Genomic DNA, 56,780 nt, shown 5'->3' on the forward strand with positions numbered 1-56,780 from the left:
AAGCTGGTCAGGCCACCGGCCACGGCCGCGGCCGACTCGCTGGCGATGTCGCCCTTGTGGGTCAGGCCTGGTTCGCGGAAGTGCACCTGGTCGTCGATCATGCCGGGCAGCAGCCAGCGCCCGGCCGCATCCACCACCTGTTCGCCATCACGCGGGGTCAACCCTTTGCCGATCTGCGCGATGCGGTCGTTCTCGATGCGCAGGTCGCCTTCGAAGGTGCGGCCTTCGTTGACCAGGCGGGCGTTGGTGATGAGCGTGGAGGACATGTCAGTGTTTTCCTGTGCAACGGCAAGAAGGGGCGTTGGGAGATTCGGGCACTGGATCGAAGCCGCCGGGATGGAACGGATGGCAGCGGCCCAGCCGTCGCGCGGCCAGCCAGCTGCCGCGCAGCGGGCCGTGCCGGGAGATGGCGTCCATGGCGTATTCAGAGCAGCTCGGCACGAAACGGCAGCGAGGCCCCAGCAGCGGGCTGATGAAGCGCTTGTAGAAGCGCAGCAGGGCGATGAGCAGGCGCGAGATCACTCAGTCATCTTAAGCCAGTTGGCATGAAGGCCGCATTTGTGCAGGATGGGCCGTTGGTCGCATGTCGTAGATGGCCTGCGACCGCTATCGGCACCCCTCCAGGTGCCGGACAGGTTCCGTACCGCGCAAGGCGGTCCGTGTTCGTCGGACCGCGCCTTGGACCCGTTGACTCCTGGACTGAATGGAGCGGGCCCCCGAGGTTGCTGCTGCGGGTCGGGTAGGCTATAAAGGCCCGCTTTCCCGGGCCCCGGGGAATCCAAGGAAGAGCGTTTCGTGGCTGCTAAAAAAACTGCAAAGAAGGCCGTCAAGGCCGCCAAGAAAACCGCCAAGCCTGTTGTGAAGAAGTTGGCGGCCAAGCCCGTTGCCAAGAAGCCGGCCAGCAAGCCGGTGACCAAGGCGGCATCCTCACAACCGGCGGCCAGGAAGGCCACCGCAAAGAAAGCGCCGGCCAAGTCCGGCAAGCCGGCAGTGGCGAAGAAACCCGCTGCGCCGGTCAAGGCCAAACCTGTCGCTGCCAGCAAGAAGGCACCGGCGGTGAAGAAGGTTGCCAGCAAGGCTGCACCGGTGAAGAAGGCCGCTGCCAAGCCGGCACCGAAGAAGGCAGCAGCCAAGCCGGCGCCGAAGGCGGTGGTGAAGAAGGTTGCCGCCGCGCCTGCTGCGAAGCCGGCAGCAAAGAAGGTGGCGCCTGCCAAGCCGGCACCTGCCGCCAAGACTGCCAAGAATGTCGCCCCGCCGGCTGCCAAGCCGACGCCGGCCCCTGTAGTGAAGTCCGCACCGAAGCCAGCTGCGAAGCCGGCCCCGGCCAAGTCTGTCCCGGCCAAGACCGCGGCAGTGGCAGCAGCCAAACCGGCCCCCAAGCCGGCCACCGCCGCCGCTTCTGCAGCATCGACCGCCCCGCAATCCAAGAATCCCGTGCCCGTTTCGAAATCGCCTGCTAAAACCGCCGTGAAATCCGATTCCGCTCCGAAGACCGTGACCCGCCCCGTGGGCAAGGTTGCCGTGGCCGTCGCTGCCCGTTCGGCAGCGCCTGCGCCGCGCAGCAAGTACAAGGTGGTCGAATACAAGACCGATGAGGCCACTGGCCGCCCGATCCTGCCCGCAGGCTACAAGCCGGCCTCGGACGAGGAGTACATGAGCTCGCTGCAGCAGGAGTACTTCCGCCAGCGCCTGCAGAACTGGCGCGCCGACCTGGTGGAAGAGTCCAAGCAGACCATCGAGAACCTGCGTGAGGAAGTGCGTGACATCGGCGATGAAGCCGAGCGCGCGACCCGCGAGACCGAGAACTCGCTGGAACTGCGCACCCGTGACCGTTACCGCAAGCTGATCGGCAAGATCGACAGCACCCTCAAGCGCCTGGAAGCGGGCGATTACGGGTACTGCGTGGACACCGGTGAAGAAATCGGCCTGGAGCGCCTCGAAGCGCGCCTGACCGCCGAGCGCACCATCGACGCCCAGGAACGTTGGGAGCACCTGCAGAAGCAGCAGGGCGACTGATTCCGGTTCGTTGTGATGTCATGCGAAAAGCCCGGCTTCGGCCGGGTTTTTTGTTGAGTGGCGGTTGGCTGCGTAGAGCTGCGCCTTGGTTGTTCCGTGAGCGAGCGGGCGGGTCACCCGGGCCAGGACACGCCGTAAACCCATCCCTGGGGGCTCGGTCGCGCCATCCATGGCGCGAACGGTCCTGGCCCGGGTGACCCGCCCGCTCCAGACAGTTCCCGAGTGCGGCCGCTGTAGAGCCGAGCCCATGCTCGGCTCAGGCCGAAGCCGGGGGGCAGGGAAGAGCAAGAGCAAGAACAGCCAAGCATGGCTTGGCTCTACCAGGAGCGGCCATGCGTATGCTCGCGGCTGTTGGGTCCGCCTTGTAGCGAGCCGAGCACCGCAGGGCACCGGTGCGCAGCGCCGGCTCGCGGATGGCGGCGCGTTTCTTTGGTTACTTTCTTTGCGCGCGCAAAGAACGTGACACCCCGCCGCGGTCGCGGAAAGGGGCCGCCGGGCATGGCCCGGCGCTACCAGTGCGTCGGCGCACGTAAACCCGCTGTCGCGGAAACGACGAGCCGACGCTACTGCAGATCACGCAGATTCAATTTCCGCAGCGTCGGGTTCTTCCACGCGGTGATCCCGGCCACGCTCAGTACCGCGAACCCGCCCAGTACCACCGCCGGTACCAGCCCCAGCACCTTGGCCATGGTGCCGGCATAGAACGCGCCCAGTTCGTTGGACGAGCTGATGAAGATGCCGTTGATCGACGATACCCGGCCGCGCATCTCTTCCGGCGTGGCCAGCTGCAGAATGGTGGAGCGGATCACCACCGACACGCCGTCGAAGGCGCCGTAGAACAGCAGGATCAACGCCGACAGCCAGAAGTGCTGGGACAGGCCGAAGCCGATCACGCACAGGCCGAAGCCGGCCACGGCGAGCAGCAGCACGCGACCGGCGTTGCGGTGCAGGGGGTGGCGCGCCAGCCACAGGCCCACGCACACCGACCCAAGTGCCGGGGCCGCGCGCAGGATGCCCAGGCCCTCCGGACCGTGATGCAGGATCTCGTGCAGGAACGCTGGCAGCATCGCCACTACGCCGCCCAGCAGTACCGAGAACATGTCCAGCGCCATGGCACCGACCATGATCCGGTTGCCGACCACGAAGCGCGCGCCTTCGGCGATGCTCTTGAAGATCGGCGCGGCTGGGCCGGCATGCACCGGTTCTTCCACTTTCAGCGTGGCCAGGCAGCCCATCGCCACCAGCGCGAAGGCCGTGGCCACCGCATAGGACAGGCCCTTGCCACCGAAGCCGACCAGCACGCCACCCAGTGCCGGGCCGGCGATCATGCCGGTCTGGAACACCACGGCGCCCAGGCTGGCGCCACGGGCGAAATGTTCACGTGGCAACACGCGGGCGAACAGGGCGTTGTAGATCGGCGACAGGAAGGCGCGGACCATGCCGGTCAGGGCGATGGCTGCATAGATCGGCCACACGCCTTCAACCGGAAGCCAGCCCTTGGCTACGCTGGTCAGCACCAGCGCGGTGGCGATCAGTCCGGAACAGGCGACCATGCCCAGCTTGCGGCGCGGCAGATGATCCACCAGATAACCGGCAAACGGCGCCACGCAGAAGAACGGCAGCACCTCGGCCAGGCCGATCAGGCCCAGCGAGAACGGATTGCGGGTGACTTCGTAGATGTGCCAACCGACTGTGACCGCGACTACCTGGTAGGACAGCATCGCGAAGATGCGGTACGCCAGCAGCCGGGCGAAACCGGGCCGGGACAGCAGGCCCAGCGCGGTGTCTTCGGCTGTGGCAGGTTCGCTCACGACGGATCGCGCTGCAGCTGGGCCTGCGCGGTCTCACGGATGAAGGCCAGCATCGCCGCCACGCCGTTGCTGCGCGTCGGCGACAGGTGGCGGGACAGGCCGATATCCTGGATATAGCTGGGTTCGGTGGCCAGGATCTCCTGCGCGGTGCGCCCGGAGTACACACGCAGCGCCAGGAAGATCAGGCCGGAGACGATGGCCGAATCACTGATGGCGTGGAAACGCAGCGACTGCGTATTGCCTTCCGGCACGATCCAGACCATCGACTGGCAACCGAGCAGGCGGTGCTCTTCGGTCTTCCATTCTTCCGGGAAGGCGGGCAGCTTGCGGCCGAGGTCGATCAGGTACTGATAGCGCTCGGACCAGTCGCCGAAGAAACCGAATTCCTCGGCGATGGCCGTCTGTGCCTCGGCGGCGGTGGGTTCAAGCGGGAACGGGGAGTCGATCACAACAGTCTCTACAGTGGGGGCGTGGCCGGTGGGGCCGGCCACGGGGCAGGGCAGGTCAGCCGCGCTTGCGCGACCAGCGCACGCCCTGCGGGGTGTCTTCCAGCACGATGCCTTCGGCGGCCAGCTGGTCGCGGATGGCGTCGGAACGGGCGAAGTCGCGCGCCTGCTTGGCTGCCGCGCGTTCGTCGATCAAGCCCTGGATGCGCGCGTCGTCGTCGCTGTCGCCGGCGGCGTTGCCGAACCACTGCGCCGGATCGGCCTGCAGCAGGCCCAGGGCGAGGCCTGCGCCGAGCAGTTCGCTCTTCAGGCGTGCGCGTTCGCTGGGATCGGTGGCGCGGCGCGCTTCGCCGGCGATACGGGCCACTTCGGCCAGCGCCTGCGGCGTATTGAGATCGTCATCCAATGCCGCTTCGATGTCTGCCGGGATCACTGCCGTGGCGGCCACATCGGCCAGCTCGCGCAGGGTGCCGTACAGGCGGTCGAGGGTGCGGCCGGACTGTTCGATCAGCGCGTCGGACCAGTCCAGCGGCTGCCGGTAGTGGGCCGACAGCAAGGCCAGGCGCAGTGCCTCGGGGGCGTGTTTACGCACCAGGTCGTGGACGCGCTCGATGTTGCCGATCGACTTGCTCATCTTGGCGCCGCCGAAGTTGAGCATGCCGTTGTGCAGCCAGAAGCGTGCGAACACCTTGCCGCCGTGCGCGCACTCGCTCTGCGCGATCTCGTTTTCGTGGTGCGGGAACTGCAGGTCGACGCCACCGGCATGGATGTCGATGGTCTCGCCCAGGTGTGCGGCGGCCATCGCCGAGCATTCGATATGCCAGCCCGGACGGCCGCGACCCCAGGGCGATTCCCAGCCCGGCAGGTCGTCGCCGGACGGCTTCCACAGCACGAAGTCGCCGGGCGCGCGCTTGTAGGGAGCAACCTCGACACGGGCGCCGGCCAGCATTTCGTCCGGATCGCGGCGCGACAGCTTGCCGTAGCCCTCGAAACTGCCGACGGCGAACAGCACATGGCCCTCGGCGGCGTAGGCATGCCCGCTGCTGACCAGCTGCTCGATCATGGTGATGATCTGCGCCATGTGCGCGGTCACTTCCGGTTCGATGTCCGGCGGCACCACGCCCAGCGCGGCCATGTCTTCACGGTAGGCCGCGGCGAAACGGTCGGTGATGGTGCTGATCGGCACCCCCTGCTCGCGCGCGGCGGTGTTGATCTTGTCGTCCACGTCGGTGATGTTGCGGGCGTAGCGCAGGGCACCGAAGCGCCGCCGCAGCAGGTCGGCCAGCACCCCGAACACCACCGGTCCACGGGCGTTGCCGATGTGCACGTAGTTGTAGACCGTCGGGCCGCACACATACAGGGTCGGACAGGCCGGGTCGAGCGGGGTGAACGGTTCGAGCTGGCGAGTCAGGTTGTTGTGCAGGCGCAGGGTCATGGGTCTGTGACTGGGGGACAAGCCTGTGATTTTAGAACGTGTCGGGGCCCTTTGGGGGGACCGTTGCCACCGGTGGACGTCACCGGCGGCCGGGGTGGGGTGGGCAGGAACGGCGCGGACGGGTAATGTTCAGCCCCTTGCGGTCACCACTGCCTACACTATTGCCGTGTCCCTGCTCCCTTCGCCAATGAAAACCACCGCGTTGCTGACCCTGGCCTGCCTGTCGGCGCTGCCCGCCGTGGTCCTGGCCCAGGAGGCCGAGCCCCGCAACCGGGTGGTGATCGTGGAGAACGTGAAGTTCGACTACGCCCAGGTGCTCAACGTGGAGCCGGTGTTCCAGACCCTGCGCGCAACCCGTACCGAGGAGCACTGCGAGCCGGTCTCGACCCGCACCCTGGCCCCGGTCAATGTCACCGGCGAGGAGCCGGTCGAGGACAAGGGCCGCATCGGCCGCCTGTGGGATTCGGTGCGCTCGATGTTCAAGCGCAGCGATGAGGAGACGCTGGAGGAGCTTCCGGCCGAAACCCCCGCCCCGGCGCCGGCCAACACGGGCCCGATGCTGACCCGGGACTGTCGCATCGTGCCTGTCGGGCGCGAGTTCCGCCGCCCCATCGCCTATGACGTGGATTACGTCTACAAGGGCACCAAGTACCGTTCGCGGCTGCCGGAAGACCCTGGCAACCGGCTGAAGATCCGGGTTTCGATCACCCCCTGGGTGGGCCCGGAGCAGGCTGCAGCCGGCACCCCCTGATTCTGCGACGCCGGCCTCTTGCGCCGGCCCCGGCCGCATGTAAAGATTGCCGACCAATGAAGCTCACCGACTTCCAGCACGACAGCAGCGCCGCCCGCCAGGCCACTGGCATGACGTCGCGTGCCCGTCGACCGGAACCCCACATTCTCGCTGGGTAATCCGGAGCTTTCTGCTGTTCGTCCGAAAAAAACCCAGCCCGCCGGCTGGGTTTTTTCGTTTCCGCGTTCTGAAAGCTTCATCTGCAACCTTTTCGTATCACCTTGGTTCCCGGTTTTCCCTTCCACCTTCCACCGCGTCGGCCACCGGCGCCGCTCATGCAAGGAATGATGATGTCCCCCAAGCACTTCCTGAACACCCAGGACTGGAGCCGCAGCGAACTTGACGCGCTGCTGACCCAGGCTGCGCTGTTCAAGCGCAACAAGCTCGGCGACCAGCTCAAGGGCAAGTCGATCGCGCTGGTGTTCTTCAATCCGTCCATGCGCACCCGCACCAGTTTCGAGCTGGGCGCGTTCCAGCTTGGTGCCCACGCAGTGGTGCTGCAGCCGGGCAAGGATGCATGGCCGATCGAGTTCAACCTCGGCACGGTGATGGACGGCGATACCGAAGAGCACATCGCTGAAGTGGCCAAGGTGCTCGGCCGTTACTGCGACATCATCGCCGTGCGTGCTTTCCCGAAGTTCGTCGACTGGGCCTACGACCGCCAGGACGTCGTGCTCGAGAGTTTCGCCAGGTACTCGCCGGTGCCGGTGATCAACATGGAGACCATCACCCACCCGTGCCAGGAACTGGCGCACGTGATGGCCCTGCAGGAGCATTTCGGTACCCAGGACCTGCGCGGCAAGAAGTACGTGCTGACCTGGACCTACCACCCCAAGCCGCTGAACACCGCGGTGGCCAACTCGGCGCTGACCATCGCCACCCGCATGGGCATGGACGTGACGCTGCTGTGCCCGACCGCCGACTACATCCTCGACGAGCGCTACATGGGCTGGGCCGAGCAGAACGTGGCCGAGAGCGGCGGTTCGCTGAAGATCAGCCATGACATCGACAGCGCCTATGCCGGTGCCGACGTGGTCTATGCCAAGAGCTGGGGCGCGCTGCCGTTCTTCGGCAACTGGGAGCCGGAGAAGCCGATCCGCGACCAGTTCAAGCACTTCATCGTCGACGAACGGAAGATGGCGCTGACCAACAACGGTGTGTTCAGCCACTGCCTGCCGCTGCGCCGCAACGTGAAGGCGACTGACGGCGTGATGGATTCGCCGCAGTGCATCGCCATCAACGAGGCCGAGAATCGCCTGCATGTGCAGAAGGCGATCATGGCCGCTGTTGCCGGGCGCTGATTTCTCCATTCGAACATTTCCGCCGGGCATGGCCCGGCGCTACCAGGACATACCCCCATGAGCAACAAAGACGTCGTTCTCGCCTTCTCCGGCGGCCTTGATACCAGCTTCTGCGTGCCTTACCTGCAGGAGCGCGGCTACAACGTGCATACCGTGTTCGCCGATACCGGCGGTGTGGATGACGAAGAGCGCGATTTCATCGAGAAGCGTGCCGCCGAACTGGGTGTCACCAGCCACCAGACCGTCGATGGCGGTCCGGCCATCTGGTCCGGCTTCGTCAAGCCGTTCGTGTGGGCCGGTGAAGGCTACCAGGGCCAGTACCCGCTGCTGGTGTCGGACCGTTACCTGATCGTCGATGCCGCGCTCAAGCGCGCCGCCGAACTGGGCACCAACATCATCGCCCACGGCTGCACCGGCATGGGCAACGACCAGGTGCGTTTCGACCTGGCAGTGAAGGCCCTGGGTGACTACCAGATCATCGCGCCGATCCGCGAGATCCAGAAGGAACACACCCAGACCCGCGCCTACGAACAGAAGTACCTGGAAGAGCGTGGCTTCGGCGTGCGCGCCAAGCAGCAGGCCTACACCATCAACGAGAACCTGTTGGGCCTGACCATGTCCGGCGGCGAGATCGATCGTTGGGAAGCACCGGGCGAGGGCGCCCGTGGCTGGTGCGCACCGCGCAGCGAATGGCCGGAAGCACCGCTGACCGTCACCCTGAAGTTTGTCGAAGGCGAAGCCGTGGAGCTCAACGGCAAGGCCCTGCCGGGTGAGCAGATCCTGGCCCAGCTCAACAAGCTGTTCGCCCCCTACGGCGTCGGTCGTGGCGTGTACACCGGCGACACCGTGATCGGCCTGAAGGGCCGCATCGTGTTCGAGGCGCCGGGCCTGGTCTCGCTGCTGGCCGCGCACCGCGCGCTGGAAGATGCGGTGCTGACCAAGCAGCAGAACCGCTTCAAGCCGGACGTGGCGCGCAAGTGGGTGGAGCTGGTGTACGAAGGCTTCTACCACGACCCGCTGAAGACCGACATCGAAGCCTTCCTGAAGTCCTCGCAGGCCAAGGTCAATGGCGAAGTGGTGCTGGAAACCCGTGGCGGTCGCGTCGACGCCGTTGCGGTGAAGTCGCCGCACCTGCTCAACACCAAGGGCGCCACCTATGCGCAGTCGGCCGACTGGGGCGTGGAAGAAGCCGAAGGCTTCATCAAGCTGTTCGGCATGAGCTCGACGCTGTACGCGCAGGTCAACCGCGGCTGAGCCGCGATCGACCTGCCCGCGCATTCCTCCTTAACCCCGCGCCGTTGGCGCGCCCCCTTCAACAAGAAGGGGGCTCTCCTCCAGACGCGTTCCGGTAGCGCCGGGCCATGCCCGGCGGAAATCCACAGGATTGTTGATTCATGCTTGAACAGACGCTCGATCACCTGCAGGCGCTGGTGTCCTTCGACACCCGCAACCCGCCGCGTGCGATCACCACCGGCGGCATCTTCGATTACCTGCGCGACAACCTGCCCGGGTTCAATGTCGAGGTGATCGACCATGGCGCTGGCGCGGTCAGCCTGTACGCCGTGCGCGGTACGCCGAAGTACCTGTTCAACGTGCATCTGGACACCGTGCCGGACTCGCCGCACTGGAGTGCCGACCCGCACGTGATGCGTCGCCTGGACGACCGCGTGGTCGGCCTCGGTGTGTGTGACATCAAGGGTGCGGCTGCTGCGCTGGTGGCTGCAGCCAATGCCAGTGATGGCGACGCGGCGTTCCTGTTCTCCAGCGATGAAGAAGCCAACGATCCGCGCTGTATTGCCGCGTTCCTGGCCCGGGGCATCAAGTACGAAGCGGTGCTGGTGGCCGAACCGACCATGAGCGAAGCGGTGCTCGCGCATCGTGGCATCAGCTCGGTGCTGATGCAGTTCGCCGGCCGTGCCGGCCATGCCTCGGGCAAGCAGGATGCCGCCGCCAGTGCGCTGCACCAGGCGATGCGCTGGGGTAACCGTGCGCTGGACCACGTCGAATCGCTGGCTTCGGCACGCTTCGGTGGATTGACCGGCCTGCGCTTCAACATCGGGCGCGTGGAAGGTGGCATCAAGGCCAACATGATCGCGCCGGCGGCGGAAGTGCGCTTTGGTTTCCGGCCGCTGCCGTCGATGGATATCGATGCGCTGCTGGCGACCTTTGCCGGTTTCGCCGAACCGGAAGCGGCGGTGTTCACCGAAACCTTCCGTGGCCCCAGCCTGCCGGCGGGCGACATCGCCGAAGCCGAGAACCGCCGCCTGCTGGCGCGCGACGTGGCCGATGCGTTGGATATTCCGATCGGCAACGCGGTGGACTTCTGGACCGAGGCGTCGCTGTTCTCGGCCGCTGGCTATACCACGCTGGTGTTCGGCCCGGGCGACATCGCCCAGGCCCATACCGCCGACGAGTTCGTGACGCTGGAGCAGCTGCAGCGCTACACCGACGCCGTACATCGGATCATCGCCGCTGGCGCCTGATCGACCTACAACGCCGCTGCGCTTCTGCGCGGCGGAACTGCAACGCGGCGACCGCCGCCTGTGACGAAACCGAAATGTCTCCTGCCCTCCAGCCCCACCGCCAGACCCGCCAGACCATCGTGCGCCTGCTCTCGAGCATGGCCAGCGCGAAGGAGATCAGCCAGTACCTCAAGCGCTTCTCGCAGCTGGACGCCAAGCGCTTCGCCGTGGTCAAGGTCGGCGGCGCAGTGCTGCGCGACGATCTCGACGCGCTGACCTCCTCGCTGTCGTTCCTGCAGGAAGTCGGCCTGACCCCGATCGTGCTGCACGGCGCCGGACCGCAGCTGGATGCGGAACTGTCGGCCGCCGGCATTGAAAAGCAGACGGTCAACGGCCTGCGGGTGACCTCGCCGGAAGCGCTGGCGATCGTGCGCCGGGTGTTCCAGCAATCCAACCTGCGCCTGGTCGAAGCCCTGCAGCAGAACGGCGCGCGCGCCACGTCCATCACTGGTGGCGTGTTCGAGGCGGAGTACCTAGGCCTGGATACCTACGGCCTGGTCGGCGAGGTGAAGAAGGTCAACCTGGCACCGATCGAAGCCAGCCTGCGTGCGGGCTCGATCCCGGTCATCACCAGCCTGGGCGAGACCGCCGGCGGGCAGATCCTCAACGTCAATGCCGACTTCGCCGCCAACGAACTGGTGCAGGAACTGCAGCCGTACAAGATCATCTTCCTGACCGGTACCGGCGGCCTGCTGGACGAAGAGGGCAGCGTGATCGATTCGATCAACCTGTCCACCGAGTACGACCACCTGATCGCGCAACCGTGGATCCACGGTGGCATGAAGGTGAAGATCGAACAGATCAAGTCGCTGCTCGACCGGCTGCCGCTGGAATCGTCGGTGTCGATCACCCGGCCCGCCGACCTGGCCAAGGAACTGTTCACCCACAAGGGCTCGGGTACGCTGGTGCGCAAGGGCGAGAAGGTGCTGCGTGCAACCGCCTGGAGCGAGCTTGACCTGCCGCGCCTGAAGGGCCTGATCGAATCCAGTTTCGGCCGCACCCTGGTGCCGGACTATTTCGAGAAGACCACGCTGCTGCGCGCCTATGTCAGCGAGAACTACCGTACGGCGGTGATCCTCACCGATGAGGCCGAGGGCGTGTACCTGGACAAGTTCGCCGTGCTCGACGATGCGCAGGGTGAAGGCCTGGGCCGCGCCGTATGGAACGTGATGCTGGAAGAAACTCCGCAGCTGTTCTGGCGCTCACGCAACGGCAACCCGATCAACCATTTCTACTACGCCGAATCCGATGGCTGCTACAAGCAGGGCAATTGGAAGGTGTTCTGGTACGGTGCCGATGGCATCGACCGGATCAGGACCTATGTCGACCATTGCGCCGTGCGTGCACCGAGCCTGGAGGGCTGAGCGCGATGAATCACGCAGACTGGACCAAGGTACCCACGCTGACCGGCACGCATGCGCGGCTGGAACCGCTGCAGATGAGCCATATCGATGGCCTGCGCGGTGCGTTGGGCGACGGCGCGCTGTCCCGGCTCTGGTACACCCAGGTGCCTGATGCGAAGACCATGACCGGCTATGTGCAGGCCGCGCTGCAGGTGCAGGCCGAGGGCAAGGTACTGCCGTTCGTGGTGTTCGATGCCAACGACCAGATTGTCGGCACCACCCGCTACTACGATCTGCAGCCTGACGTACCGCGGCTGAGCATCGGCTACACCTGGTATGGCGAGTCGGTACAGCGCACCGGGGTCAACTCCGAAACCAAGCTGATGCTGCTCGGCCATGCCTTCGAGCGCTTGGAATGCCTGAGCGTGGTGTTTGAAACCAGCTGGTTCAACTTCACCTCGCGCACCGCGATCGCACGCTTGGGCGCCAAGCAGGATGGCGTGCTGCGCAATCACCGTCGCCATCCCGACGGCACGCCACGCGACACCGTCATCTTCTCCATCATCGATGCGGAATGGCAGGGCGTGAAACGCCACCTGCAGCACCGCCTCGACTCGCACGCATGAGCACGCACGCATGAGTATTTCCTCCTCGTTCACCGTCGGCATCGTCGGCGCCCGCGGCCATACCGGCGCCGAGCTGATCCGGCTGGTGGCCGCGCATCCGAACCTGCGGCTGGGCTTCGTCTCTTCGCGCGAACTGGCCGGGCAGCGCGTGTCCGACCACTACCCGCAGTGGCAGGGTGAACTGCAGTTCGAAAATCTCGACGCCGATGCCGTTGCCGCCAAGGGCGTGGATGCGGTGATCCTGGCACTGCCCAACGGCCTGGCTGCTCCGTTCGTGGCGGCGCTGGAAACGGCGAAGCCGGACACGGTGATCGTCGACCTGTCGGCCGACTACCGTTTCGACACTGCCTGGTACTACAGCCTGCCCGAGCTTACCCGCAGCCGTTACAGCGGGCAGAAGCACATCAGCAACCCCGGCTGCTACGCCACCGCGATGCAGCTGGCGATCCATCCGCTGCGGGATCTGCTGGCGGGCCCGCCGCAGTGCTTCGGCGTGTCCGGCTACTCCGGTGCCGGCACCTCGCCGTCGGACAAGAACAATGTCGAGCTGCTGGCCGACAACCTGATGCCGTACGCGCTGACCAACCACGTGCACGAGCGCGAAGTGTCCGTGCAGCTGGGCGTGGCGGTCGAATTCATGCCCCACGTCGCGCCGCATTTCCGTGGCATCACCCTCACCGCCAACCTGTGGTTGAACCGCGTGCAGACCCGCGAGCAGATCGTCGAGCGCTTCCAGCAGGCCTATGCCGGTGAAGCACTCATCGAGGTCGTGGACGAGGCGCCGTGGGTGAGCCGCATCGCCGGCCGCCATGGTGCCCAGGTCGGCGGCTTCACGCTGGCCCCGGGCGGCAAGCGGGTGGTGGTGGTGGCGACCCTGGACAACCTGCTCAAGGGCGCGGCCACGCAGGCCATGCAGAACCTCAATCTCGCGCTGGGCATCGACGAACTGACGTCGATCCCGCACTGAAACCGTACAGGAGCCCCCCATGGCAGACCTTCTTTGGCAGAAGCCAGGCGTCGCTGTCGATGCCCAGATCCAGACCTTCCTCGCCGGCGACGACGTGATCCTCGATCGCGAATTCTTCCTGCATGACATCGCCGCCAGCGCCGCGCACGCGCAAGGTCTGCAGCACATCGGCATCCTCAGCGCCGACGAGCTGGCAGGGTTGCTGCGCGAGCTGGAGGTGCTGGCGCAGGACTTCCGCGAAGGCCGCTTCGTGCTGGATACGCAGTATGAAGATGGCCATTCGGCCATCGAGGCCCGGTTGACCGAACGCCTTGGTGATGCCGGCCGCAAGATCCACACCGGCCGCAGCCGCAACGACCAGATCCTGGTCGCCACCCGGTTGTGGTTGAAGGAGAAGTTGCAGCGCGTAGCGCAGGTCAGTGCCGAAGTGGCCAAGGTCGCCCTTGACCGTGCACAGGCCGAACAGCACCTGCCGATTCCCGGTTACACCCACATCCAGCGTGCGGTGGTGTCCTCGGCCGGCATGTGGTGGGCCGGTTGGGCCGAAGCCTTCATCGACAACGCTGTGCGTGCCCGCGATACCCATGCGCTGGTCGATGCCAACCCGCTCGGCACTGCTGCCGGTTACGGCGTGAACCTGCCGCTGGACCGCGAGCACACCACCGCCGCGCTCGGCTTTGCGCGCATGCAGATCTCGCCGATCTACGCGCAGCTGTCGCGTGGCAAGTTCGAATTGGCTGCACTGGAAGCGCTTGGCGGTGCGACCCTGGACCTGCGCCGCATCGCCTGGGACCTGTCGCTGTTCACCAGCGCCGAATTCGGTTTCGTCGCGCTGCCGGCGCAGTACACCACCGGCAGTTCGATCATGCCCAACAAGCGCAATCCGGACGTGATCGAGCTGATGCGGGCGACCCATGCCAGTGTCGCCGCCGCACGCACCGAGATCGAGCAGCTGCTGTCGCTGCCATCGGGCTACCACCGCGATCTGCAGTCGTCCAAGGGCGCGATCTTCCACGGCTTCGGTCGCGGCCTGGCCGCGCTGGAGCTGCTGCCGGCGCTGCTGGCCAACCTGGAATGGCGCGATGACAAGCTGCGTGCGGCGATCGATTCGGGCATGTACGCCACCGACGTAGCGGTGGAAGCTGCGGTCGCGGGCGTGCCCTTCCGCGAGGCCTACAAGGCCGCTGCCGCCGGTGCCGACAGCGCGGGGCGGGGGCGTACGCCGGAAGGCAGCCTGGCGGCGCGTGTATCGCCGGGTTCGGCGTCGGACCTGCGCCTGGATGAACTGCGCGCGCGCTGGCAGGGGCTGTCCTGATGGCCGGCACTGTTTACCTGGTGCTGGCGATGCGCCAGCCCGGTTTCACCGACGCCGTGGTGCAACCGCACCGCGACTTTCTTGATGCGCTGCAGGCCGAGGGCAAGCTGCAGCTGACCGGCGGCTTTGCCGATGGCAGTGGCGGCGCCTATGTGCTGTGCAACGTCGACAGCCTGGCGCAGGCACAGGCCATCGTCGCCACCGATCCGCTGGTGACGATGCAGGCATCGGCGCTGAGCGTCCACGAATGGAATACCCGCTGAGGCGCCCTTGATGACCGTCCACGCCGCCAACGTTGCATCGCCGTTCCCCGAACAAGCGCTGCCGTCGTGGCGGCGTGCCGTACTCAAGGTCGGCAGCAGCCTGCTCGCAGCCGATGGCGGTGGCCTGTCACCGCGTCACGCGCTGGGCCTGGCCCAGTTCGTCTCGGCCAACGTGCTGGCCGGGCGCGAAGTGGTCATCGTCTCCTCCGGCGCGGTGGCTGCCGGCCGCGCGATCCTGCCCAGGGCCGATGAGCCCGGTGCGGCGATGGCTGCACGACAGGCATTGGCGGCACTTGGCCAGGCGCAGCTGATCGGTCTGTGGCAGCGCTTCTTTGAGCGCCCGGTGGCGCAGGTGCTGCTGACCCATGACGATCTGCGCAACCGCCGTCGCTATCTCAACGCGCGGGCAACCCTCAACGAGTTGTTGCGGCTGGGGGCGCTGCCGGTGGTCAACGAGAACGACACCGTGTCGGTGGACGAGCTCAAGCTCGGCGACAACGACAACCTGGCCGCGACCGTGGCGGCGCTGGTCGATGCCGATGCGCTGTTCATCGCCACCGACATCGATGGCCTCTACAGTGCCGACCCGCGCACGCATGCCGATGCGCGGCCGCTGCACGACGTGCCCGAGTTGAATGATGCCGTGCTGGCGATGGCCGGTGGTGCCGGTTCAGTTGCCGGTACCGGTGGCATGCGCACCAAGCTGGAGGCCGCGGCCAAGGCCGGCCGTGTTGGCATCGAAACCTACCTGTTCAACGGCCGCAGTGGCGAGGTGGTGCGCGCGCTTGCGCAGGATCGCCTGTTCGGCACCCGCATCCACGCTGCGCGCAGCCGCGAGGCCGCCCGCAAGCACTGGCTGCGGCACGCACCGCTGGCCGAAGGCGCGATCCTGATCGACGCCGGTGCAGCGCAGGCGATGCGCGAGAAGGGCGCATCGCTGTTGCCTGGTGGCATCACCGGTGCCGATGGCGCGTTCCGCCGTGGTGACATGGTGCAGGTGTGCTGGAACACCGAAGCTGGCCGGGTCTGCGTGGCCCGTGGTGTCAGCCAGTACGCCGCCGATGACGTGCGCCGCATTGCCGGCCGCCACACCCGCGATATCCAGACCGTGCTCGGCTACAACTACGGCGGTACTGTCGTCCATCGCGACGATCTGGTGCTGCCATGAACCCATTGCAGGATGTCCCGATGAGTGAGATCGAATCGCAGGCCCGCGCCTGCCGTGACGCAGCCCAGGTGGTCGCTGGCCTCGACAGCGATGCCCGCAGGGCGCTGCTGCTGGCGATGGCGCAGGCGCTGGAGGTCAATGCCGGGCAGATTCTTGCGGGCAATGCGCGCGACCTGGCCGCCGCCCGCGACAAGGGCGTGGGCAGCGCGATGCTCGATCGCCTGGCGCTGGACCCGGCGCGCCTGCTGGCAATGGCCGATGCGGTTCGTGAGGTGGCGGGCCTGCCGGACCCGGTCGGGCAGGTGACCCGCGACGACGTGCGTCCGAACGGCATCCGCGTGCAGAAGGTGCGCGTGCCGCTGGGTGTGATCGCGATGATCTACGAAGCACGCCCGAACGTGACCGCCGAAGCCGCCGCGCTATGCCTGAAAGCGGGCAACGGCGTGATCCTGCGTGGCGGTTCGGAGGCGATCCATTCCAACACCGCCATCGCCCAGGCGTTGGCCGGAGCATTGAAGGCCAACGGCGTTCCCCCTGCCGCGGTGACGGTGCTGACCGACCTGCGCCGCGAAGCCATGCTGGAACTGCTGCAGCTGCATGAACTGATCGACCTGGCCATCCCGCGCGGTGGCGAAGGCCTGATCCGATTCGTTGCAGAACACGCGCGGGTACCGGTGATCAAGCACTACAAGGGTGTCTGCCACCTGCTCGTGGATGCCAGTGCCGACCCTGCCAAAGCGCTCGATCTGCTGGTGGACGGCAAGTGCAGTCGCCCGTCCGCGTGCAATTCACTGGAAACCCTGCTGGTGCACCAGGACATTGCCGCAGACTTCCTGCCGCGTGCTGCGCAGGCGCTGGCCGAACGTGGCGTGCAGCTGCGTGCCGACGCGCGCGCGCAGCCGTTGCTGCCGGGAAGCATCGCGGCCAGTGAGGACGACTATGCCGCCGAGTTCCTTGATCTGGTACTGGCAGTGCGTGTGGTCGACGATCTTGATGCAGCGATCGCGCACATCCGCACCTACACTTCCGACCATACCGAGGTGATCGCCACCGAAGACGCGGCCAGTGCCGAACGTTTCGTCAACGCGTTGCGCTCGGCGGTGGTGATGGTCAACGCGTCTTCTCGCTTTTCCGATGGCGGCCAGCTCGGCCTCGGCAGCGAGATCGGCATCTCCACCACGCGCCTGCATGCCTATGGCCCGATGGGACTGGAAGCGCTCACGGTCGAACGTTTCGTAGTGCGCGGCGAAGGCCAGGTCAGAAAGTAGGTTCACGGCCGGGCTGCGCCCGGCACCCGCAGATGCCACGGCAACGGCCGAAGCAACGGCAACAGCTGGGTTCCTGTGGGATGGCGGGGTGGGTCCGGTTGCGGGGGACGCCGTAAACCCATCCATGGGGGCTTGGCCGCGGCATCCATGCCGCGGACACCCCCGCAACCGGACCCGCCCCGCCTTCGACAATTTCCCGCGGTCTGCCGGAATGGCATGGCCTGCTCTTGGTGGGTGTCGACCTTGGTCGACACGTAGATCCACGCCATGCGTGGATGCTTTTCGTTCAATTGTCGAAATATTCGATTCCGATGGAGATTCATCCACGCATGGCGTGGATCTACCAGATTGCGGAAATCTGTCAGAGGTGGGGCGGTGTCGGATTGCGGGGTGTCAGCCGCATGGATGCGGCTGTCAAGCCTACAGGGACGTACTTGCGGCGTCCCCGCAATCCGACACCGCCCCGCCATCCCACGGAACCCAGCTGTTGCCGTTGCTTCGGCTGTTGCAGTTGCCTCTGCAGGGTGCCGGGCGCAGCCCGGCCGAACCCCCCTTACCGCAACAGCTGCGCAGTCATGCCCAGCGGCCGCGCATGCTCATCCATGTGCAGGGTGATGGCCTTCGCATTGAACATCTGTTCGGCGAGCTGATCACTGGCGCCAAGCGAATGGGCGATCTCCGAGCGGCTGGCGTCCTCGCGTGGGTTGCGCCGTTCCCTGCCGGCGAAGCGGTAGCGGTTGTACTCGGCCCAGGCGATCAGCAGCAGCGCGCAGCCGGCCAGGATCACCGGCAGGGCGATGATCACGAACGGATCCAGGTGCTGCTTGCGCTCGTACAGCTGCAGCCACGCCTGCTGCCCACCCAAAAGCCAGGACACCAGGGTGACCAGTGGCGCCCATAGATAGAAGTAGAACCCCCAGAACGCCAGGGTCACAAACCCCCAGGCGGTGCGCTGCAAGCGGGGCTGCTGGCGCGGTTTCTGGATCAGGCGCGAGTCGAAGCGGTTGGACGGCTTCCTCGTGGCGATCTGGCGATGTGCGTTCATCGGATACCCCTGTCTGGGCTGACCCAGGTTGCACGCTTGCCACGCCGCCTGAGCAGGGTCTTGGGCAGCGCCACCAGCGTGGTGAACAGGCTGATCAACCAGTACGCCATCGGGTACCAGATGACCCAGAAATAGTTGCGGCCGATATGCGTTTCGTAACGCCTGTCGATGATCAGGCTGCTGGCGAACTGCAGCAGGCAGACCAGCGCCAGGATCACGCCATGCCATTGCGGCAGCAACGTGTCGATGTACAACTGCGGCGGCATCGGGTTGAACTTGCCCAGTGCCCACAGCAGGATGATCGCGAGCATGGTGTAGGCCCACAGCACGCTGAGGATGTATTCCAGCAGCACGCCCCACATGCGCCGCTTGCGCCAGCTGAACAACGAAGAGCCGTGGCGCAGCAGCACTTCCACGCCGCCCTGTGCCCAGCGCAGGCGCTGCCGCCACAGTCCCTTCAGTGTTTCCGGCATCAGGATGAAGCACAACGCGTTGGGCTCGTAACGGATGTCCCAATGATCCAGCTGCAGCCGCCAGCTGATGTCGATGTCCTCGGTGACCATGTCATCTGCCCAGTAGCCGATGCGGTGCAGGGCCGTGCGACGGAATGCGGCGATGACCCCGGACACGGTGAAGATGCGGCCGTAGACGCGTTGGGCGCGCTTGATCATGCCGATGATCGAGGAGAACTCCGCGACCTGCAGGCGGCCGAGCAGGGTGGAGCGGTTGCGGATGCGCGGGTTGCCGGTCACCGCGCCCACGCGCGGGCCGCTGGTCAGGTGCCAGACCATCCAGTGCATGGCGAATTCTTCCAGCATGGCATCACCGTCGATGCACACCAGGTATTCCGATCGCGCAGCCAGGGCGCCCATGCGCAGCGCGTTGGCCTTGCCCAGGTTGCGGTCCAGGTGGACCACACGCAGGCGCGGGTGCAGGGCCGCAAGCGCGTCCAGGCGGGCGCCGGTGTCGTCGCTGCTGCCATCGTTGATGGCGATCACTTCGAAGTCCGGATAGCGCTGGGCCAATGCCGCGCCGAGGGTGTCGTCCAGGTTCGCTGACTCGTTGTGGCACGGAATCAGCAGGCTGGCGAACGGATACTCCGCCATGGGTGGTGGATCGTTGCGCGGCCGCGACTTCCGCTCACGACGGAAGAAGTAGTACAGGCCACCGGACATCCAGAGGAACGCCATCACCATGGGGTAGAAGAAGGCGAACTGGAACATGGCGTTGAGCCACGGGTTCATGTCCACGTCACTTCTCCGGATACGGGAAGTTGCGCGCGGACATCGCCGCGCGTGCATCCTGGGTCGACGGCTTGTCGGCGATGAAATCGTCCGGGTACCACGCGAAATGACGCACGCCCTGCGCCTGCAGGCGACGGATCTGCGCGCGCAGCTGTTCGCCGCTGATCGACGTCTGCGTGCGCCAGTCCACGGTCTGCAGCTCGAACATCGTGTGCTTCAGGTCCGGGTCGTGCTCGCGCACTGCCACCACCAGGCGGTCCATCCAGCGCTGGGGACGGCGGCTGCCTTCCATCCACGGCATCGCCATCAGCGCGGTGCGGTCGTAGGCCTGATTGAACAGGTCCAGGCGCTGGGCGAACCACGCTGCGCTCTGCGGTTCCAGCACCGGCTGTGCGTACAGGTTGCGCACGGTGCCCAGCTTGGGGCGCCAGCGTTGTGCGCTGTCGCGCAGTTCCAGGGTGAAATCGATCAGCGCCTGGGTGCGGCCACCGTCGCTGCCTTCCTGTGGCAGCTGCGCCAGTTCGGTATCGCGTACGTAGCCGTCATCATGGAACAGCAGGCCTTCGAAGTACGAATTGATCGCCAGGTCTTCGTAGATGTCCTTGATGATCTGCCGTGCCGGCGGCTTGGTGAAATCCAGGCGGTACATGCCATCGCGTTCCGGACTCTGGATGCCCAGCGCCGCACGCTGCGCAGCGTCGGGCAGTTCATAACCCAGCACCGGCAGCCATGCGTAGACCTTCACCCCGGCACGGGTTTTCAGCTGCCAGGCGACACGGTTGAACAGGTCCGCGCGCATCGGCAGATGCCGGTTCGGGAAGTACAGGGCATCGGCGGTGTTGTTGCCGTCCGGGTCGGCGAAGGCCTGCAGGTAGACATGCGTCGGGCCGATCCGTTTCACGCGTTCTATCAGGGCATCCAGGTTGCGCGCCTGCTGTGCAGGGTCGCTGTCGTAGACCGAATCCAGGTCGATCTGCAGGGCACGGGTACCGTCCAGGTTGACGTTGCGACGCAGCTCGAAGGCCAGCGAGGTGACGTTTGGATTGCTGGTCACCAGCAGGCGTGCAAGGCCGTGCAGGTCGGCGGTTACCGGCGTGCTGCGTCCTTCCAGGTCGAAGGACACCGGCATGCCCAGCTGCTCGGCGATGTCATTGCTCAACTGGTTGTAGGCGGCATACGGCCAGACGATCGCTTTCGGGCGTACGCCCAGTTCCTTTTCGATGCGCTGCACGCTGCGGCCGAGATCGTCGCGCAGGCGCTTCTCGTACTCCTGCGCGCTTTCATAGCGCTGCGCCTTCGGGTCGTAGATGCGGGTGATCACCGCCGGGGTCTGGTTGCCCTGCGGGTTGGACTGCACGCCGTGATGCAGGTTGTCGGTATGGCTGGCCAGTTCGATCAGGCCGCTGGCCTGCATCTCGCGCAGCTGGTCCCAGGTCAGGAAATCGTCATGGCCGAACGGACGGTAGCCGTAGTCGATGGTGCGCCCCGGTGCCATGTCCACGTAGTCGGTGATCACTGCCACCAGCGCCGGATAGTTGTACGCGCGCAGCAGTGGATAGACACGGCTGTACACGCTGCGCAGGCCGTCGTCGAAGGTCAGCAGCACCGGCCGCGGCGGCAGCTTCGCCTCCCCCCGCGAGGCCTTGATCAGCTGCGACAGCGACACCGGGTGATAGCCATGGGCGGACAGCCAGTCCAGGTGTGCGGCGAAGTTCTGCGTGCTGACCGCGTAGGCGTCGGCATCGGATTTCTCCAGCACATCATCGCGCACGTCGTGGTAGCTGAGGACCAGCAGGCCGTTGTCGGCCGCGTCCAGTTCCGCGGCCGAGCGGGCGTGCTGGGCTGCGGCGGGCAGAGCCAGGAACAGCAGCGCCAGCAGCAGTACGATCGTCAGGTTGCGAAGCATCCGTTCCATCTCATTCTCCCCAGCGCAGCGCGGCATCGAAGCCGATATGTCGTTCACGTTGGCCGTCGTAGACCGGCCGCGACCAACTCACGCCGTACTCGAGGATCCGCCCCTGATCGAACTGCCATTCGTGGCGATAGGCCACGGTCGGAATGATTGAACTGCCAAAGCCTTCCTGCCAGTAGTTGCCAGCGGACACCGTCAGGCGATGGCGGAAGTGGCGCTCGTAATGGCGCCACAACTGCTGGTCGATGCGCAGGCCCACTTCCACCGAGCGATCCCGGGAGGGGTTGAAGTACGGCGCGTCGTCGCGGCTGCCACGGCTGGTGTAGACACTGCCCAGGCCATCGATCAACAGGCGGGGGCGGGTCAACAGCCGTTGTTCGATCGCGCTGTTCAGTGTGTCGCGGCGGTTGCCATCGTCGTAACGGAACTGGCTGCCACCGATGCTCCAGTGCGTGCGTTCGTTGCGGGTGTAATCCACGGCAACGGCAACGCTGTCGGCGGTGATGCCGGCCACGCGTGCCTGCATCGAGGCTTCCGGGTCATTGCGGGCGGCCGTTACGCCGGCGTGCCAGCGATCATTGAACTGCCAGCCGAAGCCGCCCCGCAGACCGGTGTCGCCGATGCTGTCGTTGGGGCGCAGCACCGCCGCCTCGGCATCGACGCGGTCGAAGCGGTAGCGCACGCCGGCACCGATCCACAGCGGATCGATATCCTGATCCTGGAAGGTGACCGAACGGCGGTCGGCGAAGGCGAACAGGCGCCAGCGGTCGTTGAGAACCGGCGAGGCGATTTCCATGCCGTAGTGCAGGTCGTCGTTGCCCAGCGGCGAGGTGCCGCCACCGCCGGAACTGCGGCCGCCCTCGACCTTGGCCAACAGCTGCCAGCCGCGATGGGCGCGCCAGTCGCGGTCCATGCGCTGCACCGACGGCTGGCTTGGATAGCGGGCCAGAAGATCGTCATGCAGCGGTCGCGCCAGGTCGTCGCGTTGCAGCTGCACGTAGGATTCGTACATGCCCAGCCGTGGCGCGATGTCGCGCGGGTCCAGGGTGTAGGCCATCTGGTGGCGCTCCAGTGCGCGCCGTGGCCAGCCGCGCATCTGGTAGACGCTGCCCAGCGAGGTCTGCAGGCTGCCATTGCCCGGGCCGACGTCGACCAGCGCTTCCAGCTCGCGCTGGGCCGTGGGCAGATCGCCGCTGTAGGCCCGCACCATCGCCAGGTTCAGGTCGGCTTCGTAGCGCGCCCAGTTCTGGAAGGGTGTCTTGCCACCGCCCCAGCGCCATGCAGGTTCATCCTTCTGCCACGCCTGCAGGTAGCCCACCGCCTTCTCCGCCTGCTCGGTTTCCAGGTAGGCATAGGCCAGCTCCGAGCGCGACTGGAAGCGAGAGGGATCGTTCTTCGCGGCGGCCTCCAGCAACGGGATGGCTTCTTCCGGATTCTGGGTGGACATCAGCGAGTCGCCGACCGCTGGCAGCACGTAATCGGGCAGGGCATGGCCTTCGCGCTGCAGCGCCCGGGCCTCGTCGCGCACCTGCGCGTGGCGGGCCAGGCGGTTGAGCAGGATCAGCCGGTCCATGCGGATCCGCAGCGGCGCCTGCGCCTGCGCTGTGTCATCGCGCTCGACGTACTGCTCCATTTCCGCCAGCGAAGCTTCGGCCTCGTGCAGCCGGGTGTCTTCGGTTTCCCCGTAGGCCAGGCTCCAGTTGACCAGCTTGGCCACGTAGTTGGCTTCCAGCCGCGCCTTCTGGTCCTGGTCGAACAGGTTGGGCCGGGCCTGGTAAAGCCGCCAAGCGCGATGGGCATTGCCGATGTCGCCCAGGGTCAATACCTGCAGCTTGTACAGCAGGTCGTCGTTGGGCTCGCGCAGCTGCGCCCGCTCGATTGCCGCCAGGGCATCGACCCAGCGAGCCTGGTCACGGTAGTGGCCGATTTCGGCGAGCCGTTCGGCGCGCGTGGTCGCGGTGGGCGGCGGCGCCGCATCAGCCCAGGACGCCAGAGTGGCGCAGGCCAGGCCGACGCAGAACGCCAGCGGACGGTAGACAACCATGAGACCCCCTAAGCATCCATACCTGAACGATGTGCTTAAAGTGTGACGCACATCACATGCCAACTGTAGCTGACGCTTTGCCGATGCAGGCAGCTGCGGTCCGTACCAGATTGACGGAAAGTCCGTGAAGGATCGGCCAACCCTTCTGCAACTCGTTGTTGAAACAGGTATTTTTTGATTGCTACGGCGCCAAGGGGCGGCAATACGGCACGCCCCCGGGCTGTCCGGCACCCCAAGCCGCCCCCGGTTCTGGACGCGAACCGGGTCAGCTTTGGACACGCTACGTCACCCGCTGCGGTGGCGGTGTGTAGACGGCGGCAGTGTGGGGTGTGGGGTGGTCGGCTGCGCGGCGAGGGGCGTCAGGCAGCCGGGCCGGTCACCACAGGTCTTCCAGCTTGCGCGGCTTGCAGGCCACCCAGGAGGCGCACAGCATCAGCACCGCACAGCCGAACAGGAATGCGAAGGGCAGGGTCCAGCCCTCGCTGACGGTATGCAGCCAGCCGACCAGGAACGGGCCCAGGCAGCTGAAGCTGTAGCCCACGCCCTGCATGAAGCCGGACAAGGCGGCCGAGCCGGTGGGGGTGCGCGTACGCAGATTGATCAGGGTCAGCGCCAGCGGGAACGTGGACGGCCCGACGCCCAGCAGGCAGGCCCACAGCAACGGCGCCTTCATCGGCGCGAACAGCAGGCCAGCGAAGGCGATGACGAAGGCGGAAAAGCCGATCAGCACCAGCGGGAAGGGGTTCTGCAGGCGCACCGCCAGCGAAGGGATCACCAGCGATGGCAGCAGGCCCAGGGCCGAAAACACCGCCACCATCACCCCGCCGAAAGCGGGTGTGGCACCGGCTTCGACCACGATGCGCGGCAGCCAGGTAAACATCGAATAGGTCATCAGCGAGGTCATGCCGAACATCAGCGTCATGCTCCAGCCCAATGACGTGCGCCAGACCTTGCCGTGCGGCTGCACGGTGGGATCGTTGCTGTCCAGCACCGGTTTCGGTGCGCGGCGCGCCAGCAACAGCCACGGCAGGGTGGCGGCCAGCGCCAGCAGCGCCCACATGCCCAGCGACACCCGCCAGCCTGCGGCGTTGGCCACCGGCACCGCCAGCAGTGCCGGCATCATCGTGCCCAGCTGCAGCACGCTGATGTACAGCGTGCTCATGGTGCCGACCTTGTTGGCGAAGTAGCGCTTCACCAGCGGCGGCACCACCACGTTGCCGATGCCCATGCCGGCCAGTGCGATCACCGAGCCCAGCAGCAGGGTGCCGACATTGCCGGCGCTGGAGCGCAGCAGCAGGCCGGTGGCGGCCATCAGCATGGCCAGCAGGGTGGTGCGCTCAAGGCCCAGGCGTCGTGCCAGCGCCGGCGTGGCGACGCCGAACAGTGCGAACGAGGCGGTCGGCAGCATGCCCAGCACACCGGTCATGGTGGTGCCGAAGCCGAACTGCTGGCCCAGCACGTCCAGCAGCGGAGTGATCGAGGTGACCGCGGTACGCAGGTTGACCGCTGCCAGCAGGATCGCGGCGAACGCCAGCAGGCGACCGTGCAGCAACGATGGCGAAGGAGAGGTGGGGGACGTCATGCGGTGTTCCTTGCAGGTGGCGCACGCCGCGCAGATGGCGTGCAGCGCCCGCACCGGACGGGGCCGGTGTGGCAGGTGGGGGAGTGGCGGCCATTGTACGTGGCCGGCTGCGTCAGGTCCTCGACCCCGGTGCGGGGCGGCACGTTGCTGACGACGGCGTAGCCGGGTGTCCCGGAGTGCAGGCACAAAAAAACCCGGAGGACAGTGATGTCTTCCAGGCTTCTTGGTGACCACCGAAGTGGTCGGGGAGACAGGATTCGAACCTGCGACCTCTACGTCCCGAACGTAGCGCTCTACCAGACTGAGCTACACCCCGAAGGGAGCCGCCTATTCTAGCCATTTCCCCCGACGGCGGCAAGGGGGAAGGCCGTTCTGCTTCGCTGCCGTGACAGCGACTCCTGCGGGAACAAAAAAGCCTGGAAGACTTCACCAGGCTTCAATGCGACCACCGAAGTGGTCGGGGAGACAGGATTCGAACCTGCGACCTCTACGTCCCGAACGTAGCGCTCTACCAGACTGAGCTACACCCCGAAGGAGCCGCCAAGAATACGGTGTGAAGGCCGTATCGGCAACCCTTTTTTACAGTTTCAACGCACTTCCTTGTCGGCGCGGGCGCTTTCGCGCGCTTCGAACCACATCCCGTTGAGGATGGCCACGACCGAAGCCAGGCCAGCGCCGAGAATCCAAGCGAAATACCACATGGTCAATCTCCTGTGTGCGAGGGGTGTGCCGACCCTGGGCCGGCACACGGGCAATCAGTACGCGTTGGGGTTGTCGTCCATGTCCTCGACCGTCGTCTTGCCCTTCAGCACGCGGTACACCCAGGTGGTGTAGGCGAGGATGATCGGCAGGAAGATGGCCGTGGCCAGCAGCATGACCCACAGCGTGAGGTGGCTGGACGAACTGTCCCAGACGGTCAGGCTGGAGGTGGGCTGGCTGGAGGACGGCAGCAGGAACGGGAAGATCGCAAAGCCGACGGTGAGGATGATGCCGGCAATGGACGCGCCCGAGGCGATGAAGGCCAGGCCGCCACGACGCGCGCGCAGCAGCACCGCACTGGCAAGCGCACCCAGCAGGCCCAGTACCGGGAACACCAGCGTTGCCGGCATGCTGCTGTAGTTGCGCAGCCAGCCACCTGCGGCGGTGCCCAGTTCGGCGGTCTTCAACAGCGGATTGGTCGGCCCATCGGTCACCACCTGCGAGGTGATCTGGTAGCCCGGCAGGCCGAAGGCCACCCAGGCGCCGGCAGCGGCGAACAACACGAAGCTGATGATGGCGGCGATGCTGCCGTAGCGCGCTGCACGTTCGGCCACCGGGCCGTCGGTCTTGAGCACCAGCATGGCCGCACCGTGCGACACCAGCATGGCCACGCTGATCAGGCCGGCGATGAGTGCGAACGGCGTGAGCAGGCCGAAGAACGAACCGGTGTAGGTCACGCGCAGCGTGTCATCGAAGTGGAACGGCACACCCACCAGTACGTTGCCCACCGCGACGCCGGCAATCAGGCCCGGCAGCAGGCCACCGACGAACAGCACGCGGTCCCAGTTGTCGCGCCAGCGCTTGGACGGCAGCTTGCTGCGGTACTTGAAGCCGACCGGGCGCAGGATCAGCCCGAACAGCATCGCAAACACCGCCAGGTAGAAGCCGGAGAAGCTGACCGCATACAGCGGCGGCCATGCGGCGAAGATCGCGCCACCACCCAGCACCAACCAGACCTGGTTGCCTTCCCAGACCGGGCCGACGGTGTTGATCACCAGCCGGCGTTCTTCATCGGTCTTGGCCACGAACGGCAGCAGGGTGCCGACGCCAAGATCGAAACCATCCATCACGGCCCAGCCGACCAGCAGGATGCCGAGCAGCAGCCACCAGATCACGCGGAGCGTGGTGTAATCAAGTGCAATGAATTCCATCTGGATTCTCCTGCCTCAGGCCTGGCCGGGGGCAACGGCATTGGGGGAAACAGGGCGGATGTCGGCCTGCAGCGTCGGCAGGATGTCATCAGGACCCTTGCGGACCGCCTTCAGCATCAGCTTGATTTCGATGATCAGCAGCACCGTGTACAGGCTGGTGAACACCGCCAGCGTGGTCAGGATTTCATGCAGTGCCAGGCCCGATGCTGCATAGAAGGTGGGCAGCACGCCATCCACCGCCCACGGCTGGCGACCGTACTCGGCCACGAACCAGCCGCATTCGATCGCGATCCACGGCGCCGGCAGGCTCCACACGGCCAGCTTCAGGAACCAGCGCTTGTCCTGGAAGTTGTTGCGGCACGAGTAGTAGAAGGCCAGCGCGAAGAAGGCGATCAGGTAGAAGCCCAGTCCGGCCATGATGCGGAAGGTCCAGAACAGCGGCGCCACGCGCGGCACGGTATCCATCGCGGCCTTGGAGATTTCCTCCGGCGTCGCGTTGAGGATGTCTTCGCGGTAGCGCTTCAGCAGCAGGCCATGGCCGAGATCCTGCCAATGGCGGTCGAACATTTCACGCGCTGCAAGATCGGTCTTGTCCTTCTTCACCCGTTCCAGTGCGCCATAGGCGATCTGGCCACCACGGATGCGGTGCTCTGCACGGTCCACCAGTTCCAGGATGCCGGGAATCGGCTGGTCCAGCGAACGGGTGGCGATCAGGCCCATCAGGTACGGGATCTTGATCGCGTAGTCGTTGGTATGGGTGTCCTGGTTGGGAATGCCGAAGGCGGTGAAGTCCGCCGGCGCACGCTCGGTCTCCCACATCGCTTCGATCGCCGCCAGCTTCATCTTCTGGTGTTCGCTGGCGGCATAACCGCTCTCGTCACCCAGCACGACCACCGACAACGAGGACAGCAGGCCGAAGGCTGCCGCCACCGCGAACGAACGGCGGGCCATGTCCCTGTGCTTGTTGCGCAGCAGGTACAGGGCGCTGATCGACATCACGAAGATCGCACCGGTCACGTAGCCGGCACTGACGGTGTGCACGAACTTGGCCTGTGCCACCGGGTTCAGCAGCACCGCGGCGAAGTCGACCACTTCCATGCGCATCGTTTCCGGGTTGAACACCGCGCCGGTCGGGTTCTGCATCCAGCCGTTGGCGATCAGGATCCACACCGCCGACAGGTTGGTGCCCAGCGCCATCAGCCAGGTCACGGTGAGGTGCTTGACCGGGCTCAGGCGCTTCCAGCCGAAGAAGAACAGACCGATGAAGGTCGCTTCCAGGAAGAACGCCATCAGGCCTTCGATGGCCAGCGGCGCACCGAAGATGTCACCCACGTAATGGCTGTAGTACGACCAGTTCATGCCGAACTGGAACTCCATCACCAGGCCGGTGGCCACGCCGATGGCGAAGTTGATGCCGAACAGGGTGCCCCAGAACAGGGTCATCTGCCGCCAGACCTGCTTGCGGGTCATGACGTACACGCTTTCCATGATGGCCACCATGAAGGACAGGCCAAGCGTGAGCGGTACGAATAGGAAGTGGTACATCGCGGTCAGAGCGAATTGCAGCCGCGACAGTTCTACGACTGTCTGATCAATCATGGCCTGGCTACCTCGTTGGATAGTGCCGTTGCAGGTGGCGGGAAGGGTGGTCTACGGGGTGAATGATGTGACCGACTACTTCAAACAGCCTTGATCCAGATCAATGTATGAACAGGTATTCAGGAGGATCGTATGCCAACCCGATGAAGACTGCGACCGCCGGCCGCAGGGGAAGGCTGTTGCCTGCGCCTACAATGCCGTCCATCCCCCTGCTGCCTGTGAAGAGCCTTGAGCGCTGCCGAACCGACCGCTGACGCCCCTGATCGGGATGACGAATCGACCCGCTTGCGGCGTGTCCGCACCGCGTGGCTGGCCGATCTGGCCCGCGCCGCGAAGGGACGGCAGCGGCTGGCGTCGCTGTGCATCAGCGTATCCGGTGCGCTGTTGATCGGTCAGGCCGCCGCCATCGCCTGGTTGGTGCAGCAGGTGCTGGTCGAGCGCGCGCCGTTGGCCCAGGGCCTGCCGGTGCTGGCCGCGCTGGCGGTGATCCTGGTGGTGCGGACCCTGCTGGGCAGTGTCACCCAGGCTGCGGCCGGTGACGTTGCCGATGCCGCACGCCTGTCCCTGCGCGAGCGTGTCTTCGCGCGCCTGCTCGGGCATGGCCCGCTGTGGCTGCGGCAGCGCCGCACCGGCGAGCTGGGTGAGCTGATGCTGCATCACGGCGATGCCATCGAGAATTACTACAGTGGTTTCCTGCCGGTACGCACCGAAGTGGTGGTGGTGCCGTTGTTGATCCTGGCTGCTGTGGCCTGGGTCGATTGGGTGGTCGTACTGATCCTGCTGTTCACCGCGCCGCTGGTGCCGTTTTTCATGATGCTTGTGGGCTGGGGCGCGGAAGCGGCCGGACGCGCGCAGTTGGGCGAACTGGCGCGGATGAGCGGGCACTTCGCCGATCGCATCAAGGGCCTGGGCCTGCTGCGCCTGTATGGCCGCGGGGAGGCCGAACTGGCCGGCATCGAGGCTGCGGCCGACGGCGTTCGCGTGCGCACCATGAAGGTGCTGCGCATCGCCTTCCTGTCGTCCACCGTGCTGGAATTCTTTGCGTCGGTCAGTGTGGCGATGGTCGCGCTGTATCTGGGCCTGAGCTATCTGGGCCTGATGTCGTTGCATGCGACCGTGCCGACGCTGGGGGCTGGCCTGTTCTGCTTGCTGCTGGCACCGGAGTTCTACGCGCCGTTGCGGCGCCTGGCCGCGCACTATCACGACCGTGCCAATGCACTGGCCGCTGCCGCCGAGGTGGAGCGCCTGCTGCAGGTGCTGCCGGACGACGAGGCCACGATTGCAGAGGATGGCGTGCCGCTGGCACCGGAGCCGGCCGAGGCCGCCTTGCCGCCGCTGCAGGCGCACGGTCTGGTACTGCGTCCGTTGGGCGCTACCCACGATGTGCTGCAGAACCTCGACCTGCAGCTGGAACCGGGCCAGCGCCTGGCCCTGGTCGGTCCCAGTGGCAGCGGCAAGAGCACGTTGCTGGAAGCGCTGGCCGGGTGGCTGCCGCCGCGCGCGGGCCGGGTGCAGCTGCGGCCGGGACTGCAGGTGGCCTATGCCAGCCAGCGTCCCTATCTGTTCCACGGCACCATTGCCGAAAACCTGCGCCTGGCCGATCCCGGTGCCAGTGACGCGCGCCTGCGCGCCGTTGCCGAAGCCGCACAGGTGCTGCAGTTCGCGCAGCGCCTGCCAGAAGGGCTGGATACGCTGATCGGCGAGCGCGGCTTCGGCCTGTCCGGTGGCGAAGCACGTCGCATCGGCCTGGCGCGCCTGCTGCTGCGCGATCCGCAGGTGCTGCTGCTGGATGAACCGACTGCTTTTCTCGACGCAGAAACCGAAGCGGCGCTGCTGCGCAGCCTGGCCGCGTATGCGCGCGGACGCAGCGTGGTGGTGGCCACCCACAGCCCGGCGGTGATCGCCTGGGCCGACCGCTGCCTGCTGCTGCCAGATGGGCGTCTGGTTGAGCCGGCGCAGGCGGTACGCGCATGAGCCGGTCTTCCGATTCGCTGCGCACGGTGTTCCTGCGCCATCGCCCGCGCCTGCTGCTGGCGGTGCTGCTGCTGTGGACCACGATGCTGGCCGGCACCGCACTGCTGGGCCTGTCGGGTGGCTTCCTCACTGCTGCAGCGCTGGCCGGTGCGGCGGGACTTGGCCAGGGCTTCAATTTCTTCACCCCGTCGGCCGGCATCCGCGGGCTGACCATGGCGCGCATCGCATCGCGCTACTTCGAAAAACTGGTGGGGCATGACGCCACCCTGCGTATCGCCCGCGACCTGCGCGTGTGGTTCTTCCGCCGCGCGCTGCCGCTGGCGCCGGCACGGCTGGGTGCGACCCGCACCGGCGATCTGTTGGCGCGGCTGCTGGGCGACATCGGCGAAATAGACGGCCTGCTGGTGCGTGCCATCGGCCCGTTGCTGGCGCTGGCTGCGTTGACGCTGGTGGGCGTGGGCTCGGCGGCGTTGATCCTGCCATCGGCGGCGCTGCTGCTGGCGGTACTGGGGCTGCTGATCGGTGTTGGCGTGCCGTGGCTGGGCGTGAGGGGACATGACAGCGAAGAGGCCGACCGCGCTGCACATCGTGCGGCGTTGCGCACGGCGGCATTCGAAGGGCTGGAAGGGGCGGCCGACCTTGCCGCGCTGCATGCCGGCAACGCCTGGCAGTTGAAGGTGCGGGTGGCGGCCAAGCAGGTGGCCTCGCGCGATCGACGCCGACGCCTGCGGCTGATTGCTGCATCAACGCTGCATGGCGTGCTGGCCGGGTTCGGCCTGGTGGCGATGCTGGCTCTGACGCTGCACGCGGCCGAACAACAGCGGATCGCGCCGGAAATGGCCGCCGGGCTGGTGTTCCTGACCGTGGCGATGATCGAGCTGTGGGCGGGCATGGGCCTGGCCTGGCAGTCGCTGCAATCGGGGCGCATTGCGGGCGCGCGCCTGCAGGCCATCGTCGAGCAACCGCCTTCGGTGCAGGAGCCTGCATCGCCGCAGCCACTGGCGCCGGCCGCGACCGTGCACTGGGACGACGTGCACTTCCAGTGGCCGGGCGCCGCACGGCCGGTTCTGTGCGGCCTGCAGCTGACGTTGGCGCCGGGCGAGCGCATCGCCATCCGTGGCGACAGCGGCAGCGGCAAGACCACGTTGTCGAGCCTGCTGCTGCGTCTGTGGGATCCGCAGCACGGACGGCTGACCTACGGTGGCCAGGACCTGCGCGATGTCGCCCAGGCAGACTGGCACCGGCACCTGGCTTGGCTGCCGCAGAACGCACCGGTATTTGCCGGCAGCGTCGCCGAGAACCTGCGACTGGGCGATCCCGAGGCCAGTGACGAGGCGTTGTGGTCGGTGCTGCAACGGGTACGGCTGGGCGAATGGGCCGAGCGCAATGGCGGCCTGCAGGCCTGGGTGGGCGAGAACGGCGCGACGATGTCGGCCGGCCAGGCGCGTCGCCTGGCGCTGGCCCGCGCGCTGCTGCGCAATGCGCCGATCCTGCTGGTGGATGAGCCCACCGAAGGCCTGGACGTGGATACCGCGCGCGCACTGTTGCAGGACCTGCCAGCACTGCTGGAAGGACGCAGCCTGTTGATGATCACCCACGACGACCTGCCGGCAGGTGTGGTGGATGTGCAGTACCGGTTGCGCGATGGGGTATTGGTCCGCGAACCGCTTCGGTAGATGCCGACCTGGGTCGGCATATCCACGCGTGGCGTGGATCTACAGGGCAGCTACCGCGAAAATTCGCGCAGCATCACTGCGATCGAGGCCACGTTGGCCAGCACGCACAGCCAGAACACCCACTGGAACTGCATCTTGCGATGTTTGTGGCGGAACACCGCCTGGCCGAGCAGGGCACCGGGCCAGCCGCCAGCAAATGCCAGCAACTGCAGCGTGCGCTCCGGTGTCCGCTGCTGATTGCGCTGCGCGGCACGCTTGTCGTGTCCATACAGACCGAATGACACTGCGCTGGCCAGCGCGCACCATGCGCCCAGCCACAGCGGAAACACGCCGGTTGCGGTCAAGCCGATCAACGCACCGCACGCGGCCAGTGCGAGATTGCGCCGCCACACCATTACAGTTCGTCGAGGAAGCGGCGCACGGCCGGGCCGAAACGTTCGAAGTCGACCAGGAACGCGTCATGGCCCTGCGGTGATTCCAGGCCGATGAAACGCGCATCCGCGCCGCCGGCGCGCAGGCCATCGGCGACCTGTTGCTGCTGCTGTACCGGGAACAGGATGTCGGTGTTCGCGCCGATCGCCAGCGCCTTGTCGACGCGGATACTGGCGAGTCCGGCCAGCACATCGCCATCGCCATATTCGGCCAGGTCGAACCAGTCCATCGAGCGGCTCAAGTACAGATAGCAGTTCGGATCGAAGAAGCGCACGAACCGGCGCGCATGTCCTTCCAGATAGCTTTCGACTTGGAATTCCAGACCGAACGGGTCGTCGTCGGCCTGGTCTGAATCCAGCCGTACGCGACCGAAGCGGCCATCCCATTCCAGCGCCGAGCGGTAGGTGATCACGCCCAGCTTGCGTGCCATGCGCATGCCCGATTCCGGGTATGCCTCATTGTCGTAGCGGCCACCGTTCCAGCGCGGATCCAACCGGATGGCTTCGCGCTGCAGCGAACGGATGGCGATCGAGAAAGGCAGGGCCTGTGCGCTGCCGGAAATGTTGATATGGCTGCGGGCGATGCCCGGATGCAGCAGCAACACCGCCAGCGCCGTCATCCCGCCCATCGAATTGCCGATCACGCAGGCAAGCTGTTCTATGCCCAGCGCGCGCACCACGTCAACCGCCGCGCGTGCACCGTCTTCGATCGACAGTTCCGGGAAATCCAGGCGATACAGTTCGCCGCTGGCTGGATTGATCGATGCAGGGCCGGTGGAGCCCTTGCAGCTGCCCAGCGAGTTCACGCAGACCACGAACCAACGGTCTGTATCGATCGGCTTGCCGGGGCCGATCATGGCTTCCCACCAGCCCGGTGCAGGATTGGCTTCGTTGGCCGCCGCATGTGCGTCGGGCGACAGGCCGGTGACGATCAGGATCGCGTTGCCGGCGTCTGCGTCCAGCGCACCCCAGGTCTCGTAGGCCACGCGCGCACCGTGCAGGGCGCCACCGCGTTTGCACGGAAAGGGCGAGGGCAGGGCATGGAAGCGGGTGCCGGGCGGAATGAATTCGGTCATGTAGGCATTCTAGCGGCGCGGCATGTGCAGCTGGCGACACGCTGGTTTCCATGGGCGGGCTGAGCGCGGATCCGCCGGCCATGGCCCGGCGCTACCGGTGGTGCGCGTGGGTAGCGCCGGGCCATGCCCGGCGAGCGCAGCGGCGCGGGTACGTTACGGGAACCGCAGCTCGACCATGCTGTCATGCGGCAGGCTGACCTTGACCGGCGCGGTCTGCAGGTCGTCTTCGCTGCGGTTGGCGCTGCCGCTGCGCGAAATGCGTGCCAGTACTTCCACTTCGCGATGCGCCGACAAGGGTGCAGTTGGCATCGGGCTGTCGCCGTCGCCGAGGCCGACCGTTGCAGGGAAATTGGCCAGTGGCAGTTTGCGTGCAGCCACCGGCATCGGTGGGCCACCCACTGCGCGCGCCAGCACGAACACCTGGGTGCTGGCCGGCCAGTCACCCGTTTTCAGCGATGCGGGCAGGTGCACCCGCACCTGCAGCAGCGGCGGTGCCGCTGCCGGTGTGTCCGACGGCTGGCCAGCCGCCTCCCGGGCGATGGCGATCTGCGCCTGCAGCGCCTGCGCCGCGCCCGGTTCCAGGCGAGGCAGCAGCGTGCTCCAGAGGTCGGCAGCCTCGGCGTTGCGGCCACGCTGGCGCAGCGCGATGCCGAGCAACCAGCTGGCGCGCTCGGCATCGGGCGACAAGGTATGCGCACGCTGCAGCCATGCCAGCGCGGTGTCATCGAACTGCTTGCCCGGATCGGCCTGCGCGCGTGCCTGCGCGGCCTCGACCAGCACGCCCGGTTCGTCCGGTGCCAGTGCTGCGGCGCGGTTGAAGGCATCGGCTGCAGCGGCGGCATTGCCGAGTTCGGCCTGCGAACGGCCCAGCAGTGCCCAGCCATCGGCGCGTTGCGGGTCACGCTGCAACGCCTGCTGCAGTGCCTCTACGCCGTCGCGCAGGGTGGCCACCGATGGCGCGGGCTGCACCTGTGCAGCCTGCGGATTGCCGACCAGCAGATACAGGCAGGCGCCTGCCACACCCAGCGCCACCACCCCCAGCACGAAGCTGCGACGGCCTTGCTGGCGCAGCGGCCACAGCACCACGGCCGCCAACAGCGCAGCGGCCACCGCAGCAAGCATCGGCAACCAGTGCGTCACCAGTCTTCTCCCTCGGTTGGGTTCACCACAGCGGACGCATCCATCTGTCGGCTGCGACGACGGACGATACCCATCACCACCAGCGCGCCGCCACCCAGTACCAGCAGCGGACCGCCCCACAGCAGCCAGGTGCCGGGTTGCAGTGGCGGTTGATAGAGCACGAACTCGCCATAGCGGGCGACCAGGAACTGCTTTATCGCCGCATCGTCGAGGCCCTGCTGCATCAACTGCAGCACTTCACGGCGCAGATCCTGGGCGATCTGCGCATTGGAATCGGCCAATGACTGGTTCTGGCACTGCACGCAGCGCAACTGCGCGGCCAGGTCGTGGAAGCGCGCTTCCTCGGCCGCATCGCGGAACACCAGCGGCCGCGCATCATGCACCGGTTGTTGGGCGAGGCCGGCGTTCGGCAGCGCCAGGGTCATCGCCAGCAGCAGGGGCAGCAGCCAGCGCATGTGCTTACGGCGAGGCGTGCAGGGTGTTGCCGGCATCGCCTTGGGCCTTTTCAAGCTTTTCCAGCGCCGGAATCAATTTCTCGTCGACCACCTGCTGGGTCATCGCACCGCTGTACTTCCAGCGCACGATGCCACTGCCGTCGACCAGGAAGGTCTCCGGTGCTGCGGTCACGCCCCAGTCGATGGCGGTGCGGCCTTCGATGTCGCTCAGCACGACCATGAACGGGTTGCCCAGCTGTTCCAGCCAGTGCAGCGCGTCGGTCGGTTCATCCTTCCAGTTGTAGCCGATCACGCGCACGCGCTTGCTCTCGGCGAAGCGGGTCAGTACCGGATGTTCTTCGCGGCAGGCCGCGCACCAGCTGCCCCAGACGTTGAGCAGGTAGGGCGCACCACGCAGTTCCTCGCTGCGCACGATCATCTGCGGGTCATGCAGCACCGGCAGCGCGAACGCCGGCGCCGGCTTGTCGATCAGTGCCGAAGGCAGCACATCGCGCTGCGGATCGCCCGATTTCATCACCCCGTAGATCATCAGGCCAAGCAGGCCGAAGAAGAACAGGACGCCAATCACGATGGCTACCGGCGGCAGCGGGCGGGAAGGGCGTGGGGCGGGTGACTCGGACATGGGGAACTCCTACGGACGACGAAAGCGGCGATCGGCGGCGGCGATGAATCCGCCCAGGGCCATCAACAGCGCGCCCAGCCAGATCCAGCGCACGAAGGGCTTGATGTGCACCCGTACCGCCCACGCATTGTTGCCCAGCGGCTCGCCCAATGCCACGTAGACATCACCGCTGAGGCGTGCATCGATGCCGGCTTCGGTCATCACCTGGCCGCCGCTGGCGTACTGGCGCTTCTCCGGATGCAGCAGGGCCAGTTCGCGACCATCGCGCAGCACCCGCAGATGGCCGCGGTCAGCGATGAAATTGGGGCCTTCGCGGTGGTCCACGCCCTCGAAGCGCACCTCGTGGCCGGCGACCACCACCTGCTGGCCGGGTGACAGCGCCACTTCGCGCTGCACGTTCAGTGCTTCCACCAGCAGCGCGCCGGCCAGGAACACCGCGACACCGGCGTGGGCGACGATCATGCCAAGCATCTCGGCAGTGAAGCGGCCATTGCCACGCAGGCGCTGCCAGACGAAACGGGCGGTGCCCAGGCCGACCCAGGCTGCGGCCGCGACGCCGATGCCTGCCTTCCAGCCATTCTGCGGCGCCTGCCACCAGGCCCAGGCGCCGAGCAGCACGGCCAGGCCCGCCCATGGCAGCAGCAATGCCAGTGCGCGCGAGGGTTGGTCGCGCTGCCACTTCACCAGCGGACCGAACGGCAGCAGCATCACCATCGGTGCCATCAGCAGCAGGAACAGGCTGCCGAAGTACGGTGGACCCACCGAGATCTTGCCCAGCGACAGCGCATCGGCCAGCAGCGGGTAGAGCGTGCCGAGCAGGACCATCGCGCAGGCGCTGGCCAGCAGCAGGTTGTTGGCCAGCAGCAGGGTTTCGCGCGAGGTCGCGGTGAAGCCGCGGCGCGGATCGCCGGCATCCACGGCCAGCCGCGGCGCACGCAGCGCATACAGCAGCAGGCTGCCACCCACCAGCACCGACAGGAAGATCAGGATGAACAGCCCACGCGAGGGATCGGCGGCGAACGAATGCACGCTGGTCAGCACGCCGGAGCGGACCAGGAAGGTGCCCAGCAGCGACAGCGCGAACGCCGCGATGGCCAGCAGCAGCGTCCAGCTGCCGAAGGTGCCGCGCTTTTCGGTCACTGCCTGCGAATGGATCAGCGCCGCGCCGACCAGCCACGGCATGAAGCTGGCGTTCTCGACCGGATCCCAGAACCACCAGCCGCCCCAGCCCAGTTCGTAGTACGCCCACCAGCTGCCCAGTGCGATGCCCAGCGTCAGGAAGCCCCAGGCCACGTTGGTCCAGGGTCGCGTCCAGCGTTGCCAGCGTGCGTCGACGCGGCCTTCCAGCAACGCCGCCACGGCGAAGGCGAAGGGCACCGCAAAGCCGACGTAGCCCAGGTACAGCATCGGCGGATGGATGATCAGCCCCGGGTCCTGCAGCAGCGGGTTGAGGTCACGTCCCTCCAGCGGCACCGGGTTCAAGCGCAGGAACGGATTGGAGGTGAAGATCAGGAAGGCGAGGAAGCCGACACTGACCACGCCCATCACCGCCAGCACGCGCGCCTGTACCGGTGCCGGCAGGTGCCGCGAGAACAGCGCCACCGCGCCGGTCCACAGCGCCAGCACCAGCGCCCACATCAGCAGCGAGCCTTCGTGCGCCCCCCACACCGCCGAATAGCGGTAGATCAGCGGCAGCAGTGAATTGGAGTTCTCGGCCACGTAGCGCACCGAGAAGTCCTGCTGCACGAAGGCCGCCGTCAGTACGGCGAAGGCGCCAGCCAGCAGCAGAAGCTGGGCAAATGCAGCCGGACGGGCAACCGACATCCATGCGTCGTTGCCGCGCTGCGCACCGACCAGCGGCAGCACCGCTTGCAGCAGCGAGGCCAGCAACGCGCAGAGCAAGAGGATCTGACCGAATTCGGGAAGCACTCAGCGCACCTCGGGCGCCGTGACCGGCACATCGTGCTTGCGATGCGCATCGCCCATCTTGTCGGCCACTTCCTTGGGCACGTAGTTCTCATCGTGCTTGGCCAGCACCTCGTCGGCGACGAAGATGCCGTCCTGCAGGCGGCCACTGGCGACCACCGCGGTGCCCTCGCGGAACATGTCCGGCAGGATGCGGTCGGTGCTGACCGGCAGCGTCGCATCGCCGTCGGTGACCACGAAGTGGGCCTGCAGTGAGCCGCTGGGCCGATCGAAGGAACCCTTCACCACCATGCCGCCCAGACGGAAGCGCGACTGCGCATCGACGTCCCCGCGCAGCACTTCCGAAGGTGTGTACAGGTAGGCGATGTTGCGCTGCAGGGCGAAGGCGACCAGGGTGGTCGCCAACGCGGAGGCCAGCAGCAGCAGGAGCACCCAGATCATGCGGCGTCGCTGTACCGGCGTCATCGGCTGAGCTCGGTAGCCAGCGGGGCCTGTGCCGCCGCGTTGCCACGCGCCTGCAGCCGCTGCTGGCGGCGTTGCGCCAGCTGTCGGGCGCTGCGCAGGCGCAGCCATGAGCCCAGGGCATCGCAGGCCAGCACCAGCAGGAACACCGCGAAGGCAGCGATGAGGAAGGGCAGATGGGTCATCGCCGTGCCTCCCCGTCCGCCGTGCCGAAGCGCTCGCCGATCCAGGCCTTGCCGGCCTCGCGTGCAATGTTGTCGGCACGCGCCTTGGCCAGCAGCGAGCCGACGAACCACAGTTTGGTGGCGACCACCATCCACCACAGCGGGGCGATCAGTTCCGGCCGCACGGCGTTCTCGCCGAACACGTTGATCGATTGGCGCTGGTGCAGCGCGCCCCACCAGTCCACCGAATAGCGGATGATCGGCAGCAGGCCCACGCCCACGATGGCCAGCAGGCCGGCAGCGCGTGCGGCGCTGCGGCGGTCTTCGATGGCGTGGTAAAGGCCGATCACGCCCAGGTACAGGAACAGCAGGATCAGCTCGCTGGTCATGCGCGGGTCCCAGTCCCACCAGGTGCCCCAGGTGCCCTTGCCCCAGATGCTGCCGGTCAGCAGGGTGATCAGGGTGAAGCCGGCGCCCATCGGCGCACAGGCCATCGCCAGGATCTCGCAGATCTTGATGCGCCAGATCAGCGCGATGGCAGCGTAGGCGGCCATCAGCGCGAACACGAACAGGCTCATCCAGGCGCTGGGGACATGGATGTAGATGATGCGGAAGGCATCGTGCTGGTTCTGTTCCGGCGGCGCCACGAACAGGCCCTGCCACAGGCCGATCAGCAGTACCGGAACTGCCGCGGCGTAGAACACGCGGGACCAGCGTGAGGCGAAACGATCGAAGGTCGGGGGCGAACCGAGTTGATGGAACCAGCGGACGATCGGATTCATGCGTGGCGGCTATCCAGCAGGGGTGGATTGGCTCTCAGCTCGGTCAACTCAGAGAAATACGGATCGCAGCAGCGGTGGCCAGCGGTGCCAGCACCAGGGCGATCACCAGCCCGGCGCCCAGCATCAGCAGCGCACCGACCGGATCCTGTCCGCGGCTGGCTGCCGCCAGGCTGCCGGCACCGAAGACAAGCACCGGTACGTACAACGGCAACGACAGCAACGCCACGAGAATACCAGAGCGCCGGATGCCGACGGTCAGTGCCGCGACCACGCCACCGATCAGGCTCAACAACGGTGTTCCCAGCAGCAACGATGCCAGCAGCATCGGCAGCTGGTCATGCGGCAGATGCAGCATTTCCGCCAGCAGCGGGCTCAGCAGGATCAGCGGCAGGGCGGTGGTCGCCCAATGCAGCAGCACCCGCACCAGCACCAGCCATGCCAGCGGCACCGGCGCCAGCAGCCATTGTTCGAGCGAACCGTCTTCGGCATCGGAGCGGAACAGCGAATCCAGCGCCAGCTGCCCGGCCAGCAGTACCGCCAACCACAGCACCGCACCGGCGGTAGCGGCCAGCGGCTGCGGGTCGCGGCCCTGGGCGAGGGCGAACAGCACCACCACCAGCAGGGCGAACAGCACCGGCTGCAGCGCATCGCCGCGACGGCGCCAGAGCAGGCGCAGGTCGCGCGCCACCAGCGCACGGGCGGTCTGCCACAGGCCTGGTTCAGTGCCCGGCGCGATCATGCTTCACCGCCCAGATCGAGCTGGCGGGTACGTACCGGCGGGGCCGCATAGGCGCCATGGGTGGTGACCAGGGCGGCGCCGCCGCTGCGCAGATGTGCGGAAATCATCCGGTTGACCAGGTTGATGCCTTCCAGGTCGAGGTTGGCATAGGGTTCGTCGAGCAGCCACAGCGGTGCCGGTGACAGCCAGATGCGGGCCAGCGCCAGACGCCGCTTCTGTCCGGCCGACAGATGCCGCACCAGGGTGTCCTCGTAGCCGGCCAGGCCGACGATGGCCAGCGCATTGCCCGGCATCTGCCGTGCGCGGCGGCCGTGCAGGCCGCACAGGAAATGCAGGTTCTCCAGCGTGTCCAGGTCCGGCTTCAGCGCCGGCAGGTGGCTGAGGTAGGCGACATAGCGCGCACGCTCGGCGTTGCTGGCCGGCTTGCCGTCGATCAGCACCTGGCCCGCGCCCGGGCGGGCCAGGCCCGACAGCACGCGCAGCAGGGTGGTCTTGCCAGCACCGTTGCCGCCCTGCACCAGCAGCGCTTCGCCGGCATCCACGTGGAAGTCCAGCGGGCCGAACACCGGCTCGTCATTGCGGGAGAAGCTCAGGCCGCTGGCGGCCAGCAATGCAGGGGTGTTCAAGGCGCAGGGGTCTTCATGCGGGAGTGCGGCGGCAATTGTAGCGGTGAATGTGACCCGGTAGCGCCGGGCCATGCCCGGCGAGCACGCGGTGGGGCTTGCCATCGGTGTGGCATGTGCAAAGAGCCGCCGGGTATGACCCGGCGCTACCGTCGGCGCCGCAGGCCGGGTCGGGATTTCGTACACTTCCAGCCCTTGTTTCCCCACAGCCCAGGCCGATGCAACCGAACACCAAGCTGCCCAAGGTCGGTACCACGATCTTCACCGTGATGTCCCAGCTCGCCGCCGAACATGGCGCGGTCAACCTCGGCCAGGGGTTCCCGGATTTCTCCGCGCCGCAGCGGCTGATCGACGAAACCAGCAAAGCGATGGCCGCCGGCCTGAACCAGTACCCGCCGATGACCGGCGTGGCGCCGCTGCGCCAAGCCATCGCGCAGAAGTCGCTGGACCTGTACGGCGCGCAGATCGATCCGGACACCGAGATCACCGTCACCAGCGGCGCCACCGAGGCGATCTTCAACGCCATCCACGCCGTGGTGCGTGCCGGTGAGGAAGTGATCGTGCTCGACCCGGCCTACGACTGCTACGAACCGGCGATCGAACTGGCCGGCGCCACGGCCGTCCATGTGCCGCTGGATCCGCAGACCTTCGCCGTCGACTGGGACCGCGTGCGTGCGGCGATCACCCCGCGCACCCGCCTGCTGATGGTCAACACCCCGCACAACCCGTCCGGCGCGATGCTGGACGAAGCGGACATGCAGGCGCTGGCCGATGTGCTGCGCGGCACGCAGATCTACCTGATTTCCGATGAGGTGTACGAGCACATCATCTACGACGGTCGCCGTCATGAATCGGCATTGCGCTACCCGGAGCTGCGCGAGCGGACCTTCGTCATCTCCAGTTTCGGCAAGACCTATCACTGCACCGGCTGGAAGATCGGCTACGCGGTGGCGCCGCCGGCGATGACCACCGAATTCCGCAAGGTCCACCAGTACAACACCTTCACCAGTTTCGGCCCGGCGCAGTACGGCTTTGCTGCGATGATCCGCGACGAACCGCAGCATCACCTGGAACTGGGCGCTTTCTATGAAGCCAAGCGCGACCGCTTCCGCGAGCAGCTGGCTGGCACCCGCCTGAAGGCGTTGCCGGTGCCGGGTGGCTACTTCCAGCTGGTCGACTATTCGGCCATCAGCGACCTGCCAGACCACGAGTTCGTGAAGTGGCTGACCATCGAAAAGGGCGTCACTGCCATCCCGCTGTCGCCGTTCTACGAAACCGCGCCGGCCGGCCAGCGCCTGGTGCGCCTGTGCTTCGCCAAGAACGAGGCCACTCTGGACGCGGCGATCGAACGCCTGCGCCTACTGTGAGCGGAGTAGACAGCATGCAGGATCTGCGCATTTCCCTCGTCCAGGGCGACACCCGCTGGCACGACCCGGCCGGCAACCGCGCCTACTACGGTGCGCTTCTGGCGCCGCTGGCCGGGACCACCGATCTGGTGATCCTGCCGGAAACCTTCACCAGTGGCTTTTCCAACGAGGCCATCGCCCAGGCCGAAGGCATGGACGGCCCGACCGTGGCCTGGGTGCGAGAGCAGGCCAAGGCCTTGAACGCGGCGGTGATCGGCAGCGTGCAGCTGCGTGATGGCGAGGGCGTCTACAACCGCCTGCTGTTCGCCACCCCTGACGGTGGCCTGCAGTACTACGACAAGCGCCATCTGTTCCGTTACGGCGGCGAGCACGAGCGCTATGCTGCCGGCCGCGACCGCCTGTGCGTGGAATGGAAGGGCTGGCGGATCAATCCGCAGGTCTGCTACGACCTGCGTTTCCCGGTGTTCTGCCGCAACCGCTACAACGTCGAGCGTGCCGAACAACTGGACTTCGATCTGCAGATCTTCGTCGCCAACTGGCCGTCGGCACGCGCCTATGCGTGGAAGACCCTGCTGCGCGCGCGGGCGATCGAGAACCTGTGCTTCGTCGCCGCGGTCAACCGCGTAGGTGTGGACGGCAACCAGCTGCACTACGCCGGCGACAGCGCGGTCATCGACTTCCTCGGTCAGCCGCAGGTGGAGATCCGCGAGCGCGAGCAGGTGGTGACCACCACCATCTCGGCCGAAGCGCTGGCCTCGCACCGTGCACGCTTCCCGGCGATGCTCGATGCCGACACCTTCCATCTGGATGTACAGGCCTGATACGGCGGCTGAACGCCTGCCGCTTCACCGCGCGCGCCTGCATCGAACGTGCACGCGCGCGCTGCTAGATTCGCCCACATTCCGACCGATGTGGACTTTCTGCCGATGAATACCAAGCCGTTTGCCCTGCTGCTGGCGCTGGCCGCCGCCTCCCTGGCCCCGACCGCGCAGGCCGGTGGCAACCTCGATTGCCAGCTGCGCTACAACCTGTCGGGCTGGTCGCTGATCTACAAGACCGCCTCGGGCAACGGCACCATCCACTGCACCAACGGCGCCAGCATGCCGGTGCGGATCCAGTTGAAGGGCGGCGGCCTGACCGTCGGCAAGTCGAAGATCACCGATGGCCGTGGCAGCTTCACCGGCGCCAGCAGCGTCGGCGAACTGCTGGGCACCTACGCCTCGGTCGGCGCGCATGCCGGTGCGGTGAAGTCCAGCAACGCGCAGGTGATGACCAAGGGCGATATCTCGCTGGCCCTGTCCGGCACCGGCAAGGGCTGGGACCTGGGCGTGGACGGCGCCGCGTTCACCATCAGCCGGCGTTGAGGCGGGAGGGCGCCCCGGCTTCCCAGCTGATGCGGATGTAGTGCTGCTCGGCGTCGCCGGGCAGCTGTTCGACACTGAAGCGGTTCTTGAGCAGTTGCTCGACGACACCGTCGACGAGGCGCTCGCTGGCCAGTGCCTTGTTGAAGCCGAACACGATGTAACGGCGGCCGTTTTCCGAGCCGACCTAGATCGATTTGTCCAGATCCCTGTAGTACTGCTCGATCGGTCGAATGGCGGCGTCAGCGTTTGCGCGGGCCTGTTCTGCGGTGATGGTGATCATCGGCATCAGCCAGCACTGCCGCGCGGTTTCCGGCAGTGGCGCACAGTGCGGGGCGTTTGCAGCAATTCCTAGGCCAATACGCTCCGCGGACGCAGCAACCACAGTGCCAGCAGTGCACAGGCAATGATGGATGGCGCCAGCATCTGCAGTGCGCCGACGACGGCCATCGCCGCGCCGATCAGCAGGTAGTAGAGCAGGCCGAACAAGGCGCCGGCACTGCCCAGGCAATGTGCATAGCCGCGTAGTGCCTGCCCGAGCACATTGGGGATGGCCAGGCCGAATCCCGCCACGACCGGCAGCATCGCCATCACCATGACCGGTTGCCCGCGCAGCAGCGCGGCCAGGACACCACCGGCCAGTACCAGCGATGCCGCGATGCGGATGCGCGTCAACGCAGGGACGCCGGCACGCAACAGGCGGCCATTGGCCCAGGCGCCCAACGCCGAACCCAGCGCCAGCACCGCACCGCTGGCGCCAAACCAGCTGGCCGGCCAGTGCAGGCGTGCGAACACGAACGGCCCCAGCGCGTACCAGCTGTACATGGCCACGTTGAAGGCCATGACCAGCAGCGCGTGCGACCAGATCCAACGGTCGCCCAGCAGTTGCCGCAGCAGGGGCCGCAGCGGTACGGGCGCGATCTGCGCGGGCCGGCTTTCACGCAGCCCGGTTACGCAGCCCAGCATCAGCAATGCAGCGATCAGCAGCAGGCCGGCCTGTACGCCGGCATAGCCATCGGCAGCGACCAGCAGCGAGCCCAGTGCCAGCCCGATCGCCGGGCTCAGCGCCAGCGCCATGCCAATCCAGGAGAACGCCTGCGCCAGCGCGGGCCCTTCAAGGTGGTCGCGCAGCACGGTCTGGGTCACCACCGAGGCGGCGGCGGCGCCCAGGGCGGCCAGCATCTGCGCAGCCAGCACCTGGCCGAACGTGCCGGCCGCCAATCCGCCCAGTGCCGCCAGCACGAAAACGGACAGGCCACCCAGCAGGGCGGGGCGACGGCCAACGCGGTCGGCCAGCCTTCCCCACAGCAGGACGCCCAGCGCGAACCCCAGCAGGTACAGGCTCATCGCCTGGCTGGCAGCGCTGGCCGGCAGGGTGAAGCGTTGCGCCAGATCGGCCAGCGTCGGGCTGTACAGGGTCTGCGCCAGCTGTGGAAACATCAGCAGCGCAATAGTGAGGGACAGCAGGCGAGGTGACATCGGCGCGCTCCGGAAACAGGGGCACGCATTGTCGTGGCCATGTCGATGGCGCACTCTAGTGATTACGACAGTAGATGGATGAAATCGGACATGGCGTGGCTGCAGCCCGACGCTCGCTTCGATGCCGATGCCTGGAGCGCCCCGGTGATCGGTATCGCTGCCACGCTGGCCGAGCATGACTCCGGTTGGCACCAGCACGCACGTTCGCAACTGCTGTACACGCGCGCCGGTTGCACGCGGCTGACGTTCGGCGATCGCATCAGCCTGTTGCCGCCATCGCGCGCGGCGTGGATTCCGGGTGGTCTGCTGCACCGCGCGCAGATGCGACAGGCGGTGGACTATCGGTCGCTGTACTTCGATGCCACGCTGTCGGCGCAGTTGCCGCAGCAGCCAGCAATCATTGGTGTCGGTCCGCTGCTGCAGGCGCTGCTGGAGCCGATCGCGCAGGCGCCGTTCGCACATGACTGGCAAGCGCCGCGAGCGGCGCATCAACTGGCGCTGTGCGTGCTTGAGATTGCCGCTGCGCCGGTGGAGCCGATGGAGCTGCCATTGCCGCGCGACCCGCGCATCGCCCGCTGCCTGCCGGTGGCCGAGCAGCTGCCGCCCGAACTGGGCGAGCTGGCCCAGCGCAGCGGACTGAGCGTGCGTACGATCGGGCGCCTGATGCAACGCGATACCGGCATGGGCTACCAGGCGTGGCGCCAGCAATGGCGGTTGATGCGGGCCATGGAACTGCTGCTGCTCGGCCATCGTGTCGCGCACGTGGCGCTGGAACTTGGATTCTCGGCAGAGAGTCCGTTCATCGCCTTCTTCCGCAGCATGGTCGCGACCACGCCTGCGGCGTTCCAGCGCGCGGAAAGCGGTCGAGCGGCAGGGTGAGCGTGGAGTGGTCGCGGCCGAACGCGGGGAAGCGGGCGCGTGGGCCCGGCTTCCGTCGCCGTGTCTACTGCTGGGCCATCAGCCAGGCCAAGGTGCCGCGATGCGGTTCGGGCACGGTGGAGGATGCGGCATCGAGCAGCATCAGCGATGCCCAGCAGACGTCGGCAGCCGGTGCGGTGTCCATCCGCGGCAGTATCGCCAAGGCACGCTCGCGTGTGCTTTCGTCGGCCATCGAGGCGAGCAGGGCCTCGGTCGCCTCGGCAATCTGCTGTTCACTGGCAGGGCTTGTGGGTCGCTGTTCGAGCTCGGCGAGGCTGGCCTCATAGCTCATCTCGAACCAGAAATCGATGTCCTGCGACGGTCGCTTCTCCAGTTCGTTGAACAAGGTCCTGCCTACCTGCGCAATGTCCGACGCCGTGGTGGCGCGGGCGATCAGTGCGCATTTCTCTACCGGCATTCCGCGCAGCATTGCGGCCAGCAGCTGCGCACGCCGCTCCAGCATGGGGCGGGGCAGGCGGCCGATGCCATCCAGTGCAAGCTGTGCACCGGCTACAGCAGCCTTGTCCTTGCTGCCGGCCTGCTTGATGCGGGTGAGATAGCGCTCATCGACGATCAGCCGACGCAGCATGCGGTCGGCCGGATCGTGCAGGGCCGAAGATTTCGGCCAGGGATTCTGCGTTGCGGCGATTTCCTGCTTGAGCCGGTCGGCAGCGCGTTCGCAGCCGCCGACCAGCAACAGAGCCACCAGAACGGCGCCGATGCGGGCGCCGAGGGACAACATCCGTGTCATCGCTGTGTCCTTCATTGAAGGTGGAGATCAGCCGCCGCGCGGACCGCTGCGACGCGGGCCACCCGGGCCACGGTTGCCGCCGGGGCCACCCGGGCCGCGGTTGCCACCCGGGCCGCCGGGACCACGGTTGCCACCGGGGCCACCCGGACCGCGATTACCGCCTGGACCACCCGGACCACGGTTACCGCCCGGGCGTGCATTCGCATTGCCGCCCGGACGACCGTTGCCGGCCGGACGCGAGCTGCCGTACGGACTGAAGCCCGGATTGGCGTGATCGGACGGGAAGCTCGGCGCATTGCCCGGATGGCCGTACGGGTGCTTGTTGCCCTGGCCCTGCGAGCGGTTGCCCGCACCGGCCGGACGACCCTGGCCGCCGGCGCCACCGGCACCACCACGTCCTTCTCCACCGTAGCCACCGCGACCTTCACCGCCGTAGCCGCCACGACCCTGGCCGCCACCGGCGCCTGCGCCCGGACCCTTCGGCTTGCCGTACGGACGGCCCTGGCCGCCTGCACCTGCGCCCGGACCACGGGCACCCGGGCCACGTGCGCCCGGACCGGCATTGCGATGGCCGCTCGGGCCAGTGCTGACGCCATCCGGCACGTACCAGGTACGGAATGCAGCCGGGTTGCCTTCCGGCAGCGAGCGGTCGTTCTTCGGCGCGCGCTGCTTGAACGGGCGCTGCGACTGCTTGGCTGCGGCTTCACCGCTGACCGTCAGGCCGCCCTTGAAACCACCGCCACCCTTGCCGCCGCGACCGCGGCCGCGGTCTTCGCGGACGTTGTCGAAGCGACGCAGTTCGCGACCTTCATCAGCGGTGTTGTGCCCGTTGACGTAGGCGTTGCCGCGGCCACCTTCGCGCACGCGCACGGTGGTCTTGGCGGCACGACGCTGGCCGATCACCGGCTGCAGGGTCAGGGCCGACGGCGCGCCTTCTTCCAGCTTCAGTTCGGCGCGCAGCGCTTCGACCTGGCTGCCCGGCAGTTCGACGGACTGGCCGCGGGCCAGTTCACGCGGCAGGCTGACCTTGCCGTAGCGGGTGCGCTTGAGGCGGCTGACCTGGCAGCCCTGCGATTCCCACAGGCGGCGCACTTCGCGGTTGCGGCCTTCCTTCACCACGACGCGGAACCAGTCGTGCGAATCGGTGCCGCCGATGCGTTCGATCTCATCGAACTTGGCCGGGCCATCTTCCAGCGCGACACCACGGGTGAGGCGGTCGACGACGGCGTCAGGCACCTTGTCCTCGCCTTCCGGGGCACGCACGCGCACCACGTACTCGCGCTCGACCTCGAACGAGGGGTGCATCATGGCATTGGCCAGCTCCCCGTCGGTGGTCGCCAGCAGCAGGCCGGTGGTGTTGATGTCCAGGCGGCCGACGGCGATCCAGCGGGCGCCCTTCAGCGCCGGCAGGGATTCGAACACGGTCGGGCGGCCTTCGGGGTCTTCGCGGGTGGTCACTTCGCCTTCCGGCTTGTTGTAGACCAGCACGCGCGAGGGCTCGGCCAGCGCGGTGGCGACGAAGCCGCGACCGTCGAGCTCGATCTTGTCGCCGCTCTTGACCGACATGCCGGTCTGCGCGACTTCACCATTGACCTTGACCAGGCCTTCGGCAATGCGCTGTTCCAGCGCACGACGCGAGCCGAGGCCGGCCTGGGCCAGGACCTTGTGCAGGCGTTCTTCCAGCTTGAACTGTTCGGACGTGGCTTCGCGCTTGAGCGAAAGCTTGTTCAACGAGGGCTTGCGGGGGGTGTCACTCATCAGTTTTGCTCCGGCCGACGGTTTCGAGGTCGGCCTCTGGTTCGGAATCGGCTTGGTCAACAGCCACGGTCGTCTTCGCGACGGCGTTGTCTTCGCGTTCGTTCACTGTCACCGCGCGCTCGCCCGGCGCGGAATCGGGGTGCCCATCATCGGAGGGCGAAGGTGCTTGCTCATCGTCGGCCGCCGCAGGACGTGCGTCGGCAGAATCAGGGGTGTCGCCAGCGGTGATGCCGGCGTCGTCATTTGCAGCGGTATCCGGGTCGGCGCTCACGTCCGGGCCGTCGGCACTGGCGGCGAGGGGGGCGTCGCGATCCAGCGCCAGCTGCGGTTCCAGGTCGCCCAGGTCCTTCAGCTCGGAAAGGGGCGGCAGTTCGTCCAGGCGTTTCAGCCCGAAGTAGTCCAGGAAGCCCTTGGTGGTGCCGAACAGGGCCGGCTTGCCGGGTACGTCGCGGTGGCCGACCACGCGGATCCACTCGCGCTCTTCCAGCGCCTGGATGATGTTACTGCTGACCGCCACGCCGCGCACCTGCTCGATCTCGCCACGGGTGATCGGTTGCCGGTAGGCGATCAGTGCCAGCGTTTCCAGGGTGGCGCGGGTGTAGCGGGTCTTGCGTTCGGTCCACAGCCGGCTGATCCAGCCATGTACTTCGGCAGTCACCTGGTAGCGGAAGCCGGAGGCCACCTCCACCAGTTCCACGCCCCGGTCCTGGCAGCTCTCGCGCAGCCGTTCCAGTGCACGTTCGATGCTGCCCGGCGGCGCCGGCTCATCTTCCGGGAACAGGTCCTTCAGCTGGGCCAGGGTGAGCGGCTGGCTGGAGGCCAGCAGCGCACCTTCGACAATGCGGTTGATCAGCGTTTGATCCATCGGCAGTCAGCGCTCACTCGTTTTCATTGGCGGCGTCGTTGTCGTCGAATTCGCTGCTGAACTGCAGCGGGGCATTGGTGTTGCCGGCGGCCAGGGACTTCACATAGATCGGCGCCAGCGGTTCTTCCTGTACGAGGTCCAGCAGCTGCTCCTTGGCCAGTTCCAGCACGGCCAGGAACGTGACCAGCACGCCCAGCTTGCCTTCTTCGGCGGTGAACAGGTTTTCAAAACGGTAGAACCTGCCGTCTTCAAGCCGTCCCAGCACTTCGCCCATGCGCTGCCGGACACTCAGCGCCTCGCGCTTGATCGCGTGGCCGGTGAACAGCTCGGCGCGCTTGAGCACGTCGTGCAGCGCCATCAGCATTTCCTTCAGGTCCACCGGCGGCGGCAGCTTCACTGCGGCGCGCTCGGGCATGAAGGCATGCGCCACACTGGTGTCACGGTCCTGCCGGGGCAGGGCGTCGATATCCTCGGCGGCCTGTTTGAAGCGTTCGTACTCCTGCAGGCGTCGCACCAGCTCCGCACGCGGATCGGCTTCCTCGCCCTCCACGCTGGGGGGACGGGGCAGCAGCATGCGCGACTTCACTTCCGCCAGGATCGCCGCCATCACCAGGTACTCGGCGGCAAGCTCGAAGCGCAGCTCGCGCATCACGGTGATGTATTCCACGTACTGCCGGGTGATCTCGGCCACGGGAATGTCCAGCACGTCCAGGTTCTGCCGGCGGATCAAATACAGCAGCAGGTCCAGCGGTCCTTCAAAGGCGTCCAGGATGACTTCCAGCGCATCCGGCGGGATGTACAGGTCCTGCGGAATCTGCAGGACCGGTTGCCCATGCACCACGGCCAGCGGCATTTCCTGCTGCTGGGGGGCGGGCGGCCGGGTTGGCGTGTTCGCGTCGAGCGCGAGTTCGGAAGTCATCTAATGGAGATCAGGATTGCAACGGACCAGTCGCGGCAGCTGGCATACCGGGCAACTGCCACGGACCGCCAGGACACCAGGCGCGCCTGTCTCGGCGCGGTTCCACACATCAAAAAACAGGACGCTCCGCAGGACACGGCAGCGACAGGACTACGGGAGGTCGTCTACGGGGCCCGGTCGTGTGGACCGGTTCGAAGCAGCGGGTCGGTCGTCGGGGGCTGCGTTGGCCGCAAAAACCGACGGGCTGCTGCATCCAGCCACGTGCAATGGTTGCTAGGGTAAGCCTTTGCCGCGCCAGTGTCCAGCCGAGGCCGGGCAGGGGGCGGGATTGGCTAGAATCGCTTTACCAGCAACGCGAGCGAGGAAATGCCGGTGTGGTATGTGATTGAAGGTTACGACGGCCAGGATGTACTGGCCCAGCGGCTGCAGGCGCGGCCCGAGCACCTAGCGCGGTTGACCGCACTGCGCGATGAAGGCCGCCTGCTTCTGGCGGGGCCGTGTCCGGCGATCGACAGCGAAGACCCGGGCCCGGCAGGGTTCAGTGGCTCGGTGGTGATTGCCAGCTTCGACTCGCTGCCGCAGGCCCAGGCCTGGGCCGATGCCGACCCCTACGTCGCCGCAGGCGTCTACGTGCGGGTGCAGGTGCGTCCGTTCCGCAAGGTGCTGCCGTGAACGCGAAACGGATCGAGCAGATTCGTGATGCGCTGCAGCAAGCGCTGACCCCCAGCGTGCTTGAGATCGAAGACGACAGCCATCGCCATGCAGGCCACGCCGGAGCGCGCGATGGTCGTGGCCATTTCAACGTGCACGTGGTCAGCGAGCGCTTCGCGGGAATGGCTCCGCTGGCCCGTCATCGCGCGGTCTACGCGGCGCTGGGCACCCTGATGGAAACCGACATCCACGCGTTGTCCATACGCGCACACACCCCGTCAGAGCAGGGCTGAAACCCTGTCCCGAGCTGTCCTGGCAGGTCCGTCGAGGGGCCTGCCAAGGACAGATTTCTGTGTCCGTTTAGGGACATTCGCCTAACGGACTGTTTACAAGCGCAGATGGAAACGCTTACATTCCGCGCCATTGCTGGTAGATCCAAGCCGTGGAGGGCGGCTTCGTGAACAAAGCAGCCATAACAATCAAGGACGTCGCCCGTGAAGCCAAGGTCTCTGTGGCCACCGTTTCGCGCGCGCTCAACGGGCATGAAAATGTCGCCGAACCGGTCCGCCAGCTTGTGCTGGAGGTGGCCGCACGGCTGCGTTACACCCCGCACGCCGCCGCCCGCAGCCTGAGCAGCCGCCGCACCAATACGGTGGGCGTGGTGCTTCCAGACCTGTACGGCGAATTCTTCTCCGAACTGATGCGTGGCATCGACAACGTCGCCCGCAGCCGGCGCCAGCACCTGCTGGTGTCGAGCTATCACGGCGACCAGGAGCAGCAGGGCGCAGCCCTGCGTGCCATGCGCGGCCGGGTCGACGGTCTGCTGGTGCTCTCACCCTATGCCGAGAGCCCGGGGTTCCTGACCGACAACCTGCCGCAGGCATTGCCGACGGTACTCATCAACACCTACCTGCCTGGGCAGGACCATCCGGTGTTGAGCATCGATGACCACGCCGGGGCGATGGCGATGACCCGCCATCTGCTCGACGCCGGCCATCGGCGCATTGCATTCATTTCTGGCCCGGACCTCAACTTCGACGCGCGTGAGCGCCTGCGCGGCTTCCGTGATGCGCTGGCGGCTTTTGGCGGTGGCGCCGAGGGGATCGAGTTGCCCGGTGATTTCGACGAAGCTTCCGGCCATCGCGCCGGTCAGGAGTTGCTGGCAGCCGGCACGCTGCCCGATGCCGTATTCGCCGCCAACGACATGATGGCCCTGGGTTGCCTGTATGCCTTCGCGCAGGCAGGTGTCCATGTGCCCTCCGATGTCGCCCTGGCCGGTTTCGATGACATTCCGCTTGCGCGTTTCGTCCACCCGTCGCTGACCACCATGCAGGTCAGCATCGCCGAACTGGGCGATCGGGCGATGTCGCGCTTGCTGCAGTTGATGGACGGCACCTCCACGGATGGGACAGGGGACAAACAGACCCTGGTCCCGCGCCTGATTGTTCGCGATTCCACCACTCCGCCATCCGGCCATTGAAGCCAGAGGCGTTCCTTCTTTTTTGATTGATCGCAGGTGCCGCGCAAGCGGTCACCGCCACCCGGAGATTGAGTTGATGATGCATTCCACGATCCGCACGCCGGCGCGCCGGCTGCTGAGCACCGCCCTGGTCAGCTGCCTGATGCTGGCCGCCGCTCCCAACGTCATGGCGCAGTCGGCCAACGCCAGCCTGCGCGGCCAGGTGTCCGGCGCGCAGGCCGGTGCCGAAGTCACCGCTACCAACGTCGCCACTGGAACCGTGCGTCGCGGCACCGTGCGCGCCGATGGCAGCTACTCGCTGATGGGCCTGGACCCGGGCACCTATGACGTTGTGGCCAACGGCCAGACGCAGAAGGTCACCGTCACCGTCGCCTCGACCTCGACGCTCAACTTTGCTGGCGCCGCCGCCGGTGGCACCGGTACGACCGCCGCCACCAACCTGGACACCGTCAACGTTGTTGCGCCGACCCTGCTGCAGGAAGTGCGTACCTCCGAAGTCGGCAAGACCGTCAGCCTGCAGCAGATCCAGACCACCCCGCAGGTGTCGCGCAACTTCCTCGAGTTCGCCGACGCGGTGCCGGGCCTGATCTTCACCCGTGATGCCAAGGGCAACACTTCGCTGCGCGGCGGCGCCACCAATGCCGACGGTACCAACGTCTACATCGACGGCGTGGGCCAGAAGAGCTACGTCAAGGGCGGCGGCGTGGCCGGCCAGTCTGGCAGCGCCGGCAACCCGTTCCCGCAGCTGGCCATCGGCGAATACAAGGTCATCAGCGGCAACTACAAGGCCGAGTACGGCCAGGTGTCGAGCGCTGCAGTGACCGCGGCCACCAAGTCCGGCACCAATGAATTCAAGGGTGAGGCGTTCTACCGCTACACCGATGAGGACATGCGCGCCAAGACCCCGGCCGAGCGCCAGGGCGGCAAGGACAAGATGGTCTCGGCCGAGAAGGAATACGGCTTCGCGCTGGGTGGCCCGATCATCCAGGACAAGGCGCACTTCTTCGTCACCTATGAAGCCAAGCGCTTCGACCTGCCGGTCACCATCGCGCCGGACGGCGCGGTCACCGGTGCTGCCGGCCTGCTGCCGGCCATCGGCGCCGCCGGCCTGGGCCCGGCCAGCCAGCCGTTCCAGCAGGATCTGATCTTCGGCAAGATCGACTTCGAGCCGACCGACAACGATCGCATCGAGCTGACCTTCCAGGACCGCGATGAAACCCAGTCGCAGTTCAGTGGCCAGACCTCGCCGGAAGCCGGCCGTGAAGTAGTCAACACCGACCGTCGTTACGCCCTGCGCTGGAACCACAGCGGCGAGCGTTACTACAACGAAATGATGGTCACCCACGAAGATTCGTTCAACAACCCGACGCCGCTGACCCTGGCCAACGGCATTACCTACACCGCACCGGACGGCACCGAAGACCGCACCGTGGTGAAGATTGGTGGCGCCTCGGCGCTGGATTCGCAGGTGAAGGGCCAGAAGGGCTGGTCGATCGAAGACAACCTGACCCTGGACGGCATACAGTGGGCCGGCGACCACACCATCAAGATGGGCGTGAAGTACAAGGCGATCGATCTGTACGCCTCCGATGCGGCGCAGATCAACCCGACCTTCACCTACAGCCTGGGCGATCCGGACTTCCCGGATTCCATTCCGTACAAGGCGCAGTTCGTCAAGCCGGTGACCGGCGTGTCGGGCGTGTCCGGCGAAGTGCGTTCGAAGTCCAAGCAGTACGGCGTGTTCATCCAGGACGACTGGCAGGTCAACGACCATCTGCAGCTGAACATCGGCCTGCGTTGGGACTACGAAAAGACTCCGTCCTACCTGGATTTCGTGACCCCGCAGCAGGTGGTCGACGCGATCTACTCGCAGGATCCGCGCGGCCCCGCTGGCCAGACCTACGCCGATTCGCTGGCGCTGGGCGGCCTGGACATCAGCGATTACATCAGCAACGGCCACAACCGCAAGGCGTTCAAGGATGCCTGGCAGCCGCGCCTGGGCTTCTCGTATGACATCAACGCCGACGAGCAGCACGTGATCCACGGTGGTGCTGGCCGTTCCTACGACCGCGACCTGTTCGACAACCTGCAGCTGGAAACCACCAAGCTGGCCCTGCCGCAGCCGACGATCTACTTCCGCAACCCGGCTACCGGCACCTGCATCAACGGCCAGGCTGCCTGCTATGACTGGAACCCGAACCTGCTCAACGGCATCGGCAACCTGCAGTCGCTGGTCGGCTCGACCAGCAATGCGGGGCTGGAAGTCGATCTGCTGAACAACAAGCTGAAGGCTCCGTATTCGGATCAGTTCAGCCTGGGCATGAGCAACCAGATCGGTGACTGGCTGACCGATGCCACCATCGCCCGCACGCTGAGCTACGACGGGTTCGCCTTCACCCTGGGCAACCGCTACCCGACCGGCCAGTTCTTCGATGACCCGCGCCTGTGCGGCGGCACCGACCCGGGCCTGAGCCAGGCCTGGAGCTGCAACGTGCCGGGCTTCGGCAGCCTGATCATCGGCCAGCAGGGCATCAAGACCCGCGCTACCCAGATCCTGCTGTCGGCGCAGAAGCCGTTCACCCAGGAAAGCGGCTGGGGCACCTCGATCGCCTACACCTGGACGACCGCGCGCCACAACCGCGACATCAACGAGAAGTACGCCTTTGACCGCGGTCTGATCGGCGATTACCCGACCATCCGTTCCAACGGCGCGCCGCGCCACCGCCTGGTGGTCACCGGTTCGTACGCGGGCTTCTGGGGCATCACCTTCGGCGGCAAGATCACCCTGGCCACCCCGACCGCCGTCAACGACTGGTACCCGGTGCCGCAGGCCAGCGGCTACAACCTGCCGACGCCGCAGGCGGCTGTGCCCAACGCCAATGGCAAGTTCCTGCTGGGCGGCAAGATCTTCGGCTACCGTTCGGTGGATCTGCAGGCGACGAAGACGTTCAAGATGCCGGGCGATACCGAGCTGTACGCGCGTATCGACATCATCAACGTGTTCAACTTCGACAACTTCTCCACCTACAACTACGTCAAGACCAACGGCAAGCTGCAGGCCAGCTACAACGAGACCGGCGAGATCATTGGTACGCCGCGTCAGGTCAAGGCCGAAGTGGGCTTCCGCTTCTGATCACAGGCAGTTGATGCAACATGGTGCCGCCGGTTCGCCGGCGGCACCGGCAATGGCCGGCCTCCGGGCTGGTCCATTGCCCACGCCATTGCCAGGCAGGGGGCAATGGCGTGGGCAATGACCGCGGTGTCATCGACCACGTTTCCGTGGTTTTTTAAGGCCGCACTTTGTAAACGATTTCAGGTCATTGGACGTTATGCTCTTTCATCGATCAGCCCACCGGAGGAACCGCGCCATGCAGGCACGCCACCTGATGACCGCCGCTGCGATGACCCTGGCCATCGCCGCCTGCAAACCGGCCCAGCAGGAGCCTGCCAAGCCGCGCCCGCCGGTGATCCTGATCGAGGCGGACGCACCGCCTCGGCCGATGAAGCCCGAACTGCCGCCACTGTTCGATGACCTCGAGCGCCGCACCTTCCAGTTCTTCTGGGATACCACCAACGAGATCAACGGCCTCACCCCGGACCGTTATCCGTCGCGGCCGTTCGCCAGCATCGCCTCGGTCGGCTTCGCCCTGACCGCGTATCCGATCGGCATCGAGAACGGCTGGGTCAGCCGCAACCAGGCGATCGACCGCACCCTGACCACCCTGAAGTTCTTCCGCGACGTGCCGATGGGCCCGCAGCGCACCGGCAAGGCCGGCTACAAGGGTTTCTACTACCACTTCCTGGACATGCAGGAAGGGCGCCGCTACGACAGCTGGGTGGAACTGTCCTCGGTGGACACCGCGCTGCTGATGATGGGCGTGCTGTTCGCGCAGTCGTACTACGACGGCGACGATCCGCGCGAGAAGGAAATCCGGCAGATCGCCGACACCCTGTACAAGCAGGTCGACTGGCCGTGGCTGCAGCAGCGTGCGCCGCTGATCTCGATGGGCTGGTTCCCCGAGAACGGCTTCATCGACCATGACTGGATGGGTTACAACGAGGCGATGATGGTCTACATCCTTGCCCTGGGTTCGCCCAGCCATCCGGTCAGTCCGGATGCGTGGACGGTATGGACGCGGACCTACGACAACGACTGGGGCGTCTACCAGGGCCAGGAATACCTGTCCTTCGGCCCGCTGTTCGGCCACCAGTACAGCCACGTCTGGATCGATTTCCGCGACATCCAGGATGCCTACATGCGCGAGCGTGGCAGCACCTACTTCCTCAACAGCCGTTCGGCCGCGCTGGCCCAGCGTGAGTACGCCATCGCCAATCCGATGAACTGGAAGGAGTACGGCGAGAACGTGTGGGGCCTGACCGCCAGCGATGGTCCGCAGAACACCACCCAGGAATACCGCGGCGAGCAGCGCCAGTTCCGCCATTACTCTTCGCGCGGCGCAGGCCTGCGCGAGAATTTCGATGACGGCACGATCGCGCCAACCGCGGCGATCTCCTCGGTCGTGTTCGCGCCCGAGGAAGTGATCCCGGCCACGC

52 protein-coding genes and 2 tRNA genes (2 of these 54 running past the window's edge) are annotated in these 56,780 nt (G+C 66.6%); 23 read left to right on the forward strand and 31 right to left on the reverse strand.

Features of this window, described 5'->3' with window-relative positions; all coding sequences use genetic code 11:
- On the reverse strand, positions 1–266 hold the beginning of the coding sequence (locus QOL57_RS13595; RefSeq protein WP_089236231.1) for a dihydroorotase. It extends 1,081 nt beyond the left edge of the window; 266 of the gene's 1,347 nt are visible here — the first part of the coding sequence; the start codon lies at positions 264–266; the stop codon falls past the left edge of the window.
- A 1-nt stretch (position 267) separates the two neighbouring features.
- Positions 268–522: a membrane protein insertion efficiency factor YidD gene (gene yidD / locus QOL57_RS13600; RefSeq protein WP_014037867.1), complete on the reverse strand. Its 255-nt coding sequence runs from the start codon at positions 520–522 to the stop codon at positions 268–270.
- Between the two features lie 273 nt (positions 523–795).
- On the opposite strand from yidD, the gene dksA reads away from it, so the two are divergent.
- The gene (dksA, locus tag QOL57_RS13605; protein WP_089236230.1) at positions 796–2,016 is read left to right on the forward strand and encodes an RNA polymerase-binding protein DksA; all 1,221 of its coding nucleotides are present in this window, start codon (positions 796–798) and stop codon (positions 2,014–2,016) included.
- A 563-nt stretch (positions 2,017–2,579) separates the two neighbouring features.
- Here the strand turns inward: dksA and QOL57_RS13610 are convergent.
- The 3 genes from QOL57_RS13610 to cysS are packed head-to-tail and all read right to left on the reverse strand — an operon-like array spanning position 2,580 to position 5,708.
- Positions 2,580–3,827, reverse strand: coding sequence for an MFS transporter (locus tag QOL57_RS13610; RefSeq protein ID WP_089236229.1), 1,248 nt, complete (start codon positions 3,825–3,827; stop codon positions 2,580–2,582).
- Entirely contained in the window at positions 3,824–4,276 is a 453-nt protein-coding gene (locus tag QOL57_RS13615; protein WP_089236228.1) for a SufE family protein, read from the reverse strand. The genes QOL57_RS13610 and QOL57_RS13615 overlap by 4 nt, the downstream gene beginning before the upstream one ends.
- A 55-nt stretch (positions 4,277–4,331) precedes the next feature.
- Positions 4,332–5,708, reverse strand: coding sequence for a cysteine--tRNA ligase (gene cysS / locus QOL57_RS13620; protein WP_089236227.1), 1,377 nt, complete (start codon positions 5,706–5,708; stop codon positions 4,332–4,334).
- Between the two features lie 187 nt (positions 5,709–5,895).
- Between cysS and QOL57_RS13625 the strand changes: the two genes are divergently transcribed.
- The 11 genes from QOL57_RS13625 (at position 5,896) to QOL57_RS13675 (ending at position 17,271) form a co-directional block, all read left to right on the forward strand.
- Positions 5,896–6,459: a hypothetical protein gene (locus QOL57_RS13625; RefSeq protein WP_089236226.1), complete on the forward strand. Its 564-nt coding sequence runs from the start codon at positions 5,896–5,898 to the stop codon at positions 6,457–6,459.
- Between the two features lie 329 nt (positions 6,460–6,788).
- A complete protein-coding gene (locus QOL57_RS13630) occupies positions 6,789–7,799 on the forward strand; it encodes an N-acetylornithine carbamoyltransferase (protein WP_025876421.1) in 1,011 nt (336 codons plus the stop codon).
- A 57-nt stretch (positions 7,800–7,856) separates the two neighbouring features.
- Positions 7,857–9,053, forward strand: coding sequence for an argininosuccinate synthase (locus QOL57_RS13635; protein WP_089236225.1), 1,197 nt, complete (start codon positions 7,857–7,859; stop codon positions 9,051–9,053).
- Positions 9,054–9,193: 140 nt separating this feature from the next.
- Positions 9,194–10,282 (forward strand): acetylornithine deacetylase, encoded by a 1,089-nt coding sequence (locus tag QOL57_RS13640; RefSeq protein WP_089236224.1) that lies wholly within the window; start codon positions 9,194–9,196, stop codon positions 10,280–10,282.
- A 74-nt stretch (positions 10,283–10,356) separates the two neighbouring features.
- Positions 10,357–11,685 carry an acetylglutamate kinase gene (locus QOL57_RS13645; protein WP_089236223.1) on the forward strand — a complete coding sequence of 443 codons (1,329 nt, stop codon included), beginning with the start codon at positions 10,357–10,359 and terminating at the stop codon, positions 11,683–11,685.
- A 5-nt stretch (positions 11,686–11,690) separates the two neighbouring features.
- Positions 11,691–12,290 (forward strand): GNAT family protein, encoded by a 600-nt coding sequence (locus QOL57_RS13650; RefSeq protein ID WP_089236222.1) that lies wholly within the window; start codon positions 11,691–11,693, stop codon positions 12,288–12,290.
- A gap of 10 nt (positions 12,291–12,300) precedes the next feature.
- Positions 12,301–13,257 carry an N-acetyl-gamma-glutamyl-phosphate reductase gene (gene argC / locus QOL57_RS13655; protein ID WP_089236221.1) on the forward strand — a complete coding sequence of 319 codons (957 nt, stop codon included), beginning with the start codon at positions 12,301–12,303 and terminating at the stop codon, positions 13,255–13,257.
- A gap of 19 nt (positions 13,258–13,276) precedes the next feature.
- A complete protein-coding gene (argH, locus tag QOL57_RS13660) occupies positions 13,277–14,572 on the forward strand; it encodes an argininosuccinate lyase (RefSeq protein ID WP_089236220.1) in 1,296 nt (431 codons plus the stop codon).
- Entirely contained in the window at positions 14,572–14,835 is a 264-nt protein-coding gene (locus QOL57_RS13665) for a YciI family protein (protein WP_089236219.1), read from the forward strand. Before argH ends, QOL57_RS13665 begins: the two co-directional genes overlap by 1 nt.
- A gap of 10 nt (positions 14,836–14,845) precedes the next feature.
- Positions 14,846–16,003, forward strand: a complete 1,158-nt coding sequence (gene proB, locus QOL57_RS13670; RefSeq protein ID WP_089236218.1) for a glutamate 5-kinase — start codon at positions 14,846–14,848, stop codon at positions 16,001–16,003.
- Entirely contained in the window at positions 16,000–17,271 is a 1,272-nt protein-coding gene (locus tag QOL57_RS13675) for a glutamate-5-semialdehyde dehydrogenase (RefSeq protein WP_089236217.1), read from the forward strand. The genes proB and QOL57_RS13675 overlap by 4 nt, the downstream gene beginning before the upstream one ends.
- A 553-nt stretch (positions 17,272–17,824) precedes the next feature.
- Here the strand turns inward: QOL57_RS13675 and pgaD are convergent.
- The 10 genes from pgaD to QOL57_RS13725 form a co-directional block, all read right to left on the reverse strand.
- Positions 17,825–18,316: a poly-beta-1,6-N-acetyl-D-glucosamine biosynthesis protein PgaD gene (gene pgaD, locus QOL57_RS13680; RefSeq protein WP_089236215.1), complete on the reverse strand. Its 492-nt coding sequence runs from the start codon at positions 18,314–18,316 to the stop codon at positions 17,825–17,827.
- The gene (gene pgaC, locus QOL57_RS13685; RefSeq protein ID WP_089236214.1) at positions 18,313–19,566 is read right to left on the reverse strand and encodes a poly-beta-1,6-N-acetyl-D-glucosamine synthase; all 1,254 of its coding nucleotides are present in this window, start codon (positions 19,564–19,566) and stop codon (positions 18,313–18,315) included. Before pgaC ends, pgaD begins: the two co-directional genes overlap by 4 nt.
- A gap of 1 nt (position 19,567) precedes the next feature.
- Positions 19,568–21,466: a poly-beta-1,6-N-acetyl-D-glucosamine N-deacetylase PgaB gene (pgaB, locus tag QOL57_RS13690; protein WP_089238015.1), complete on the reverse strand. Its 1,899-nt coding sequence runs from the start codon at positions 21,464–21,466 to the stop codon at positions 19,568–19,570.
- Positions 21,467–21,476: 10 nt separating this feature from the next.
- Positions 21,477–23,516 carry a poly-beta-1,6 N-acetyl-D-glucosamine export porin PgaA gene (gene pgaA, locus QOL57_RS13695; RefSeq protein WP_089236213.1) on the reverse strand — a complete coding sequence of 680 codons (2,040 nt, stop codon included), beginning with the start codon at positions 23,514–23,516 and terminating at the stop codon, positions 21,477–21,479.
- 376 nt (positions 23,517–23,892) lie between these two features.
- Complete coding sequence (locus tag QOL57_RS13700) at positions 23,893–25,098, reverse strand: MFS transporter (protein WP_089236212.1); 1,206 nt, start codon at positions 25,096–25,098, stop codon at positions 23,893–23,895.
- Positions 25,099–25,337: 239 nt separating this feature from the next.
- Positions 25,338–25,414, reverse strand: a tRNA-Pro gene (locus tag QOL57_RS13705).
- 138 nt (positions 25,415–25,552) lie between these two features.
- Positions 25,553–25,629 (reverse strand) — tRNA-Pro (locus QOL57_RS13710).
- Positions 25,630–25,685: 56 nt separating this feature from the next.
- Positions 25,686–25,799 carry a cytochrome bd-I oxidase subunit CydX gene (gene cydX, locus QOL57_RS13715; protein WP_025876452.1) on the reverse strand — a complete coding sequence of 38 codons (114 nt, stop codon included), beginning with the start codon at positions 25,797–25,799 and terminating at the stop codon, positions 25,686–25,688.
- 54 nt (positions 25,800–25,853) lie between these two features.
- Entirely contained in the window at positions 25,854–27,008 is a 1,155-nt protein-coding gene (cydB, locus tag QOL57_RS13720) for a cytochrome d ubiquinol oxidase subunit II (protein WP_089236211.1), read from the reverse strand.
- Between the two features lie 15 nt (positions 27,009–27,023).
- On the reverse strand, positions 27,024–28,607 hold the full coding sequence (locus QOL57_RS13725) for a cytochrome ubiquinol oxidase subunit I (RefSeq protein ID WP_089236210.1): 1,584 nt from the start codon (positions 28,605–28,607) through the stop codon (positions 27,024–27,026).
- Positions 28,608–28,892: 285 nt separating this feature from the next.
- Here QOL57_RS13725 and cydD point away from each other — a divergent pair, with 285 nt between their 5' ends.
- Together cydD and cydC are read left to right on the forward strand one after the other, a co-directional pair.
- Positions 28,893–30,581, forward strand: coding sequence for a thiol reductant ABC exporter subunit CydD (gene cydD, locus QOL57_RS13730; protein ID WP_244900706.1), 1,689 nt, complete (start codon positions 28,893–28,895; stop codon positions 30,579–30,581).
- Positions 30,578–32,257 carry a thiol reductant ABC exporter subunit CydC gene (gene cydC, locus QOL57_RS13735; RefSeq protein ID WP_089236208.1) on the forward strand — a complete coding sequence of 560 codons (1,680 nt, stop codon included), beginning with the start codon at positions 30,578–30,580 and terminating at the stop codon, positions 32,255–32,257. Before cydD ends, cydC begins: the two co-directional genes overlap by 4 nt.
- Before the next feature lie 50 nt (positions 32,258–32,307).
- On the opposite strand, the gene QOL57_RS13740 is transcribed toward cydC, so the two are convergent.
- The 10 genes from QOL57_RS13740 to ccmA form a co-directional block, all read right to left on the reverse strand.
- Positions 32,308–32,652 (reverse strand): DUF1294 domain-containing protein, encoded by a 345-nt coding sequence (locus QOL57_RS13740; RefSeq protein WP_089236207.1) that lies wholly within the window; start codon positions 32,650–32,652, stop codon positions 32,308–32,310.
- Positions 32,652–33,764, reverse strand: a complete 1,113-nt coding sequence (locus QOL57_RS13745) for a homoserine O-acetyltransferase (protein WP_089236206.1) — start codon at positions 33,762–33,764, stop codon at positions 32,652–32,654. The genes QOL57_RS13740 and QOL57_RS13745 overlap by 1 nt, the downstream gene beginning before the upstream one ends.
- 153 nt (positions 33,765–33,917) lie before the next feature.
- Positions 33,918–34,907, reverse strand: coding sequence for a tetratricopeptide repeat protein (locus tag QOL57_RS13750; protein ID WP_089238013.1), 990 nt, complete (start codon positions 34,905–34,907; stop codon positions 33,918–33,920).
- Positions 34,901–35,329 carry a cytochrome c-type biogenesis protein gene (locus tag QOL57_RS13755; protein WP_240196665.1) on the reverse strand — a complete coding sequence of 143 codons (429 nt, stop codon included), beginning with the start codon at positions 35,327–35,329 and terminating at the stop codon, positions 34,901–34,903. The genes QOL57_RS13750 and QOL57_RS13755 overlap by 7 nt, the downstream gene beginning before the upstream one ends.
- A gap of 34 nt (positions 35,330–35,363) precedes the next feature.
- A complete protein-coding gene (locus QOL57_RS13760; RefSeq protein ID WP_025876469.1) occupies positions 35,364–35,981 on the reverse strand; it encodes a DsbE family thiol:disulfide interchange protein in 618 nt (205 codons plus the stop codon).
- Between the two features lie 9 nt (positions 35,982–35,990).
- Positions 35,991–37,910, reverse strand: a complete 1,920-nt coding sequence (locus QOL57_RS13765) for a heme lyase CcmF/NrfE family subunit (RefSeq protein ID WP_089236205.1) — start codon at positions 37,908–37,910, stop codon at positions 35,991–35,993.
- On the reverse strand, positions 37,911–38,372 hold the full coding sequence (gene ccmE, locus QOL57_RS13770; RefSeq protein ID WP_089236204.1) for a cytochrome c maturation protein CcmE: 462 nt from the start codon (positions 38,370–38,372) through the stop codon (positions 37,911–37,913). It abuts the gene before it with no gap.
- A 178-nt stretch (positions 38,373–38,550) separates the two neighbouring features.
- Positions 38,551–39,315 (reverse strand): heme ABC transporter permease CcmC, encoded by a 765-nt coding sequence (gene ccmC / locus QOL57_RS13780; protein ID WP_089236202.1) that lies wholly within the window; start codon positions 39,313–39,315, stop codon positions 38,551–38,553.
- Between the two features lie 43 nt (positions 39,316–39,358).
- Complete coding sequence (ccmB, locus tag QOL57_RS13785; protein ID WP_089236201.1) at positions 39,359–40,054, reverse strand: heme exporter protein CcmB; 696 nt, start codon at positions 40,052–40,054, stop codon at positions 39,359–39,361.
- The gene (ccmA, locus tag QOL57_RS13790; protein WP_089236200.1) at positions 40,051–40,752 is read right to left on the reverse strand and encodes a heme ABC exporter ATP-binding protein CcmA; all 702 of its coding nucleotides are present in this window, start codon (positions 40,750–40,752) and stop codon (positions 40,051–40,053) included. The genes ccmB and ccmA overlap by 4 nt, the downstream gene beginning before the upstream one ends.
- Before the next feature lie 143 nt (positions 40,753–40,895).
- On the opposite strand from ccmA, the gene QOL57_RS13795 reads away from it, so the two are divergent.
- The 3 genes from QOL57_RS13795 (at position 40,896) to QOL57_RS13805 (ending at position 43,408) form a co-directional block, all read left to right on the forward strand.
- Complete coding sequence (locus QOL57_RS13795) at positions 40,896–42,044, forward strand: pyridoxal phosphate-dependent aminotransferase (protein ID WP_089236199.1); 1,149 nt, start codon at positions 40,896–40,898, stop codon at positions 42,042–42,044.
- A 14-nt stretch (positions 42,045–42,058) separates the two neighbouring features.
- The gene (locus tag QOL57_RS13800) at positions 42,059–42,865 is read left to right on the forward strand and encodes an amidohydrolase (RefSeq protein ID WP_089236198.1); all 807 of its coding nucleotides are present in this window, start codon (positions 42,059–42,061) and stop codon (positions 42,863–42,865) included.
- A gap of 105 nt (positions 42,866–42,970) precedes the next feature.
- Positions 42,971–43,408, forward strand: coding sequence for a hypothetical protein (locus QOL57_RS13805; protein ID WP_089236197.1), 438 nt, complete (start codon positions 42,971–42,973; stop codon positions 43,406–43,408).
- Here the strand turns inward: QOL57_RS13805 and QOL57_RS13810 are convergent.
- Positions 43,395–43,562 (reverse strand): hypothetical protein, encoded by a 168-nt coding sequence (locus QOL57_RS13810; protein ID WP_244900637.1) that lies wholly within the window; start codon positions 43,560–43,562, stop codon positions 43,395–43,397. The genes QOL57_RS13805 and QOL57_RS13810 overlap by 14 nt on opposite strands.
- 194 nt (positions 43,563–43,756) lie before the next feature.
- Complete coding sequence (locus QOL57_RS13815) at positions 43,757–44,884, reverse strand: MFS transporter (RefSeq protein WP_089236196.1); 1,128 nt, start codon at positions 44,882–44,884, stop codon at positions 43,757–43,759.
- A gap of 90 nt (positions 44,885–44,974) precedes the next feature.
- On the opposite strand from QOL57_RS13815, the gene QOL57_RS13820 reads away from it, so the two are divergent.
- Entirely contained in the window at positions 44,975–45,763 is a 789-nt protein-coding gene (locus tag QOL57_RS13820) for a helix-turn-helix transcriptional regulator (protein WP_089236195.1), read from the forward strand.
- 64 nt (positions 45,764–45,827) lie between these two features.
- Here the strand turns inward: QOL57_RS13820 and QOL57_RS13825 are convergent, their stop codons facing one another.
- From QOL57_RS13825 to QOL57_RS13840, 4 genes are read right to left on the reverse strand one after another with little or no spacing between them, the layout of a single operon-like run.
- Positions 45,828–46,553: a hypothetical protein gene (locus tag QOL57_RS13825; protein WP_141134212.1), complete on the reverse strand. Its 726-nt coding sequence runs from the start codon at positions 46,551–46,553 to the stop codon at positions 45,828–45,830.
- 27 nt (positions 46,554–46,580) lie between these two features.
- Positions 46,581–48,311: a pseudouridine synthase gene (locus tag QOL57_RS13830; protein WP_089236193.1), complete on the reverse strand. Its 1,731-nt coding sequence runs from the start codon at positions 48,309–48,311 to the stop codon at positions 46,581–46,583.
- Complete coding sequence (gene scpB, locus QOL57_RS13835; RefSeq protein ID WP_089236192.1) at positions 48,304–49,176, reverse strand: SMC-Scp complex subunit ScpB; 873 nt, start codon at positions 49,174–49,176, stop codon at positions 48,304–48,306. Before scpB ends, QOL57_RS13830 begins: the two co-directional genes overlap by 8 nt.
- A 13-nt stretch (positions 49,177–49,189) precedes the next feature.
- Positions 49,190–50,095 (reverse strand): ScpA family protein, encoded by a 906-nt coding sequence (locus tag QOL57_RS13840; RefSeq protein WP_089236191.1) that lies wholly within the window; start codon positions 50,093–50,095, stop codon positions 49,190–49,192.
- Between the two features lie 372 nt (positions 50,096–50,467).
- Between QOL57_RS13840 and QOL57_RS13845 the strand changes: the two genes are divergently transcribed.
- The 5 genes from QOL57_RS13845 to QOL57_RS13865 form a co-directional block, all read left to right on the forward strand.
- Positions 50,468–50,767 carry a YciI family protein gene (locus QOL57_RS13845; RefSeq protein WP_089238010.1) on the forward strand — a complete coding sequence of 100 codons (300 nt, stop codon included), beginning with the start codon at positions 50,468–50,470 and terminating at the stop codon, positions 50,765–50,767.
- Positions 50,764–51,039: a BolA family protein gene (locus tag QOL57_RS13850; protein WP_089236190.1), complete on the forward strand. Its 276-nt coding sequence runs from the start codon at positions 50,764–50,766 to the stop codon at positions 51,037–51,039. Before QOL57_RS13845 ends, QOL57_RS13850 begins: the two co-directional genes overlap by 4 nt.
- Before the next feature lie 164 nt (positions 51,040–51,203).
- Complete coding sequence (locus QOL57_RS13855) at positions 51,204–52,226, forward strand: LacI family DNA-binding transcriptional regulator (protein WP_089238008.1); 1,023 nt, start codon at positions 51,204–51,206, stop codon at positions 52,224–52,226.
- 76 nt (positions 52,227–52,302) lie between these two features.
- Positions 52,303–55,359 carry a TonB-dependent receptor gene (locus QOL57_RS13860; protein ID WP_089236189.1) on the forward strand — a complete coding sequence of 1,019 codons (3,057 nt, stop codon included), beginning with the start codon at positions 52,303–52,305 and terminating at the stop codon, positions 55,357–55,359.
- A gap of 235 nt (positions 55,360–55,594) precedes the next feature.
- Positions 55,595–56,780 carry the 5' portion of a glucoamylase family protein gene (locus QOL57_RS13865; RefSeq protein WP_089236188.1) on the forward strand. The gene runs 419 nt beyond the window's last position, so the window shows 1,186 of its 1,605 coding nt (coding positions 1–1,186); the start codon lies at positions 55,595–55,597; the stop codon falls past the right edge of the window.

Source organism: Stenotrophomonas sp. yr243 (assembly GCF_900184195.1).
GTDB lineage: Bacteria > Pseudomonadota > Gammaproteobacteria > Xanthomonadales > Xanthomonadaceae > Stenotrophomonas > Stenotrophomonas lactitubi.

What these genes read in the sequence shown, in the direction of transcription:
- ccmB (WP_089236201.1), bottom strand. Translation starts at nt 40,054, where the DNA reads ATGATCGCGCCGGGCACTGAACCAGGCCTGTGGCAGACCGCCCGTGCG.
- ccmE (WP_089236204.1), bottom strand. Translation starts at nt 38,372, where the DNA reads ATGACGCCGGTACAGCGACGCCGCATGATCTGGGTGCTCCTGCTGCTG.
- QOL57_RS13630 (WP_025876421.1), top strand. Translation starts at nt 6,789, where the DNA reads ATGTCCCCCAAGCACTTCCTGAACACCCAGGACTGGAGCCGCAGCGAA.
- QOL57_RS13860 (WP_089236189.1), top strand. Translation starts at nt 52,303, where the DNA reads ATGATGCATTCCACGATCCGCACGCCGGCGCGCCGGCTGCTGAGCACC.
- pgaD (WP_089236215.1), bottom strand. Translation starts at nt 18,316, where the DNA reads ATGAACGCACATCGCCAGATCGCCACGAGGAAGCCGTCCAACCGCTTC.
- pgaA (WP_089236213.1), bottom strand. Translation starts at nt 23,516, where the DNA reads ATGGTTGTCTACCGTCCGCTGGCGTTCTGCGTCGGCCTGGCCTGCGCC.
- cysS (WP_089236227.1), bottom strand. Translation starts at nt 5,708, where the DNA reads ATGACCCTGCGCCTGCACAACAACCTGACTCGCCAGCTCGAACCGTTC.
- QOL57_RS13635 (WP_089236225.1), top strand. Translation starts at nt 7,857, where the DNA reads ATGAGCAACAAAGACGTCGTTCTCGCCTTCTCCGGCGGCCTTGATACC.
- QOL57_RS13700 (WP_089236212.1), bottom strand. Translation starts at nt 25,098, where the DNA reads ATGACGTCCCCCACCTCTCCTTCGCCATCGTTGCTGCACGGTCGCCTG.
- QOL57_RS13760 (WP_025876469.1), bottom strand. Translation starts at nt 35,981, where the DNA reads ATGTCCGAGTCACCCGCCCCACGCCCTTCCCGCCCGCTGCCGCCGGTA.
- QOL57_RS13725 (WP_089236210.1), bottom strand. Translation starts at nt 28,607, where the DNA reads ATGATTGATCAGACAGTCGTAGAACTGTCGCGGCTGCAATTCGCTCTG.
- argC (WP_089236221.1), top strand. Translation starts at nt 12,301, where the DNA reads ATGAGTATTTCCTCCTCGTTCACCGTCGGCATCGTCGGCGCCCGCGGC.
- QOL57_RS13795 (WP_089236199.1), top strand. Translation starts at nt 40,896, where the DNA reads ATGCAACCGAACACCAAGCTGCCCAAGGTCGGTACCACGATCTTCACC.
- cydB (WP_089236211.1), bottom strand. Translation starts at nt 27,008, where the DNA reads ATGGAATTCATTGCACTTGATTACACCACGCTCCGCGTGATCTGGTGG.
- QOL57_RS13755 (WP_240196665.1), bottom strand. Translation starts at nt 35,329, where the DNA reads ATGACCCTGGCGCTGCCGAACGCCGGCCTCGCCCAACAACCGGTGCAT.
- QOL57_RS13625 (WP_089236226.1), top strand. Translation starts at nt 5,896, where the DNA reads ATGAAAACCACCGCGTTGCTGACCCTGGCCTGCCTGTCGGCGCTGCCC.
- QOL57_RS13815 (WP_089236196.1), bottom strand. Translation starts at nt 44,884, where the DNA reads ATGTCACCTCGCCTGCTGTCCCTCACTATTGCGCTGCTGATGTTTCCA.
- QOL57_RS13665 (WP_089236219.1), top strand. Translation starts at nt 14,572, where the DNA reads ATGGCCGGCACTGTTTACCTGGTGCTGGCGATGCGCCAGCCCGGTTTC.
- QOL57_RS13800 (WP_089236198.1), top strand. Translation starts at nt 42,059, where the DNA reads ATGCAGGATCTGCGCATTTCCCTCGTCCAGGGCGACACCCGCTGGCAC.
- QOL57_RS13745 (WP_089236206.1), bottom strand. Translation starts at nt 33,764, where the DNA reads ATGACCGAATTCATTCCGCCCGGCACCCGCTTCCATGCCCTGCCCTCG.
- proB (WP_089236218.1), top strand. Translation starts at nt 14,846, where the DNA reads ATGACCGTCCACGCCGCCAACGTTGCATCGCCGTTCCCCGAACAAGCG.
- QOL57_RS13830 (WP_089236193.1), bottom strand. Translation starts at nt 48,311, where the DNA reads ATGAGTGACACCCCCCGCAAGCCCTCGTTGAACAAGCTTTCGCTCAAG.
- QOL57_RS13805 (WP_089236197.1), top strand. Translation starts at nt 42,971, where the DNA reads ATGAATACCAAGCCGTTTGCCCTGCTGCTGGCGCTGGCCGCCGCCTCC.
- ccmA (WP_089236200.1), bottom strand. Translation starts at nt 40,752, where the DNA reads ATGGCCCGGCGCTACCGGGTCACATTCACCGCTACAATTGCCGCCGCA.
- QOL57_RS13675 (WP_089236217.1), top strand. Translation starts at nt 16,000, where the DNA reads ATGAACCCATTGCAGGATGTCCCGATGAGTGAGATCGAATCGCAGGCC.
- QOL57_RS13820 (WP_089236195.1), top strand. Translation starts at nt 44,975, where the DNA reads ATGGCGTGGCTGCAGCCCGACGCTCGCTTCGATGCCGATGCCTGGAGC.
- ccmC (WP_089236202.1), bottom strand. Translation starts at nt 39,315, where the DNA reads ATGAATCCGATCGTCCGCTGGTTCCATCAACTCGGTTCGCCCCCGACC.
- QOL57_RS13840 (WP_089236191.1), bottom strand. Translation starts at nt 50,095, where the DNA reads ATGACTTCCGAACTCGCGCTCGACGCGAACACGCCAACCCGGCCGCCC.
- QOL57_RS13740 (WP_089236207.1), bottom strand. Translation starts at nt 32,652, where the DNA reads ATGGTGTGGCGGCGCAATCTCGCACTGGCCGCGTGCGGTGCGTTGATC.
- scpB (WP_089236192.1), bottom strand. Translation starts at nt 49,176, where the DNA reads ATGGATCAAACGCTGATCAACCGCATTGTCGAAGGTGCGCTGCTGGCC.
- pgaB (WP_089238015.1), bottom strand. Translation starts at nt 21,466, where the DNA reads ATGCTTCGCAACCTGACGATCGTACTGCTGCTGGCGCTGCTGTTCCTG.
- QOL57_RS13650 (WP_089236222.1), top strand. Translation starts at nt 11,691, where the DNA reads ATGAATCACGCAGACTGGACCAAGGTACCCACGCTGACCGGCACGCAT.
- QOL57_RS13640 (WP_089236224.1), top strand. Translation starts at nt 9,194, where the DNA reads ATGCTTGAACAGACGCTCGATCACCTGCAGGCGCTGGTGTCCTTCGAC.
- cydX (WP_025876452.1), bottom strand. Translation starts at nt 25,799, where the DNA reads ATGTGGTATTTCGCTTGGATTCTCGGCGCTGGCCTGGCTTCGGTCGTG.
- argH (WP_089236220.1), top strand. Translation starts at nt 13,277, where the DNA reads ATGGCAGACCTTCTTTGGCAGAAGCCAGGCGTCGCTGTCGATGCCCAG.
- QOL57_RS13825 (WP_141134212.1), bottom strand. Translation starts at nt 46,553, where the DNA reads ATGACACGGATGTTGTCCCTCGGCGCCCGCATCGGCGCCGTTCTGGTG.
- cydC (WP_089236208.1), top strand. Translation starts at nt 30,578, where the DNA reads ATGAGCCGGTCTTCCGATTCGCTGCGCACGGTGTTCCTGCGCCATCGC.
- QOL57_RS13645 (WP_089236223.1), top strand. Translation starts at nt 10,357, where the DNA reads ATGTCTCCTGCCCTCCAGCCCCACCGCCAGACCCGCCAGACCATCGTG.